The sequence below is a fragment of the Nocardia sp. NPDC049220 genome, assembly GCF_040647855.1.
In the GTDB taxonomy this organism is placed as follows: domain Bacteria; phylum Actinomycetota; class Actinomycetes; order Mycobacteriales; family Mycobacteriaceae; genus Nocardia.
On the sequence record NZ_JBEZDA010000001.1, the window covers coordinates 690,929 to 748,599 of the forward strand.

Genomic DNA, 57,671 nt, shown 5'->3' on the forward strand with positions numbered 1-57,671 from the left:
TGCAGACCGCGATCGCCGAGTCGGTCGGTGCCGCCAAGATCGTCCTGGTCGATCTGTTCTGACCGGGTCGGGGCTGTTGTGCCTCGAAACTGAGCGTGCCTCGAAAACCTCGAGCGAGTGCCCCGAAACCTGGAGCGACGCCGCGCACCGAGCAACTCGGGCGCGGCGTCTGTCTGCCGAACCGCGATCGCCGTGCGGGTCCCGGTTCGGGTGGGCGTCCGCGGTGAGTTCGCCGCAGCGCCCGGTGCTCGACTACCCGGCCGGACCAAGTACCGTGACGGTGCCGCGGACTTCCGGCCGGACAGTCGGTGCTTCACCCCGACGGCCACACCATGCCGCACGATGGGACGGCCGCGGTCGGCAAAATCGAACGGAGCATTGTTGTCATGAAGCTTGCTGTCATCCCGGGCGACGGAATCGGGCCCGAGGTCATCGCCGAGGCGCTCAAGGTACTCGACGTGGTCGTCCCCGGCGTCCAGACGACCGAGTACGACCTCGGCGCGCGTCGTTACCACGCGACCGGCGAAATCCTGCCGGACTCGGTGCTACCGGAGTTGAAGCAGCACGATGCGATTCTGCTCGGCGCGATCGGTGATCCGTCGGTGCCCAGCGGCGTGCTGGAGCGCGGGCTGTTGCTGCGCACCCGATTCGCCCTGGATCACCACGTGAACCTGCGCCCATCCAAGCTCTTCCCCGGTGTGGTCAGCCCACTGGCCGGCAACCCCGACATCGATTTCGTGGTGGTGCGAGAGGGCACCGAGGGCCCCTACACCGGCACCGGCGGCGCGATCCGGGTCGACACCCCGCACGAGGTGGCGACCGAGGTCAGTACCAACACCCGCTTTGGCATCGAGCGCGTGGTGCGCTATGCCTTCGCCACTGCGCAGGCCCGCCGCAAGAACCTCACGCTGGTGCACAAGAACAACGTGCTCACCTTCGCCGGTTCGCTCTGGCAGCGCACCGTCAACGAGGTCGCGGCCGAGTTCCCCGATGTCGCAACGGCATACCAGCACATCGATGCCGCGACCATCCACATGGTGAACGACCCGGGCCGCTTCGACGTGATCGTCACCGACAACCTGTTCGGTGACATCATCACCGACCTCGCCGCTGCCGTGAGCGGCGGCATCGGCTTGGCCGCCAGTGGCAACATCGACGCCTCCGGCGCGAATCCGAGCATGTTCGAGCCGGTGCACGGCAGCGCCCCCGATATCGCCGGGCAGGCCAAGGCCGATCCGACCGCGGCGATCCTGTCGGTCTCGCTGCTGCTCGATCACCTCGGTAACACCGAGGCCGCGGCGCGTATCGAGTCGGCCGTCGCCAAGGACCTCGAGTCCCGCTCAGCTCCCGCCTCCACCGCGGAGATCGGCGACCGAATCGCCGCCACCGTCTGACCCGGGACGGTCTCGCCCCGACTCGGCTCAGGACTTTGCGCTGAGCCGAGTCGCGGGCGTTGCCTACAATCCGCCCGCGCAGCGGAGCCGGTTCAGCGCGCGCGGTGCCGGTCGATGGGCGTGAATCCGGTGGCGGCTAAGGTCAATTGATCTCGCGTGGTACCAGGGGTACTGCTGCTGCGGCGACGATGGCGGCGAGTAGGAAAGCAATGGGAAAGCCGCTGGCGGTGATCAGTCCGCCGAGTGCCGGCGGTACGGCGGCCATGGCCAGGTTCTGGCCGGTGTTCTGGATGCCGAGGCCCCGGCCGCTCCAGTACGGGCCCGCGATCTCGGCGACCGCGGTGAACGCCAATCCGTTGTCGGAGACGGTGATCACGGACGCGGCGATCAGCAGCGGGATGGCAGCCCACCACCAGTGGGCCCACGCGGTGATGCCCAGTGCGGTCATCGAGAGCACGGCGGCGATGGCGACGGTGCGCAGCGGGCCCATCCGGCTGCCGACGCGATCCGACCACGCCCCCGCGCCGATACGGCCGAGCGCGCCGAGGAGCTGGGTGGCGGTCACCAGCACGCCCGCGGCGGCAAGCGACCAGCCGATGTCACGGTGCAGCCACAGCAGTGCGAACGTCCACACGGTGCCCTGCGGGACGACCAGCAGCACCGAGACCAGGTGGATTCGCCACAGCGTCGCGTCCTCGCGATAAGGGTTGACGCGCAGCGCCGGATCGGCGGTGGACGCCTCCGGCCGCGGCGGATCGACGATGCCGAGCCGACAGCCGACGGCGGCCACGCCCGCCATGATCGCAGGCACCAGAATGGCGGCGGGCACACCATAGGCCGTTGCGACGGCGGGAATCGCCAGCGCGCCGATACCCACACCCAGCGGCTGCGCGGTCTGCCGGATTCCCATGGCCAGCCCGCGCCGATGCGGCGGGAACCAGCCGACGATCACCCGACCGCTCGCGCCATTGGTACTGGCCGCCCCGATACCGCCGAGGAACAGCAGTGCGCCCAAGGCTATGTCGTCGGTCGTGACCGCGGCCGCGCAGCCGGCCACCAGCATCAGCAGTGGACCACCGACCAGCACCTTGCGTTCGCCGATTCGGTCGACCAGGTATCCCCATGCAATCAGCGTGCACACCAACCCGACGGTCGGCATGGCCACCAGGAGGCCTGCGGTAGCCAGCGGGAGGCCGCGATCGGTCAGTGCGGGCAGCAGGAATGCCACGCCGTGGATGAAGACCGCGCTGGACGCTTGCGCGAAGACCCCGAGGCCGAGCATGGACCACCGTCTAGCTTCGTGCAGCTGTGTCAAGGTAGCCACCGGCACCACCTTTTTCTCATTATCTGGGATTGAATTCCCAGTTTGTGAACAAGCGTGCTTACCGTACACCCGCGCCAGAGCGGACTCGGCGCAACGACGCTGTTGAATTGCGCACAGCAGGTGCGAGCGCGGGGCGGTCCGGACGCGATTGCGTACCACTCGGTCGGGCGCGTTCGAGCAGGTAGCGATGGGTCGATAGACTGCCGAGCATGCGTCTAGGTCGAGTTGCCAGTCCCGAAGGAGTCGCCTTCGTCAGTATCGAAGGCGAAGCGGGGAACGGAAGTAATGCGGGATCAGAAATCGCCAAGGAGATCGCGGAACACCCGTTCGGCACGCCGACGTTCACCGGGCGGAGTTGGCCGCTGGCCGATGTGCGACTGCTTGCGCCGATCCTGGCGAGCAAGGTGGTCTGCATCGGCAAGAACTATGCCGCGCACGCGGCCGAGATGGGTGGCCCAGCGCCTGCCGACCCGGTGATCTTCCTCAAGCCGAATACGTCGATCATCGGGCCGAACGCCCCGATCACCTTGCCGCCCAGCTCCGCTCAGGTCGACTACGAGGGGGAGCTGGCGGTGGTCATCGGCCGCCCGTGCAAGGACGTTTCTGCCGCTCGTGCGCTGGATGTCGTGCTCGGATACACCGTCGCCAATGATGTGACCGCGCGCGACCAGCAGCGCCACGACGGCCAGTGGACCAGAGGTAAGGGCTACGACACATTTTGTCCGCTCGGCCCATGGATCGAAACCTCCTTGGACCCTTCGGATCTGGAGATCGTCACCGAACTCGACGGCGAGGTCCGGCAACGTAGCCGTACTTCGCTTCTGCTGCACGACATTCCGAAGCTCATCGAGTGGATCACCACCGTGATGACCCTGCTGCCGGGCGATGTCATCCTCACCGGCACCCCGGAGGGCGTCGGCCCGATGCAGAACGGGCAGCAGGTGTCGGTGACCATCGAGGGCATCGGAACTCTCACCAATCCCGTTGCCGCCAAACGCTGATCGAAAGAGAGCCATGACTGAAGTACGGGTCCGATTCTGCCCGTCACCGACCGGAACGCCGCACGTGGGCCTGGTCCGGACGGCGTTGTTCAACTGGGCGTTCGCCCGCCGACACGGCGGAACATTCGTCTTCCGTATCGAGGACACCGATGCCGCCCGCGATTCCGAGGAGTCCTACCAGGCGATTGTCGACGCGCTGCGCTGGCTCGGCCTGACCTGGGACGAGGGGCCTGAGGTCGGCGGCCCCTATGCACCGTATCGGCAGTCGCTGCGAAAAGATCTGCATCTGGACGTCGTTCGACGTCTGCTGGCGGCGGGGGAAGCCTACGAATCGTTCGCTACGCCCGAGGAAGTCGAGGCACGTCATCGTGCCGCCGAGCGTGATCCGAAGCTCGGCTACGACAACTACGACCGTGACCTGACCGCCGAACAGATCCAGGCGTATCGAGATGCGGGCCGCCCAGCGGTGATTCGGCTCCGCATGCCCGACGAGGACCTGTCCTGGCACGACCTCGTGCGCGGCGAGACCACGTTCAAGGCGGGCAGCATGCCGGACTTCGCGCTCACCCGCGGTACCGGTGATCCGCTGTATACGCTGGTCAATCCCGTCGACGACGCGCTGATGCGGATTACCCACGTATTGCGCGGCGAGGATCTGCTCTCCTCCACTCCGCGCCAGATCGCTCTTTATGCCGCGTTGCGCAGGATCGGGGTCACCGACTTCACTCCGGAGTTCGGCCATCTACCGTTCGTCATGGGCCAGGGCAACAAGAAGTTGTCCAAGCGTGATCCAGAGTCGAATCTGTTCGCTCACCGCGACCGTGGATTCATCCCTGAGGGTTTGCTGAATTACCTCGCACTGCTCGGCTGGAGCATCGCGGATGATCGCGACGTGTTCACGATGGAAGATATGGTCGCCGCTTTCGATATATCGAAAGTAAATTCGAATCCGGCTCGTTTCGACCAGAAGAAGGCGGACGCGATCAATGCCGAGCACATCCGGTTGCTGGAGCCGGGTGATTTCGCGGGGCGACTGCGGGAGTACTTGACCGAACACGGTCACATAGGCGCGGAAATCGATGAGAAGGTATTCGCGACGGCGGCCGAACTGGTGCAGACCAGGATTGTGGTTCTGTCGGACGCCTGGGAACTGTTGCGTTTCTTGTTCGCGCCCTTGGATCAGTTTGCGATCGACCCCGCCGCGGGCGCCAAGAATCTAGGCGCGGACGCTACGCCGATAGTGCAAGCCGCTATTGCGGCAGTGGACCCGCTGTCGGAGTGGACGACACCCGCGCTCGAAGAGGCGTTGAAGACGGCACTCATCGATGATTTGGGGCTCAAACCGCGTAAGGCCTTCGCGCCGGTGCGGGTCGCGGTGACCGGGTCGCATATCAGCCCGCCGCTGTACGAGTCGCTGGAGCTGCTCGGCCGGGAGGTCACCCTGGACCGGTTGCGTGCCGCACTGGTCTGGACTCCAGCGGGCTGAGCGCGCGGATCCGGCCGAAAATACGGCTTTGACCAGTCGATTTGTAGTTAACCGGTAGCCGTTTGGTACTCTTCTTCTCGGCCCGGAACACGGTATCGAGTCACCCAGACTCGAGACCGAACGACCTGGTCATTGGGGTATGGTGTAATTGGCAACACAGCTGATTCTGGTTCAGCCATTCTAGGTTCGAGTCCTGGTACCCCAGCGGAGTGTGTTGGTCGACTTCGGTTCATGGCCGAAATCAATACAGCAACCGGCGATTTGGTCGCCGGGCTTCGGCCGGTTAAGCTTGCCGAGCCTCCTGATCGAAAGATCACCACGGCGCTGCTCGCGAAAGCGAGAAGCACTCCTGGCCCCGTCGTCTAGCGGCCTAGGACGCCGCCCTCTCAAGGCGGTAGCGCGGGTTCGAATCCCGTCGGGGCTACGCGAAAAAAGGTCCATGCTCATCCAGAGCATGGACCTTTTTGTTTCGGCCATGTTCTGGGGAGGCGCAACCCCCATGACCCGTCTGGCCGGCTGCGGCTCCGATGCTCGGTTCGGGTCTCGTTCGTCCCTGGTGGAGCGTCGATTCGCCCGGGTGGCCCGGACTGGCAGGTGGTAGGCCGGGTGGTGACGTCGCCGGTGCGGGTGACCAGACGGTTGAGAGGCATCGTCATCGGGTGCGGTCAAATGTGCTGGTTCTCGCACTATGTTGGCTGTTTCCGGGGATGCTTGGCACGTCGCTTCGGTCGGCCCGGTTCCCGGTTCAGCTTTTCGGCCGGCAATTTCCCTGGTCAGAGCGATGTATCGAGTCGTCCGGGCGGAATAGTCCGGCCGAGCGAGTGCTAGCGGATGCGGGCTGAGTTGTTGGGGCGCATATGGTCGGCCCCGAGCATGTTGGCGGAGTGGCCGGTCGGGTCGAACGGGTCCGCGGTGGTTGAACCGGCCGGTGACGTCTTCTGCCGGACCGCCCCCTGGGGTCGTCCGGCGAGTCAGTGGCCGGGTGCTGTCTGTCACTGGTCGAGTCGACTGGTCGCGGTGTCGATCTCGGACGTGGTCTGTACCAGGCCTGGCTACCACCCGGTGTGACGCATAACGAAAAGCCCCCCAGCTATCGGCTGGAGGGCCACGGTCGCTCGCGGACTACCCGCTCTTGCGACGGAATTCCCGTTTGTGGTTGGCCGCGTTGTGCGCCCCCGTAGCTTTGGACCGGCCGTCGAGGTGGTCGGCCGCGCGGGCGTGCTGCTGGTTCTTGCGTTCCAGTGCCTCGCGGAACTTGCGCTTCACCTCGTCCGCGCCGCCGTTGGGACTATCCGAATCCGCCATCGCCTGCTCCTAGTCCTCGCGGCCGTGTGCCCGTGCCCATAGGCGGCGGTGCCCAGCCGATTCGTGTCGAACGCCTCGACGCTATCGCGTGCGAGGCGGTTGTGTCAGTGGGATTTCGGGTACCGCACGGCACCCGGTCCGTGCTCGGGTCAATCGAGCCACTGCGCGGTGGTCCCGCCGAGTGGCAGCTGCGGAAGGCCGAGTTTACGGTGATCCCAGCTGCGCACGCGTTCGGGGGCGACTCGGATGGCGACCCGCTTGTGCAGCATCGACTCCACCATCGGGCGCACCTCCTCGCGATACGGTCCGGTGTAGCGCTCCCAGACGCTCACGCCGACCGCGAAGAGTTTGTCCGCGTCGTCGATGATCTCGGCACGTCCCTCGATCGACACACCGCGCAGTTGGTCGTAGGTCTGGCCCGCTTCGACCATGCACGTGACCCGCGCATCGCGGCGCAGATTCACCGCCTTCTGCGACTCGAGTTTGGTCTCGAACCAGATCTCGCCGTCGAGCAGCGCGTACCACATGGCGGTCAGGTGCGGCGTGCCGTTCGGGCCGATGGTCGCGAGCGTCGCTATTCGGCGGTGCTCCAGGAACGCGGTGATCTCGGTGTCGGACATCACGATCTGTGCCCGTTGGTTGACTCCCATCGGCCAACTGTAGAGAGTCGGAACTGCAACGGGTTATAGGCGCTTGTGTAAAGCCTCGGCGGCCGCGACCAGGTCGGCGGCCCAGCGGGCGCCCGGTCTGCGGCCCATCCGGTCGATCGGGCCGGACACCGACACCGCGGCGACCACGGTGTTCGCGGCATCCCGCACCGGCGCGGAGACGCTGGCCACGCCTGCCGCGCGCTCGGCCGCACTCTGCGCCCAGCCGCGCTTGCGAACCTCGACGAGTGCGCGCTCGCCGAATACCGCGTCGGACAAAATGGTGCGCTGTAGCTCCGGGTCGGCCCAGGCGAGCAGGACTTTGGCCGCCGATCCAGCGGTGAGTGGCAGGCGTGCCCCGATCGGGACGGAATCGCGCAGCCCGACCGGCGGTTCCAGCGCCGCGACGCAGACCCGGGCATCGCCGTCGCGGCAGTAGAGCTGGACGCTCTCGCCGGTGATCTCGCGCAGCCGGGGCAGAATGGCCGACGCGGCATCCAGAAGCGGGTCGTTCGCGCCGGTCGCGAGCTCGGCGAGGGCCGGGCCGGGCCGCCACATCCCGTTGTTGTCGCGGGCGAGCAGGCGGTGCACCTCGAGTCCGACGGCAAGGCGGTGTGCGGTGGCGCGGGGCAGGCCGGTACGCGTGCACAGCTCGGTGAGACCGCAGGGATGCTCGGCGACGGCGTAGAGGACCGCCACTGCTTTGTCGAGGACGCCGATGCCGCTATGCTGTCTCATAGAACGATATTAGCGTCTCGGATACTGAGAAACACATCGGCGAACCACCTCGCCGAAAGTCATCGCGAAATCCGCCGGCAACGGCCTACTTCGCGGATTCCGGTCTCCAGTGATCCGACCAGCGCAGCAATCCCGACTCCGGCAACCACCACCGCTCGGATCGCGGAACGGCTGCTCCATCCGAAAGGTGATTGACAATGGCCGACCCGCGCACGCTGGCCGAGAAAGTATGGGAACAGCATGTCGTCGCTCGCGGCGCAGGTGAGGGTGCTGCGCGCGAACCCGACCTGATCTACATCGACCTGCACCTCGTGCATGAGGTGACCAGTCCGCAGGCGTTCGACGGACTGCGCGCCGCGGGCAGGCCGGTGCGACGGCCGGATCTCACCATCGCGACCGAGGACCACAACGTCCCGACCACCGACATCGACAAGCCGATCGCCGACCCGATCTCGCGTACCCAGGTCGAGACGCTGCGGCGTAACTGCGCGGAATTCGGTGTGCGGCTGCATCCGATGGGTGACCTCGACCAGGGCATTGTGCACGTGGTCGGCCCCCAGCTCGGGTTGACCCAGCCGGGGACGACGGTGGTATGCGGCGACAGCCACACCTCGACGCACGGTGCGTTCGGCGCGCTGGCGATGGGCATCGGCACCTCCGAGGTCGAGCATGTGCTTGCCACCCAGACGCTCTCGCTGCGCCCGTTCAAGACGATGGCCATCACCGTGGACGGCGATCTTCCCGAGGGCGTGACGAGCAAAGACCTGATTCTGGCGGTGATCGCGAAGATCGGCACCGGTGGCGGCCAGGGATACGTTCTCGAGTACCGGGGCGAGGCCATCCGTGCCATGTCGATGGAGGCCCGAATGACCATCTGCAACATGTCCATCGAGGCGGGTGCGCGGGCGGGCATGATCGCGCCGGACGAGACGACCTACGAATTCCTCAAAGGACGGCCGCACGCGCCGCACGGGGCCGACTGGGACGCGGCCGTGGCCGCCTGGGAGGCGCTGAAGACCGACGAGGATGCGGTTTTCGACGCCGAGGTACATATCGACGCCACCGAACTGACCCCGTTCGTGACCTGGGGCACCAACCCGGGACAGGGCGCTCCCCTCGGCGATGCGGTGCCCGACCCCGCCCGGATCGTCGACGAGGTGGCCCGTGAATCCGCAGAGAAGGCTCTGCGATACATGGATTTGGAGCCGGGTACTCCGCTTCGGGAAGTCCCGATCGACACCGTATTCGTCGGTTCCTGCACGAACGGGCGCATTGAGGATTTGCGCGCGGTGGCCGGGATTTTGAAGGGGCGTCATGTCGCCGACGGAGTCCGAATGCTGGTTGTACCGGGCTCGATGCGGGTTCGCGCACAGGCGGAAAAAGAAGGACTTGGCGAGATTTTCACGGCAGCGGGCGCGGAATGGCGGCAAGCGGGGTGTTCAATGTGCCTGGGAATGAATCCGGACCAGCTCGCACCGGGCCAGCGTTGCGCTTCCACCTCGAACCGTAACTTTGAGGGGAGGCAGGGAAAAGGTGGCCGTACGCACCTCGTTTCTCCCCTGGTAGCGGCCGCGACGGCGGTCCGTGGAACCCTCTCCTCGCCTGCGGATCTGAACTGATCCGTTCCGAGACGCCTCATCGAACCCAGGAGATTCGTTATGGAAGCCTTCACTACGCATAAGGGCATCGGGGTGCCGCTACGCCGGTCAAATGTCGATACCGATCAGATCATCCCCGCCGTCTACCTGAAGCGGGTGACCCGTACGGGATTCGAGGACGGGTTGTTCGCTGCATGGCGAACGGATCAGGACTTCATTCTGAACGTCGAGCCTTACAACAGGGGTAGTGTTCTAGTAGCCGGTCCGGATTTCGGTACTGGATCCTCACGTGAGCACGCCGTTTGGGCGCTGTCGGACTACGGCTTTCGAGTGGTCATCTCGTCCCGGTTCGCCGACATCTTCCGGGGCAATGCGGGTAAGGGCGGTCTGTTGGCCGCACAGATGTCACAGAACGATGTCGAAATGCTCTGGAAGTTGCTCGAGGAACGGCCGGGCATGGAATTGGTTGTGGATCTCCGGGCGCGCACGGTGACGGCTGGAACCGTCGTGTTGCCGTTCGATATTGATGACTACACCCGGTGGCGTCTTCTCGAGGGATTGGACGACATCGGCCTCACCCTGCGTCGGAGCGACACCATCGCCGAGTTCGAAAAGGCAAGGCCAGCTTGGAAACCCAGGACCCTGCCCGCGCATATTTCGCAGACGTAATCACCCCGACGCGTTAGCTGTGCGACCTGAGCGATGGTAGCTGGACGTGTGCTAAACCACATGAATTTTGGCGTGGCACATAGACTCTTGCCCAAAGTGGGTTTAACGTGGTACCTAGTCGGTCCGACGACGGGCCATTAGTCTGCGGAGGATTCAATGAACAAGGCGGAACTGATCGACGTTCTGACCGAAAAGTTGGGTACGGACAGGCGCACGGCCACCGCGGCAGTCGAGCATGTGGTCGACACCATCGTGCGTGCGGTGCACAAGGGTCAGAGCGTCACCATCACCGGATTCGGTGTGTTCGAACAGCGTAAGCGTGCGGCTCGAGTCGCCAGGAACCCGCGGACCGGTGAAACCGTCAAGGTGAAGCCCACTTCGGTGCCCGCGTTCCGCCCCGGCGCGCAATTCAAGGCGGTCATCGCGGGTAAGCAGAAGCTGGCCGCGAGCGGCCCCGCTGTGAAGCGCGGCGTGAATGCGCCGGTGGCCGCGAAGAAGGCGGCCGCGAAGAAGACGGCGGCGAAGAAGGCAGCCGCCAAGAAGGCGACCGCGACCAAGGCCCCCGCCAAGACCACGGCCCGCAAGGCGGCCGCCAAGGCTCCGGCAAAGACCACCGCGCGCAAGACCACTGCGGCCAAGGCCGCCGCGAAGAAGGCACCCGCGAAGAAGGCAACGGCAGCCAAGAAGGCGCCGGCCAAGAAGACGGCCACCAAGGCCACGGCGGCCAAGAAGACCACCGCCGCCAAGAAGACTGTCGCCAAGAAGGCGCCTGCGAAGAAGACCGCCGCCAAGAAGGCTCCGGCCCGCCGCGCCCGCTGATAGCACGCCACCGTCGTATCGGCGCCGAATGGCAGGCCGGAAGGCCGCTTCATTCGCCTCACCGAATAAAAACGGCCCCGGGACACCCGGGGCCGTTTTCCAGTGTCACCCGAGCGACGGTCGGTGTCGTGGCGCGTTCCGGCGTGGCCGGGTCGAGGTCGAGGTCGAGGTCGTCGGGCTGGGAAACCGTCAGGATTTCACGACGCCGGCGGAGAGCGACCGATCCAGATGGTCGGCCGCCACCAATCGCCGCCCGACGAACGACAGCACCCACACGCTGCCCTTGCGATTGCGCGCCGAGGGGAGGGCGATGCCGTCGCGGTGGGCCCACCAGCGCAGCAAATCCGGAATCACCTTGCCTTGGCTGCAGACCACGCGAACGGCCTTGTCCGTCACCAGTGCTCGGATGCGCGCCCGGGCGGCGTCCGGGGCCTCGGCGTAACCGGGCTCGGAAAGTAGTGACTCCAGAGTGATTTCGGCACCGAGCTTGTCGGCGAGCGGTGTCACCGTCTGCACGCAGCGCACCGGATCGGCCGAGAAGATCTCGGATGCCCCGAACGCCAGCAGATTCGGCACCAGAGCCCGCGCCTGGGCTTCGCCGTGCCGATCGAGCGGGCGCTGCTCATCCGGCCCGGTGAACCGGTCTCTGCGGCCGGCCTTCCCGTGCCGCACGAGCAGCAGCGTGCTGGTGCGCGCGGGTAGCCGGGCGAACGCGCGCAGCACCTGCCGGTCCATCGGATAGGACAGCTGGTCCATCACCCGGTCCAGCGGGTGCCAGGTGAGCTCGTCCACCTCGGAATTGGGGGCGAACTCGCCGCCGGCGACCTCGGCCGACCAGTAGTCGACCCGCTTCAGTTTGCGATGGCCCGGGATCGGATACGTGACGTGCCCGAGGTAGCGGCCGAGTCGGCACCGCAGCCCGGTCTCCTCGGCGACCTCACGGACCGCGGCGAGCACTGCGGTCTCCCCGGGATCCAGCTTGCCCTTGGGTAGCGACCAGTCCTGATATTTAGGGCGGTGGACGATCGCGATCTCGATCGTCGCTCGCCGCGTAGTGCGCCAGACCACCGCACCCGCGGCGTGGATATTGGCGGTTACGCGTGGATCCCGCAGCGGGTTCGGGTCCATTTCGTACTCGGTACTGCCGCTCACTGCTGTTCCGGCCTCCGTAGCCGCATGAGGTACTCCTGATGGTCTCGGATCTTCGCACCGTCGGCGGTCTGGTCCGGCCATGCCTGCCAGGTGCCGTCGGATTGGAGTACCCAGCACCGTGTGGTCGCAGACAGGGCGGAGTCGAATACCGCGCCGAGTTGCTCGACAAGTCGGGGATCCTTCACCTGCGCCATGACCTCGACCCTGCGGTCCAGGTTGCGATGCATCATGTCGGCGCTGCCGATCCAGTACTCGTCTTGCGCCTGGAAGTGCAAGATCCGCGAGTGCTCCAGGAACCGCCCCAGGATCGAGCGGACTTCGATGTTCTCGCTCATCTCCGGCACGCCGGGGCGCAGCCCGCAGATGCTGCGCACCACGATCTGCACCGGTACGCCCGCCTGTGAGGCGCGGTACAGCGCGTCGATGATCTCCTCGTCGACGATCGCGTTGGCCTTCAATCGGATTCGAGCGTCGTGCCCTTGGAGAGCGAGCTCGGTCTCCCGCTGGATCCGCTCGATGATGCCCGCGCGCACGCCGTGCGGTGCGACAAGGAGGTTGCGGTAGCTCTCTTTTCGCGAGTAACCGGTCAGCGAGTTGAACAAGTCGGTCAGGTCGGCGCCGATTTCCGGTGCGGCGGTGAGCAATCCGACATCCTCGTACAGCCGCGCGGTCTTCGGATTGTAGTTTCCGGTACCGATGTGGCAGTAGCGGCGGATGGTCGCGCCCTCGCGGCGCACCACCAGACAGGTCTTGCAGTGGGTTTTGAGGCCGACCAGGCCATAGACCACATGCACGCCCGCCTGCTCCAGCGCGCGGGCCCACTTGATGTTGGCCTGCTCGTCGAAGCGCGCCTTGATCTCGACCAGTGCGACGACTTGCTTGCCTGCCTCGGCGGCGTCGATCAACGCGTTGACGATCGGAGAGTCGCCGGAGGTGCGATAGAGCGTCTGTTTGATCGCGAGCACCTGCGGGTCGGCGGCGGCCTGTTCGATGAACCGCTGCACGCTGGTGGAGAACGAGTCGTAGGGATGGTGCACGAGGACGTCGCCCTCGCGCAGCGCCGCGAACACGTTGCGCGGCGTCTCGCGCTCGCCGAACGCGGGCGGCGTGGCGGGGACATACGGCGGGTTCTTCAGATTCGGCCGATCGACGCCGTAAACCTGCCAGAGGCAGGACAGGTCGAGTAGGCCGGGTACCTGGATCACGTCACCGGGGTCCACGTCCAGCTCGCGCAGGAGCAGGTCGAGCATGTGCTCGGTCATGTCGTCGGAGACCTCGAGTCGCACCGGCGAACCGAACCGGCGCCGAGCCAGTTCGCGCTCCAGCGCCTGTAACAGGTCCTCGTCGCGGTCCTCGTCGACTTCGAAGTCGGCGTTGCGAGTGATCCGGAACGAATGGTGCTCCACCACGTCCATGCCGGGGAACAACAGATCGAGATGCGCTGCGATGAGCGCCTCCATCGGAAGGAAGGCCGCGATGGGTGAGCTGGATTCGGTGCGCCGGACGCGAACGAAGCGGTCCACGTTGTCGGGCACTTTGACGCGGGCGAAGTGCTCGCCGCCGGTCGCGGAATCCTTCACGGTCACGGCGAGGTTGAGGCTCAATCCGCTGATATACGGGAACGGGTGTGCCGGGTCCACCGCGAGCGGAGTGAGGACCGGGAAGACCTGATCCTGGAAGTGGCCCGACAGCCGCGCCCGCTCGTCGTCGTCCAGGTCGGCCCAATCGATGATCGCGATGCCCTCGGCGGTCAGGGCGGGCAACACGTCGTCGAGGAAAACGCGGGCATGCCGGACCGCGATCTCCTGGGTGCGCGCCGCGATCAGTTCCAGCTGTTCGCCGGGTGAACGTCCGTCGGCCGAACGTACGAGCAGACCGGTCTCGGCGCGCCGTTTCAAGCCTGCGACCCGCACCATGTAGAACTCGTCGAGATTCGACGCGAAGATCGCCAAGAACTTCGCCCGCTCCAGCAACGGAAGCGACGCGTCCTCGGCGAGGGCGAGTACTCGGGCATTGAAATCCAGCCAGCTCAGTTCCCGATTGAGGTAGCGATCACGGGGCAACTGCTGCGCCGTCGAGTCGGCCGACCATGGCGTCGCCGCCGGGGGAGGCGTGGGAAGCAACGGCTGCTGCTTGACAATTTCCGTATCGCTCACGGTAACGATCATCCCCTACTGCTGCGGCCGTGTGCAGTTCGATTCCGCGATCGACGGGTGTGCACGCCAGCACGGCGATCTCCTAGCACACGCGCCGAACATGCTCATGAACGCGACCCGGCCAGCCGATGTCGTGCAGTACGGCGCGGGTCGCGCTGCCCGCCCCGAGGGCGGCCGCGCGGTCCAGGTCGTCGGCGGTGTCGACGTCCAGACGCAGCCCCGGCCAATCACCCGTCAGATCGACCGCGCCCGCGGCGATATGGCTGCGGGCCGAGCCGGGGCCGAAGCGTGGATCGAGCGCGTCGAGCGGGTCCCGGACCAGTAGCGCGGCGGTGCCGCTGCCCGCGTGGTCGACCACGATCGATCGGCCGCGCGGGGCGGTGGCGAGCATGTCCGACAGTTCCTCCGCGCGCAGCGCGGGAAGGTCGGCCTGCAGGGCGAGCAGCGCGATCGGGCCGTGCGTGCCGCGCAGGGCGGAGGCCGCGGCGGCCAAGGCGGTATTGAGGCCGTCGGTATCCGCGTCGGACGGTTCCGGATGGACGTCGGCGCCCAGTGCCATAGCCAGATCCGCGACCGAGGGATCGGGCGTGACCACCGTGACCGACATGACCTCGGGGACCGCGGTGGTGGCGGTGACGGTGTCGGCGAGCATGGCGAGCACCAGCCGCGCCCGATGCTCCGGGCGCAGCCGGTCGGCCAGTCGGCTCTTGGCCCGATCGAGGCTCTTGACCGCGATCACGGCATGCACGGCGTGCGGGCGCATGCGACCAATCCTTCCATGGCATATTGGGCTGATGACGAGGGCGGCGGTACTGGGCGCGGGATCGTGGGGCACGGCGTTCGCGAAGGTGTTGGCGGACGCGGGAACCGACGTCACGATCTGGGCTCGCCGACCCGAGGTGGCCGCGACGCTGGCCTCCGAACATCGCAATCCGGATTACCTGTCGGATATTCCGCTGCCGCCGATCGCGGCCACCCATGACCCCGCGGTCGCACTGGACGGCGCGGATATCGCGGTGCTCGCGGTGCCGTCGCAGTCCTTGCGCGAAAATCTCGCGGACTGGAAGCGCGTCATCGGGTCGGATACCACGCTGCTGAGTCTGGCGAAGGGGATCGAGACCGGAACGTTGCTGCGGATGAGCCAGGTGATCGCAGAGGTCACCGGCGCCGACCAGAGCCGGATCGCGGTGCTGTCCGGGCCGAACCTGGCGCGCGAGATCGCGGTGGGCCAGCCCGCCGCGACCGTGATCGCCTGCACCGACACCGATCGCGCGGTCGCGCTACAGCACGCCAGCGCGACCGGATACTTTCGGCCGTACACCAACGCCGACGTCATCGGCTGCGAAATCGGCGGCGCGTGCAAGAACGTCATCGCGCTCGCCTGCGGTATCGCCTCCGGAATGGGATTCGGCGACAACTCGATCGCCAGCCTGATCACCCGCGGCCTCGCCGAGATCATCCGGCTCGGCGTGGCGCTTGGCGCCGAGCCCGCGACGCTGGCCGGACTCGCCGGGGTCGGCGATCTGGTCGCGACCTGCACCTCGCCGTTGTCGCGCAACCGGTCCTTCGGCCACGTCCTCGGCGCGGGCGGGTCCATGGAGGCCGCGCAATCGGCGACCCACGGCCAGGTAGCGGAGGGGGTGAAGTCCTGCGCATCGATTCGGGCGCTTGCCGAGCGGCACCAGGTGGAGATGCCGTTGACCACCGCGGTGCACCAGTTGTGTCACGAAGGCCTTTCCGTGCGTGAGGCCGTCGGTAACCTGCTCGGACGGCGGATCAAACCGGAGTGATCCCCACCGGCCGATGTCGATGTCGCGGGGACGGTCAGCAGCGGACTCCGGCATCCAAACGGGTACGGTTCGGGGCATGACGAACCGGATCAGGGTGGCTGTGGTGTTCGGCGGACGCAGTAACGAGCACGCCGTGTCGTGCGTTTCGGCCGGCAGTGTGCTGCGGAGCCTCGATCCGACGAAGTACGAGGTGGTCCCGATCGGCATCACCACAGAGGGCAGCTGGATATTGGACAGTTCCGACGTAACCGCGCTCGGCATCCACGACCGTGCTCTGCCCTCGGTGGACGCCGGCGGAACGGTGCTGACGATGGCCGCCGATCCGAGCCGCTCAGGGGCGCTGATCGCGCTCGACGATCCGGGCGCCGCCCTGGGCACCGTCGATGTGGTCTTCCCGATCCTGCACGGGCCGTTCGGCGAAGACGGGACGTTGCAGGGGATGCTCGAGCTCGCCGGGGTCCCGTATGTCGGACCCGGCGTGTTGGCCAGCGCGGCGGGCATGGACAAGGAGTTCACCAAGAAGTTGCTCGCGGCCGAGGAGCTTCCGATCGGTACCCAGGTGGTGCTCCGGCCGGGCACCGCGACACTCGCCGACGCGGACCGGTCCCGGCTCGGGCTGCCGGTGTTCGTCAAGCCGGCGCGCGGTGGTTCGTCGATCGGCATCACCAAGGTGACCGACTGGAGCGAACTGGACGCGGCGATCGCGGCGGCGCGTGCGCACGATCCGAAGGTGATCGTGGAGGCGGCCATCGTCGGACGCGAAGTGGAATGTGGCGTTCTGGAATTCCCGGACGGGCGAGTCGCGGCGAGCGTCGTCGCGGAGATCCGGATGCCGGAGGAAGACACCATGGCCGAGAGCCCCGAGTTCTACGACTTCGACACCAAATACCTCGACGACGTCTGCGAATTCGATATTCCGGCCAAGCTGGACGACGAGGTATCCGACCAGATCAGAGATCTGGCCGTCCGTGCCTTCCAGGCGCTCGATTGTCAGGGCCTGGCACGCGTCGACTTCTTCGTGACCGAGCGGGGTCCGGTGATCAACGAGATCAACACCATGCCTGGCTTCACCGCGATCTCCATGTACCCGCGCATGTGGGAGGCGACCGGCGTCGACCTTCCCGCGCTGGTCGCCACCCTGATCGACACCGCCCTTGCGCGGGGCACCGGTCTGCGCTGAGGCCGGGATCACCGGTGATCCGGTGGGACAGGCCGCGGCGCCGGGTCAGTTGGGTAACGGACCCGGGTCGATCGACTGAGCCGGGAGGGTGGCGGTGATGGTGTCGGCGACCTCTTGCAAGGGGGTCGGACCGGAGTCGTCGGGGACGGTCAGGGCGATGTAGGTCGCCCGGTCGACCGCGAACCAGGTGCTCGCTGTCGCGGCTCGGTCGCGGGCTTCGAACCACTGGACGCCATTCACGATCTGTAGCGGCGAGGCCCGGTTGAACTCCAGCGGGCGGTCCAGGCCGCAGCGCAGGACGATGGCGTCGCCGCCGTCTGCTCGCTGCCATGCGCGAGTAGCGGGCGGTGCGGGTTCGACGAGAGTCGACTTGGTGAACTCACCCAGCAGCGCGGGCAGCGCGGGCAGCAGAGCGGTACAGGCGGGGCCGTCGGCGGCAGGGGCGGGAACCGGACCGAGGACCAGGGGTTCACGCTCGACCGGGGCGCGGTGCGCCAGCACGGCAGCCACGAGTACCGCGACAACCAGCACGACGGGAAGCGCGACGGCGGTGGCGATGAGGGCCGGGGAGTACTGGTGCTCGGGTGAAATGTCGTCGTCCACCGAGGGTTTCGTCGTGGCTTCGGGTTCGGCCCGCGTCGCGTCCGGGCTCGTGGCCTCGGTGCCCTGGGACACGAGGCCGGAGTCCGGAACGGTCGCAGTTGTTCCCGTATCGGTGGTGTCGGCAGTCGAACTCGGCCTGTCGGTGTCCGCGGCGCCGGCCTCGGCAGGGCCGGTGTTGGTGTCCGCGTCGTCGGCGCCGAAGTTCCGCGCAGCCGGACCATCGTTCCTCTCGGATCCGCTCGCATCGGCACTGAATGCGGAGCGCGCTGGTCGCTCGTCCTTCGCCGAGTCGCGGTCCGACGAATCCGCCGTCATGCTCACCGATCCTTCCTGCTCACGCTGAATGATGCCGGTCGGCGGGGCCGCGGGAGGGCGGCGGCACACTGGACCGGCCCGGTGGTATTCGAGTGCCCTGGAAAGGGTACCGTCGGGCCGATTGCAGCGAGCGGCGCACCGGAAAGGACTGGTCATCAGCGAGAACACGGGCCCGAGGACGGTGCGTGAACTGGGAGAGTTCGCGTTGATCGACCGCATCAACACCGGTCGGGTACAGACCGAGGACGTCCTGCTCGGCCCCGGCGACGACGCGGCCGTGGTAGCCGCGCCGGATGGTCGGTTCGTGGTCACCACCGACATGCTCGTGCAGGATCGGCATTTCCGGCTGGACTGGTCGAGCCCCGAGGATATCGGCCGCAAGGCCATCGCCCAGAACGCCGCCGACGTCGTCGCCATGGGCGCGGTGCCCACCGCGTTCGTCGTCGCACTCGGCTGCCCGGCCGACACGCCGCTCGAGCTGATCGACGGCCTCACGGACGGAATGTGGGCCGAGGCCGCGCGCGCGGGCGCTTCCATCGCGGGCGGTGACCTGGTTCGCAGCCGCGATCTGGTCATCTCGGTGACCGCCTTCGGCGACCTCGGTGGCAGAGCGCCGCGCACGAGAGCCGGTGCGCGCGTGGGCGATACCGTTGCGGTCGCGGGTCGTCTGGGCTGGTCGGCCGCGGGATTCGCGGCCTTCACCGCCGATGCGGCCAGCGCAGATCTCGCGGAAGCACGTGCCGCCCACCGGGTTCCGCAGCCGCCGTATGCGGCCGTGCTGGACGTGTTGGACCGCGGAGCGGTCGATCGCTCGGACGTGCCGCCGGTCCGGTCGGGAGCTGGGCCGCACGCGCTGACGGATGTGTCCGATGGTCTGGTCGCCGATCTGGGCCATATCGCGGTCGCCTCCGGCGTCGCCATCGATCTGGATTCGGCACGGTTGCGTGACTCAGCGCTGGAACGGATCGCTGCGCTACTGGATGCCGATGCGGCGCAATGGATTCTGGCCGGAGGCGAGGATCACGCTTTCGTCGGGACGTGGGCGCCGGGGCACGACTTGCCCGCCGGATGGGTCGTGATCGGGCGGGTTGTCGCCGGTCGCGGGGTCACCGTCGACGGCGTGGTACCGGTGGGCGATGGTGGGTGGGAATCGTTCCGTGGGGCGGAATCGGCATCTGAGGGTGAACCACGATAGGTTGTGCGGTCATGGGCGCGAAACCATTGTTCGAAATCATGGATCCGGGATGGGCGAAAGCACTCGAGCCGGTGACGGAACGAATCACCGCCATGGGAGATTTTCTGCGGGCCGAGAACGCGGCGGGCCGTGGCTACCTACCGTCCGGTGAGAACGTGTTGCGTGCCTTCCAGCGTCCGTTCGACGCGGTGCGGGTACTCGTCGTTGGTCAGGACCCCTACCCGACGCCTGGCCACCCGATGGGACTGAGCTTCTCGGTCGCGCCCGATGTGTCGCCGATTCCGCGCAGCCTGGCGAATATCTTCGCGGAGTACAGCAAGGACCTCGGCCACCCGACGCCGTCCTGCGGCGACCTGAGTCCGTGGTCGGACCAGGGCGTGCTGATGTTGAACAGAGTGCTCACGGTGTCGCCCGGCCAGCCTGCCTCGCATCGCGGCAAGGGCTGGGAGGCGGTCACCGAACAGGCGATTCGCGCCCTCGTCGCCAGGGACGAGCCGCTGGTGGCGATCCTCTGGGGCAAAGACGCGGCAACGCTGAAGCCGCAGCTTGCCGAGGCCGAGATCCCGTACATCGAGTCTCCGCATCCGTCGCCGTTGTCCGCGTCGCGCGGTTTCTTCGGTTCCCGCCCCTTCTCGCGAGTGAACGAACTACTCGACGAACTGGGGGCCGAACCGGTTGACTGGCGCCTGCCCTGAGTCGGGCGTCTGTGTGTGATCGACCGAGATATCGAGTGAGGAGCTTTTCCATGCACAACACCTCTGTCCGTGGCGGCCTGCGCGGTACCACCGCCACCCTGGCCGTCTGCGCCGCGCTGACCAGCGGCGCCGCCGTGGCAAGCGCGGCTCCGCTGCGGCTGGAACCCGCTACGGAAACCACCACCACGGCGCCGGTCGCCGAGGAATACACGTCGAGTGGTTCGTCCACCATTTCCGCGTCGGTGAACTCCAAGATCGCGTGTCTGTTCTTCGTGGGCAATCTCGGCTGCTGACCTTCGATCCATGAGGCTCGCACCGGCGCCGACCAGCGCTGTGCGATCCTCAGATCGTGAGTAATGCGAACAATCTTCTCGAACCGTCGCGGCTTCGGTTGCGCGGTTCGGGCGGAATCGAGCTGGCCGCCGATCAGTTCGGCCCGATCGACGGCCCGCTCGTCGTTTTTCTACACGGGGGTGGCCAGACCCGGCACTCATGGAAACAGACCGGTGCGCGCCTCGGCGCATCGGGAATGCGGGTGGTCACGCTGGACGCGCGTGGGCACGGCGACAGCCAGTGGGCACCCGACCGTGACTATCGACGCGACACCATGGTTCGGGATCTGATACTCGTGCTCGAACAACTCGGAGCACCCGCGGTGGTGGTCGGCGCCAGTATGGGCGGGATCACCGGTTTGCTGGCGACCGCCGCGTCCGGCGGACAGGCGATCAGCGCACTGGTGCTCGTCGATATTGTCACCCGACCGGAGCCGGCGGGCGTCGCGAGGGTGATCGACTTCCTCGGTAAGCACCGCGATGGCTTCGACAGCCTCGAACAGGCGGCCGACGCGGTCGCCGAGTACATGCCGCATCGTCCGCGCCCGAAGGACACCACCGGGCTGCTGCGGAACCTACGCGCGCGCGACGGTCGCTGGTATTGGCACTGGGATCCGGACATGCTCGCCGACCGGGGCGAGAAGACGTCCGTGATGATCGAGCAGATGGAGGCCGCGGCGGGCCTGCTGACCATACCGGTGTTGTTGGTGCGTGGCATGCGGTCGGATGTGGTAAGCCCCGAAGGAACTCAGGCGTTCCAGCGACTGGTGCCGCACACACAACTAGTGGAGATCGGCGGCGCCGCGCATACCGCGGCAGGCGACGACAACGACTCGTTCACCGACGCGGTGGCGAAATTCGTCCTCTCGACCCGGGAATGACGCGACGTCCGGCGTCGCTCGGCGGAGAGGGGGGTTTGCACCCTAACCCGGATCCGCCGCGCCGTCGGCGGTGGTGCCGTCGCGGCGTGGAACCGGATCGCGCACCATGCGCACCTCGACCGTGCCCGTGAAAAACTCCGCCTTGCGCGCGCCGTCCAACGCGAAACCATATCTGCGATAGAACGCCTGCGCCCGCGGGTTCTGCTCGAATACCCAGAGCGAGTACGACGTGGAAGGGTCGAGCGCGACGTGGATCAGATCGTCAGCGACGCCGGTGCCGTGCCACGCGCAGCGCACGTACATCGCATGGAGTTCCAGCGGAGTCGTGGTGTGCGCGTCGCGGGACGGGCCCACACTGACGAAGCCGATCACGACGTCGTCGGCGATCGCGACATGTGTGCGATCGGGGTAGCGGACCAGGTCGCGTTCGCACTGCTCGGTCCGGCGCTCGATATCGAACGCGTCGAGCACATGTGCGGGAACCAGATCCCGGTACGCCTCGCGCCAGCAAGCGATGTGGCATTCCGCGAGGCCGCGCGTATGCCCGGCATCCAGACGCAGGATGCGCCATGGAGCCTCGGTCATACCGACCGCGTTCGCCGAAAGACCGCGGTCATGACTACGCCCCGGACCACCGTGGAAGGTGCCGGGGCGTGTCGATGGTACCGGTCGGCCGGGCCGATCAGCCGCGGACGACCTTGCCTGCCTTCAGGCAGGAGGTGCACACGTTCATGCGGCGGGTGTTGCCCGGCGCGACCTGTGCCCGCACGGTCTGGATGTTCGGGTTCCAGCGACGGTTGGTGCGCCGGTGCGAGTGCGAGACCGACTTCCCGAAGCCGGGGCCCTTGGCGCAGACGTCGCAGACGGCAGCCATAGTCGCGAACTCCTTCATGTCATGGTGGGGACCGCAGCACACGCGGTGCGGCATGTCCGGAAACAATGTCGTGATGTACCCGGTCGACGATATCGACCTGCGCAAACCGTTGACGGCCCCGCTGGGCAACCCCGCAAGGGTAGCTGTGCGGGTCCTGATTCACCAAACCGGTCCCTCGGAAACGAGGCCCGGAACGGCCGCTGGACCTCCGTAGTTTAGCGGACGGGCGTCTCGCGTTTACTGTCGGCCTCGCCCGCTAACCTGGCGAACGGTGATGGTCTGGAGGTGGCTGGACGGGAGAGAGGTGACAGTGCCCGACGCGCGGGAGGTGATGGACGGCACGGCGCTGCTGCGCTGGGGGCGAGCCTGCCTCGAGGGTCTGGAAAACCGGCGCCAAGAGATCAACGCGCTCAATGTCTTCCCCATCCCGGACGCCGACACTGGAACCAATCTGTTGGCCACTCTGCGCGCCGCGGTCGCGGCAGCGGAAGTGGCCGCGTTCGCGGCGGGCGCACAGGCTGGTGGAGCGCCGGCCCACACCGTCGCCGCCGCGATGTCGCACGGCGCTACGGTCGGCGCCCGCGGTAATTCCGGCATCATCATCTCCCAAGTTTTGCGTGGTATCGCCGACGCGGTACGCGACGGGCCGCTGACGGCGGACACCCTGCGTGTCGCGCTCTCCCGTGCCTCGGCGCTGGTGCGTGCCGCGTTGAGCGTGCCGATCGAAGGCACCATCCTCACCGTCCTGGACTGCGCGTCCAGGTGCGCGGCGGACTGCACGGACGTGACGCTCGCCGGCGTGGCGCTGGCCGCGGCCGATGGCGCCGCGAAAGCGCTCGGAGACACACCCTCCCAGCTCGGCGTGTTGCGCGACGCCGGTGTCGTCGACGCGGGCGCTCGCGGGCTGGTTGTACTGCTGGACAGTCTGGTCGCGGTGACCCTCGGCGAAGTGCCCGCACGACCGGAGTACGCCCGGCGCATGCCGGAGGCGGTTCGTCCGGCGTACGACGATGACTGTTCGGTGTACGCAGACGATGATCATCCGGTCGCCGAGCCGCAGTACGAAGTGATGTACCTGCTCGCCGACACCGACGCGTCGAGTGTCGCGGTACTGCAGACCCGCCTGGACGAACTGGGTGACTCGGTCGCGGTCGTCGGTGACGGCGACCGTTGGTGGTCGGTTCACGTGCACTGCGCGGATGCCGGCGCCGCGGTGGAAGCCGGTATCGCGGCGGGAACCGTCAGTTGCCTCCGCATCGAAAGTTTCACGCTCGCCGCGCACCACGAATCCGGCCCCGCGCACGGTGCGGACGCCCCCATCCACGACCGCGTCCGGGGCTACGACGGGTTGGCCGGCACCGATGTCCTCGTCTCGTGTCGCGGCGAGGACATCGGCAAAGACATCCACGCCCCACACCCCGCATCAGCGGTAGCCGGCGCGGACGCGCGGGACCAGCGATCGGCCGAGCCGGATGCCGATCAGGTCGACGCCGCCGAGGCTGTTGTCGCCGCGGTTTCGGGGTCCGGACCGGCCCTGCCCGGTTCGGGCGATGTGGTCGCGGGTGCGCTCGCCGTGCCCGGTGCCGCGGCGACCTCGGCGGCTCCGGCTGACCGCGGAATCATCGCCGTGGCGGCAGGAGAGGGCACCGCGACGTTGTTCGAAGACGCGGGCGCTGTGGTGCTCGGCGGCGACGAGCCGGTCACCGCACAGACGCTGCTCGCGGCAATCCGACGGATGCCGAATCGAGAAGTACTGGTCCTGCCGAACGGCGCGCTCCCCGCACACGAGCTGGTAGCGGTCGGCGTCGCAGCGCGCGACGAGCGCCGAGACGTGCTTCTGCTGCCGAGCGCGTCCGTCGTCCAGGGGCTCGCCGCGCTGGCCGTACACGATCGGGGACGGATCGCGGTGGACGATGCCTTCGCCATGTCGGAGGCTGCCGCCACCACACGATGGGGATCGCTGCGCGCCGCGACGCAGCGCGCGCTCACCATGGTCGGCACCTGTGCGCCGGGTGACGGGCTCGGTCTGGTCGGCCACGACGTGGTTGTCATCGATCGCGACGTCCGCGCGGCCGGCCCGACGCTGCTGGATCGAATGCTCGCCGTTGGCGGCGAGCTGGTTACCCTACTGATGGGGGCGACGGCGCCGGACGGGCTCGGCGCTGAACTCGCCGCGCATATCGCACAGGGCTTTCCCGGTGTCGAGGTGATCGTGTATTCCGGTGGACAGCGCGTCGACCTGGTGCAGATCGGAGTTGAGTAGGGCATGGCGACACTGAGCGATCGGCTCGACCATATCTTGGGCGTGAAGGCGGCCGCCTCGCTGGCGGACGCCTTCGACATGCAGACAGTCGAGGACCTGCTGCGGCATTACCCGCTGCGTTACGCGACCCAGGGGCAACCGCTCACCGAGGAGGCTCCCGAGGACGGTACGCACATCACTGTCATCGGCCGCATCACCAAGGCCGAACTGCGACCGATGCGCAACCGGCGCGGTTCGCTGTTGAAAGTGGTACTCGACACCGGCTCCGGGCGCGGCGTCGATGTCACCTTCTTTCACGGTGACAAGGTGAAATACGTTGTCCGCGAGGGTCTTCGGGCGATGATGTCAGGCACAGTGACCTATTGGCGTCCCGGCCATTGGAACCTGAGTCACCCCGGTTACCTGATGCTGCCCGAGGCCGACGGTGGCGACGAATCGGTCGGCGCACTCACCAAGGTGCGCGGCGGCGGCGACCTGCGCGGACTCGCGCAGAGCGCGAAAGGTGCGGGCGGAGTGGACAGCTCGTTCATGGAACGCGAATTCATCCCGGTTTATCCAGCGACGGCGAAGGTGCAGAGCTGGGACGTGCTCGCGTGCGTGCGTCAGGTGCTCGACCAACTCGACCCGATCGAGGACCCGCTGCCGGAGCAGGTCAGGGCCGAACGCGCGCTGCTGCCGGTGTCGGACGCGCTGCGCCTGATCCACCTACCCGACCGCAAGTCCGACATCGACCAGGCCGAACAACGGCTGCGTTTCGACGAGGCACTGGCCTTGCAACTGGTGCTGGCCGAGCGGCGGCACGAGGTGTCCGGTCGGACCGCGCGGGCCTGCCGGCCGCGCACCGACGGCATCGCCGCCGCGTTCGACCGGCGGCTGCCGTTCGAACTCACCGCGGGCCAGCGGCAGGTGGTCGGCGAGATCTCCGCCGATCTCGCTCGCACGCAGCCGATGCATCGGCTGCTGCAGGGGGAGGTCGGTTCCGGTAAAACGATCGTGGCCCTGCACGCCATGCTTCAGGTGGTTGACGCCGGGCAACAGTGCGCCCTGCTCGCGCCGACGGAAGTGCTTGCCGCACAGCACTATCGGTCGCTGCGCGGCATGCTCGGCGAACTGGGCGCCGCGGGCGAGCTAGGCGCGGCCGAGGACGCGACCCGCATGGTCTTGGTCACCGGGTCGATGTCGGCGTCGGCCAAGAAGGCCGCGCTGCTCGAGGCGGTGACCGGGGCGGCGGGCATCGTGATCGGCACGCACGCGCTGATCCAGGACAACGTCGACTTCTTCGATCTCGGCATGGTGGTGGTCGACGAGCAACACCGCTTCGGTGTCGAGCAGCGAGACGCGCTGCGCGCCAAAGCCGCAGCGGACAGCGCCCCACATCTGTTGGTGATGACCGCGACGCCGATCCCGCGCACTATCGCGATGACCACCCTGGGCGATTTGGAGACCTCCACGCTGACCGAATTGCCCAGGGGGCGTTCGCCGATCGCGTCGAAGGTCGTGCCGCGCAGGCAACATCCGAATTGGGTCGACCGCGCGTGGGAGCGGATCGTGGAGGAGGTGGGCGCAGGCCGGCAGGCCTACGTGGTGTGTTCGCGGATCGGCGAGGACGAGGAAAGCTCCGGTAAGTCGCGCAACGGGCGGTCGAAGCCGGGCGACGGCGCGAAAGAGGGCCCGACCACGCAGGCGGTGCTCGACGTGTTCGAGATGCTGCGCAGCGGCCCGCTGTCCGGCGTTCGGGTCGGCCTGCTGCATGGCAGACTGCCCGCCGACGAAAAAGACCAGGTGATGCGCGCGTACAACGACGGATCAGTGGACGTGCTGGTCTGCACGACGGTGGTCGAGGTCGGTGTCGACGTTCCGAACGCGACGGTGATGGTGATCGTCGACGCGGATCGGTTCGGCGTCAGTCAACTGCACCAGTTGCGCGGTCGGATCGGCCGAGGCAAGCATCCTGGCCTGTGTCTGCTGGTCACCGATGCCGCGCCCGGCGGTTCTGCGATGGCGCGGCTGGACGCGGTGGCCGCCACCACCGACGGTTTCGAACTGGCGGTACTCGACTTGCGCACCCGCCGTGAGGGCGACGTGCTCGGCGCCGCCCAGTCCGGCACCGCCCGCTCACTGCGCCTGCTCTCGCTGCTCGATGACCTCGATGTCATCACCGCCGCCCAGGAATTCGCCCGCGACGTGGTGGAAGCCGATCCCGGCCTGCGGCGGCACCCCGGCCTCGCGGGCATGATGCACGCCGCCGTCGACTCCGAACGCCTGGAGTATCTGGCGAAGTCCTGACGGAAAATCTCCGCCACGCGGGCGACGGCACGCGCGGAACCGATGATCGCACCGCCGGGCTGCTGCCGCTGATCATCGTCCACGCCGTCGCCGACGAGCATTCCTGCGCGGAATCGCGACGATAAGACTCTGTGGACAGCAATCTGCCCCGGGCTGACAGCTCGGCCCCGTCCAGCTGCCCACGTGGTCGCTGAGCACAGTGACGTGGTTGTCGTGATGTCCCTTGACAACCGCGATTCGACTGCCTTCGAGGGAAGCCACCGCGGGTAGGGCGGAAGCACCGCGAACAGCGGCCGATCAGCGCCCGACGCGGGGATAGGGCAGGTCGGTGCAGGTGTTCTCGTTGACCGCGAGTGGGCTGCCGATGTGGGGGAAGGCGCGCTGCGGGCATGCGGGGCGCTCACAGACCTTGCAGCCTGCGCCGATCGGCACCGCCGCGGCCGGGTCGTCCGGCTGCAACCCGGCCGAATAGACCAGGCGCTCGGCGTATTCGATATCGCAGCCGAGGCCGATCGCGAAATTCTTCGTCGCGGTGCCGAACCCGTGTGGTGCGGTCATGGCGGTGCGGGCGATCCACAGATAGCGCCGTCCGTCCGGCATCTCGGCCACCTGGGTGAGGATCCGGCCGGGGTGCTCGAATGCCTCGTGCACCACCCACCGCGGGCAGCTACCGCCCACGCGGGAGAAGTGGAAGGCGGTGGCGGACTGGCGCTTGGAGATGTTGCCTGCGCGGTCGGTGCGGACGAAGAAGAACGGAACGCCGCGTTGCCCCTGCCGCTGCAGGGTGCTGAGCCGATGGCAGATCGTCTCGAAGCCGACCTCGAAACGCAGGCCGAGCAGGTCGATGTCGTAGTGCAGTTCCTCGGCCGAGCGCAGAAAACGCCCATAGGGCAGTACAAGCGCAGCGGCGAAATAGTTGGCCAGTCCGACGCGGGCGAGGGTGCGGGATTCAGCGCCGAGCGAGGGGGTTTCGGCGAGTACCCCGTCCAGCTCGGCGCGGTACAGCAGGACGGCCAGGGTGGCGCCGATCTGGAACGCGCGCTGACCGGGACGCAACCGCCTCGCCAGGGTGAGTGTGCGGCTCTCCGGGTCATAGTGCCGTTTCGGGATGGTCGGGTCCGCGCCGTCGCCGCGGACGAGAACCGTGACTCCAACGCGTTCTTCGGCTATTCGGGCGAGTTGGCGGTCCAGCGAGCCGATGGAGAGACCGGAGTTTTCGAACAGTTGCTCGGCGGCGATATCCAATTGCGGGATGTGGTTGTGGTGGTCGTAGAAGAAGTCCCGGACGTCCTCATACGGCATGGGCAAGCCCGGCGCGCCCGCGGGCGCGGACACCCGTGCGGACAGCAGGTCGAGCTGATCGGTTGCGGCGCGTAGTCGCCGGTGCATCGCCACGACGATCCTGGCGACCTCCGGCTGGCGCGTCGCCAACTCTTCCACTTCGGTCAGCGGCGCGGTGTGTCCGCCGGCGGCGTCCACCAGTACCTCATGCAAGTCGGACATGAGGCGCGCGTCGGAATCGGCGGCGAAGAACTGGACGTCGAGGTCGAAGGTGGAATTGAGTTTGAGCAATACGGGAATGGTGAGCGGTCGCTGGTCGCGTTCGAGCTGATTGAGGTAACTGGGCGACAGGTCCAGCGATTTCGCCAGGGCTGCCTGGGTCAGCCTGCGCTCTTCGCGCAACCGCCGAAGTCGGGCACCCGCGTACATCTTGCGCACGTGCACGATGGTAGCTGTGCATATTCGCAATCATCGCAAAAATGGTGAGTTCTCTTGAAAGAAATGTACTTCTGCACGGTGTCTTTCGCAGGGTCCGCCGTGCGTAGCGTGCGAAGACTGGTGCTGACTGCTCCGTGGGAAAGCGTGCGGCCACTTGCGATACTCCCGCACCGCCTCGCTGACCAGCCCGTTCGGTTGCCGCGCGTATGCGCGAGTCACGGCACAGCCGTCTCGCCCGCGACCGGGGCGCTCGGCAACTACGACATCAACGCCGCCACCTTCGCCGTGCGGGTGGTCACCTCGCGCGGTCGGACAGGACATGGCCAGTGCGGCCACGCCCGTTGTCGGGTGTGCCGAAAGTCCGCGGCATGGCGGCGCGAACGAGGCCGTTGCGCGCACTATGTAGAAGATCGGCCACCCTGAGGTAAAGAGGAATGGCTGCGCCGCGTAGACCATCCAGCAGTCGACTCGAACGCGTCGATCCGGCCCGTTGCCGGAGTGCGCTGGCGTGCCGCAGCAGGACCGCGCGGTCAGCCACCGAGCAGTGCGGTCGATCCCATCGTAGGTATGGGAATGCCGTCTCGGCGCATCGCTTCCCTGCCGGGTGATTACTTGCTTCAATCTGGGGCTGGGCGGACGACGCAGTCCGGCCCCTCGGCAGCAGGAAGTGAGCAAGATCAATGTCGACCCCGGATGAAGTCGTACGCGCGATGTGCCGCAGCTGGTCGGACCCTGATACCGATCCCGATCGGATCAGCGCGTACTTCGCCGAAGACGCTGTCTACCAAAACATCCCGATGGAACCCATCGTCGGACGCGCCGCCATCCGCGACTTCATCGCGGAGTTCCGCACCGCCTTCGACGCCATCCACATCGACATTCACCATCAGGTGGCCGCTGGCGCGGTGGTGATGAACGAACGTACCGACACCCTGCGCGGCGCAGACCGTGTCACCCCGCTTCGGGTCATGGGCTTCTTCGAGGTCACCGACGGCGCCATCAGCATCTGGCGCGACTACTTCGACATGGCCGCCATCAACCGCGCCTTCGACGGATAGTGCGGATCGGTCGAGCAGCGCGTCCGCATCCTCGGCGTAGTAGCGCCGCCAAGCACAGCCCGTGCTCCAGGACGGTGCAGCCACGATCTCGGACCTTCGCGCCGGCGGTCGGTCGATAAGGCATCGGAAGCTGCTCGGCCGCAGCGGCATCGGTGTCCGGCGGAAATATGGTGAGGTTGGGAACCGAATCGGGGGAGTGCGCGTCGAAAGAGGTGAGTGGGGAAGATAAGTCGCGCACTGCGTGCAGGGAGGGGTTACCGATGGAACGTTGTTCCGGGTGTCATACAGCCTGGCGGAGGGGAATGCGGTCGCGTTCGCGGATTCTGCCGGTGACGCGGAGGGAGGAACCGTGTGAGCGGTATACCTCGCGGCGGCGACAGGGCACGCGGCCCGAACCGGAATCCGGGTGAACACCACCGGCCGATTCGGCGATCGGCGCCCCCTCGGAATCCGCCGATCTTCGGATTTCAGGGGGCGCCGATCATCGATCACCTGGATGGGTTCAGCGCACGGCTGCCGCGGCGGCGACCATGTTGCGCAGCGATGCCTCCACCTCGGCGGGCCCCCGGGTCTTCAACCCGCAGTCCGGATTCACCCAGAGCCGTTCGGCGGGTACCGCTTCGAGTGCCGCACGCAGCGACGTGGTGATCTCCTCCACGCTTGGCACCCGCGGCGAGTGGATGTCGTACACCCCAGGTCCGACGCCGAGGTCGAAGCCCGCGTCGTTGAGATCGTCGAGCACCTCCATGTGTGAGCGCGCCGCTTCGATCGACGTGACATCGGCGTCCAGTCCGGCGATCGCGTCGATCACCTCGCCGAATTCCGAATAGCACAGGTGGGTGTGGATTTGGGTGGCATCCGACACCCCGGAGGTCGCGAGCCGGAACGACCGCACCGACCACTCCAGGTAGGCGGGCTGATCAGCCGTGCGCAGCGGAAGCAGTTCGCGCAGCGCCGGTTCGTCGACCTGCACGATCCGGATGCCCGCGGTCTGCAGATCCACCGTCTCGTCCCGAATCGCCAGCGCCACCTGGCGTGCCGAATCACCCAGTGGCTGATCGTCGCGCACGAACGACCACGCGAGAATGGTCACCGGGCCGGTCAGCATTCCCTTGACCGGCTTGTCGGTGAGTGACTGCGCGTAGCCGATCCACTCGACGGTCATCGGTTCCCGGCGCGCCACATCGCCGAACAGGATCGGCGGGCGCACGCAGCGGGTGCCGTAGGACTGCACCCAGCCCTGTTCGGTGGCCGCGAACCCGTCGAGTTGCTCGGCGAAGTACTGCACCATGTCATTGCGCTCGGGTTCGCCGTGCACCAGCACGTCCAGCCCCAGCTTCTCCTGCAATGCGATGACATCCGTGATCTCGGCGCGCATCCGGCGCACGTATTCGGCCTGGTCGATCTCGCCCGTGCGCAGCGCGGCTCGCGCCAACCGGATCGCGGAGGTCTGCGGGTAGGAACCGATCGTCGTCGTGGGCAGTGCGGGTAGCCGCAGACGGTCGCGCTGCAGTTCGCGGCGCTGCTCGGCGGGCGAACGCCGGATCGACTCCGGCCCGAGCTCGGCCAACCGCGTCCGCACCCGCGGATCGTTCAGCCGCGGATCGGACTGTCGAGAGTCCCGCGCGGCCCGCGCCGCGGCCAATTCGGCGCCGACCGCCTCGGTGCCGTCGCGCAGCCCGGTCGCGAGCAGACCGACCTCGGCCACCTTCTCCGCACCGAAGGCCAGCCATGACCGCAGCCGCTCGTCCAGCCGGGTCTCGGCGGCCAGCGTGTAGGGCACGTGCAGTAGCGAACACGAGCTCGAAACAGCGACGTGCGCAGCGCATCCCAGCAGGGTGCCGAGGGTCGCCAAGCTATGGTCGAGATCGGTGCGCCACACATTGCGGCCGTCCACGACGCCCGCCACCAGCAGTTTGCCTGCCAAAGCCGGTACCGCCGCCACCGCGGAAACGTCGGTGCCGGAGGTGAAGTCGACCGCGACGCCCTCGATCTCGGTGCTCGCCAGCGCGGCGAGTGCGGCATCTGGGTGGCCGAAGTAGGTCGCGACGAGGATCGCTGGGCGATCGGTCGCCGCCGACAGGTCGGCGTAGGTGGTGTGCGCCAGATCGATCTCGTCCGCGCTGAGGTCCGTGACCAGTACCGGCTCGTCGATCTGTACCCACTCCGCACCCTCGGCGGCCAGCCGGCGTAGCAACTCGCGATACAGCGGGAGCAAGTCGGTCAGCCGAACTGCGACATTGCTACCGGTCGCCTTTGCCAGCTTCAGGAAAGTGATCGGCCCGACCACGACCGGCCGCGCGGGCACCCCCAGGGTGATTGCCTCGCGCACCTCCGCGAGGAGCTTCTCCGGGTGCAGCGAGAACTGAGTTTCCGGTCCGATCTCCGGCACCAGGTAGTGGTAGTTGGTGTCGAACCACTTCGTCATCTCCAGCGGTTCGACCGTCTCGGTGCCGCGCGCCGCAGCGAAGTACCGGTCCAGCGGGTCGGTGATCCCGGCGACCCGCGGTGGCAGCGCGCCGAGCAGAACGGCGGTATCGAGCACCTGGTCGTAGTAGGAGAAGGTGCCGACCGGAATCGAGTCGAGACCCGCGGCAAGCAACTCGGTGAGCTGGGCGTGCCGGAGGTCGCGTGCGACAGCGTGCAATTCGTCGGCGCTGATCCGGCCCGCCCAGTAGGCTTCGGTCGCTCGCTTGAGCTCGCGCCGCGGCCCTACCCGAGGTAGCCCGAGAACTGTTGCGGTGAACGGCTTCTGATGTGAAACAGGCACGATGTTTCTCCATTGCTGAGGTCGAAAACCATCGCCATACGGGCAGGCGGAGAACCATGCGACATGCCGGAGATATTCCCGGCGGGGGAGCCCGACACGTCAACGCTGGTGGTCCGCGCCCAATCCACGAGGCGGTGGCCGCCGGGTACGGCGTACCCGGCACGGCTGGCAGGTCTTCGGACTCGCGGGCACCGGCCGGATGGCCGACCTACTGGCCGTCGCTTCCCAAGTCGCGGAGCCTCCCGGCTCGTGAACTCAGTGCGTGGTGACGGCGGTCGTTCCTGCATACCGCTGCGGGACAGTCCCGGATTCCCACCGGGTTCCCTCTCACTCGCCCGGGTTGTCCGCCCGACCAAGCTCGACTCCGTTGCGCGACGTCGGGGCTCCATCTCGTCGTGCGCCGGTGAACCAGCTGCGTCTTCAGCATAGGACGCGCCGCGCCGGTCGTGGGCGACCGGTAGGGATATCCGCCTGTCGGCGCGAGCCGGTGCCCAGGGAAATCCGCAATGTCGATTCGGGAATTTCTCGGACACCGAGTTTATTCTCCGAGGTCGTCGTGGGCACGACGTACGGTGTCGGCTCCCATGGACGTCGCGCGGGCCGGCCGTCGCTCGGACGGCGGTCGACAGTTCCGCGACGCGTGGTGGTCCCGGGCGTCGGCTGGAAACCGCGGGTCGAGCGGCGCGATTCGCCCGAGGTGTCCTCCAGGTAACCGTGACTTCGCGGCGGACGTGGTCGGTGTGCGGAATGCCGCGAAGGGGCTTCTGTGTCGGTGCTGTACATGGCGCCGGGTACCTTAGGTCAATGTTCTCGAAAGTCTTGGTTGCCAACCGTGGCGAGATCGCCATCCGGGCCTTCCGCGCGGCGTACGAACTCGGCATCGGGACGGTCGCCGTGTTCCCCTACGAGGACCGCAACTCCGTCCATCGGCTCAAGGCGGCCGAGTCCTATCAGATCGGCGAAGCCGGCCATCCAGTGCGGGCCTACCTTTCCATCGAGGCCATCATCGAAGCGGCCAAGTCGGCGGGTGCGGACGCCATCTACCCGGGATACGGCTTCCTGTCGGAGAACCCGGACTTGGCGGCGGCCTGCGCTCGCGAGGGCATCACGTTCATCGGCCCGTCCGCCGAGGTGCTGGAACTCGCGGGGAACAAGGCCCGCGCCATCGCGGCGGCCAAGGCGGCCGGTCTGCCGGTGTTGCGGTCCAGCGCGCCATCGGCGGATGTGGACGAACTGATCGCCGCGTCACACGAGCTGGAGTACCCGATCTTCGTCAAGGCGGTCGCGGGCGGCGGCGGTCGTGGCATGCGGCAGGTGGCCGATGCCGCGCATCTGCGCGAATCGATCGAGGCGGCCGCGCGCGAGGCCGAATCGGCCTTCGGCGACCCGACCGTCTTCCTGGAACAGGCCGTGGTGAATCCGCGCCACATCGAGGTGCAGATCCTGGCCGACCAGCACGGCAACGTGATGCACCTGTTCGAGCGGGACTGTTCGGTGCAGCGCAGACACCAGAAGGTGATCGAGTTGGCACCCGCGCCGAACCTGGATCCGGCACTGCGTGAGCGCATCTGCGCCGACGCGGTGGCCTTCGCCCGGCGGATCGGCTACAGCTGCGCGGGCACCGTCGAGTTCTTGCTCGACGAGCGCGGCAACCACGTCTTCATCGAGATGAATCCGCGCATCCAGGTCGAGCACACGGTGACCGAGGAGATCACCGACGTCGACCTGGTGCAGTCGCAGCTGCGCATCGCCGCCGGGGAGACCCTGGAGCAGTTGGGCCTGAGCCAGGACTCGGTCACGATCCGCGGCGCCGCGTTGCAATGCCGGATCACCACCGAGGACCCGGCCAACGGATTTCGCCCCGACACCGGGCGCATCACTGCCTACCGCACGCCGGGCGGCGCGGGCATCCGGCTCGACGGCGGCGCGAACCTGGGCGCGGAGATCGGGGCCTACTTCGACTCGATGCTGGTGAAGCTCACCTGTCGAGGTCGCGATTTCGGCGCTGCGGTGGCACGGGCGAGCCGAGCTCTTGCCGAGTTCCGCATCCGTGGCGTGGCCACCAACATTCCGTTCCTGCTCGCGGTCCTCGACGATCCCGACTTCAAGGCGGGCCGGGTGACCACGTCGTTCATCGGTGAGCGTCCGCAACTGCTCACGCTGCGCGGCTCGGCCGACCGCGGCACCAAGATCCTCAACTATCTGGCCGACATCACGGTCAACAAGCCGCATGGCGAGCGGCCGACCACGCTGTACCCGCACGACAAGTTGCCTCCCATCGATCTGACCGTGCCGCCGCCGGACGGTTCCCGGCAGCGGCTGCTGCGGCTCGGGCCGGAGGGTTTCGCGCGGGCGCTGCGCGAGCAGACGGCGGTCGGAGTCACCGACACGACGTTCCGCGACGCACACCAGTCGCTGCTGGCCACCCGGGTCCGCACCAACGGCCTGCTCGGGGTCGCCGGCCATGTCGCTCGGCTCACGCCGGAGTTGCTGTCCATCGAGGCGTGGGGCGGCGCGACCTATGACGTGGCGCTGCGCTTCCTGTACGAGGATCCGTGGGAGCGGCTGGCCGCGCTGCGCGAAGCGGTGCCGAACATCTGTCTGCAAATGTTGCTGCGCGGGCGCAACACCGTCGGCTACACGCCGTACCCGCAGCAGGTGACCCGGGCATTCGTCCGGGAAGCCACCGACACCGGGATCGACATCTTCCGCATCTTCGACGCGCTCAACAACGTCGACCAGATGCGCCCGGCCATCGACGCGGTGCGCGAAACCGGGACGGCTATCGCGGAAGTCGCGATGAGCTACACCGGTGATCTGGCGAATCCGAACGAGTCGCTGTACACGCTGGACTACTACCTCAAACTCGCCGAACAGATCGTCGACGCGGGCGCGCACGTGCTGGCCATCAAGGACATGGCGGGCCTGTTGCGTGCTCCCGCCGCCGCCCAACTGGTCACCGCGCTGCGGGACAATTTCGACCTGCCGGTGCACGTGCACACCCATGACACCCCCGGCGGTCAGTTGGCCACCTATCTGGCCGCGTGGCAGGCCGGCGCCGACGCGGTGGACGGCGCCAGTGCCGCGATGGCCGGAACGACCAGTCAGCCCGCGTTGTCCGCGATCGTCGCGGCCGCCGCGCACGGCGAGTACGACACCGGTCTGAACCTGCAGAACGTCTGCGATCTGGAGCCGTACTGGGAGGCGTTGCGAAAGGTGTACGCGCCCTTCGAATCCGGGCTCCCGGCGCCGACCGGTCGGGTGTACACCCACGAGATCCCCGGCGGTCAGCTGTCGAACCTGCGGCAGCAAGCCATCGCGCTGGGGCTCGGTGACCGCTTCGAAGAGGTGGAGGCGAAATACGCCGCCGCGGACCGGCTGCTCGGCCGTCTCGTCAAGGTCACGCCGTCGTCGAAGGTCGTGGGCGACCTGGCACTCGCGCTGGTCGGCACCGGTGTCGATATCGAGGCCTTCGCCGAGGATCCGGGTCGTTACGACATCCCGGATTCCGTGATCGGTTTCCTGCGCGGCGAACTCGGCACCCCGGCGGGCGGATGGCCGGAGCCGTTCCGGAGCAAGGCGCTGGCCGGTCGTGGGTCCGCTAAGCCGGAAACCGCGCTGAGCCCTGAGGACGAGGCGGGGCTCGCGGGTACGTCGGAGCAGCGGCGCGCCACACTGAACCGCCTGCTGTTCCCCGGCCCGAACGCGGAGTTCCTCGCGCACCGCGAGAAGTACGGCGACACCTCCGGCTTGTCGGCGAACCAATTTCTCTACGGTCTGCGCCACGGCGAGGAACATCGCGTGCAGTTGGAGAAGGGAGTCACCCTGCTCATCGGCCTGGAGGCGATCTCCGAGCCGGACGAGCGCGGGATGCGTACCGTGATGTGCATTCTGAATGGGCAACTGCGTCCGGTCGCCGTGCGGGACCGTTCCATCGCCAGCGAGGTCCCGGCTGCGGAGAAGGCCGACAAGGGCAACGCGAGCCACATCGCGGCCCCGTTCGCCGGTGTGGTGACTCTCGCCGTGTCCGAAGGCGATTCGGTAGCGGTGGGTGACACCATCGGCACCATCGAGGCGATGAAGATGGAGGCCGCGATCACCGCGCCGCGCTCGGGCGTTGTCGGTCGGGTCGCGATCGGTCCGGTGCAGCAGGTCGAAGGCGGTGACCTGCTGATCGAGCTGGCCGTGCGCGAGTCTCCTGCCGAATGACGCGGATCGTCGCCGGTGCGGCGGGCGGGCGACGTTTGCGGGTGCCGCCCGCAGGCACCCGGCCGACGTCCGATCGGGTGCGGGAGGCGCTGTTCAGCGCCTTGGATGCGCGGATCGATTTCGCGGGCGCACGCGTGCTCGACCTGTACGCGGGTTCCGGCGCACTGGGATTGGAGGCGCTGTCGCGTGGCGCCGAGCACGCGTTGCTCGTCGAGTACAACCGCAAGGCGGCTGCCGTGGTGCGTGGCAATATCGCTGACCTCGGACTACCCGGCGCGCAGTTGCGGATCGCGACGGTGGCGAGCGTGCTGGAATCAGGTGGTGCGGGCGCCTTCGACGTGGTCTTCTCCGACCCGCCCTACGCGCTGGAGAACGCGGCGGTGCAGGCTGATCTGCGGGCGCTGGCCGAGCGTGACTGGCTGCGTCCCGGCGCGCTCGTCGTGCTGGAGCGGTCGGCGCGGTCCGCCGAAATCGACTGGCCCCCAGGCTTCATCCCCGCCAAGTCCCGCCGGTACGGTGAGACCCGCGTCGATCTCGCGGAGTTCGAGCTCGAGGCCGCTACTGCTCCGGCCACCGCTGACCACCCGGTGCGGTCCTGCTAGCGTCGGCTCATGGCCGGAGCAGTGTGCCCCGGGTCTTTCGACCCGGTGACCTATGGACACCTCGACGTCTTCAACCGGGCCGCGGCCCAGTTCGACGAGGTCGTCATCACCGTCATGATCAACAAGAACAAGCAGGGCATGTTCACCGTTGACGAACGCATGGAGATGCTGCGGGAGGCGACCACCCATCTGCCCAACGTCCGGGTGGAGTCGTGGCATGGCCTGCTCGTGGACTTCGCGCGGCAGCAGAGCATCTCCGCGATCGTGAAGGGCCTGCGCGATGCGGCCGATTTCGGCTACGAACTGCAGATGGCGCAGATGAACCAGAAGCTGTCCGGTGTGGACACCTTCTTCATCGCCACCAACCCGTCGTTCAGCTTCCTGTCCAGCTCGCTGGTGAAGGAGGTCGCGACCTTCGGCGGCGATGTCACCGACATGCTGCCCCCCTCGGTACACAAACGCCTACTCACCCGCCTGGCCGAACGTAGGGGCTGACCCGAGTAGCGAGAGGCCCCGCACGAGTTACTCACCACTCGACCGACGCCGCCCAGCCACCGCTGGACCTTTCCGCGGAGGCGGAAACAGCACCCCGCCCTCAGCAGAATATGGGTAACTCGCGGGAACGCCCACAACCCATCTGGCACCTACCGCAGGACTTGAACGGGAATCCCGTGCACCCAACTCGTACGGCCTGATTCCCCGGCGTGGTGGAACAGCGCCCCTGATCTCGATTGAACATGGGTAACTCCTGGGGTACCGCCACAACCCATCTGGCACCTACCGCAGGACTTGAACGCGAATCCCGTGCACCCAACTCGTACGGCCTGATTCCCCGGAGAGGTGGAACAGCGCCCCTGATCTCGATTGAACATGGGTAACTCCCGGGGTACCCCCGAAACCCATCTGGCACCTACCGCAAGACCTGAACGCGAATCCCGTGCACCCAACTGGTACGGCCTGAATTCCCGGAGAGGCGGAACAGTCAGAAGACCAGGCCGCGGAGGGCGAGGAAGCGCATGCCGCCGACTACGACCGTGATGGCCAGGATCGCGGTGGCCTGGGCGGTGTCTCCGAGGCCGGGCGCCCATACGCCGAGCGCGGCCAGTGCGGCGGTCGTGATGCCGAGGCCGACGAGCGCCAGCCCGCCGCCCTCCCACTGAGCGGTGAACCAACCGACTCGGCCGGCGGCGTGGAAGGTGAGCTGGCGGTGCAGTTCGTTGGCGATCACGGTGCTGACGATCGACCCGACGACGTTCGCGAGCAACGGCCCGGTGCCGTGCATGGCCAAGAACAACAGGACGTAGGCGACGTTGCTGGATCCACCGACCAGTGCGAATCGGATCAGTTGGGCGAGGCCTCGATCGCCCCGCACGTAGTGGGTCAACTGCTGGAACTTGGCGGCGACCGGAGCCGTCGGCAGTGCGGGATACGGGCCGTTCCAGGGCACGAGGAAGCTGGTGGCGCTTGCTCCGGACGGTCGCGGCAGTTCCAGACCAATCATCGTCTTTCCGATCGAACACGAGCCTTCGGTACGCACAACAGCGACGGCTATCGCTTCGTTCCCGTCGACTTTTGCCGCATTTCGCGGATACGGCATGGTCAGCATGTGCTGAACATGCCGTAACTGCGCATAGTCGGCGGACGTCTGTCCATTCCTCGGCTTCCTCATCCCGCGGTCCTCATCGGTCCGTGCCGAAGATCTCGAGCGACCTTCGGTTCGAATGTAGCACGAAGTGGAGAGGTAATCTCCACTTGATTGTGTGGCGTGCAAGACACCGGGACGACACACCGGAGGATGGCTCGGCGCGGGCGGTGACGGAGGGCACACTGGACCGCGGTGGAGTTTCGCCGTGAGTCCGCAGAAGGGTAGTGAGCATGTATCGCGTATTCGAAGCACTCGACGAACTGGTCGCCATCGTCGAAGAGGCACGCGGCATCCCGCCGACTCGCAGCTGCATCGTGCCGAGAGGTGAGGTGCTCGAGCTGCTCGACGACGTGCGCGACGCGCTGCCCGGCGAACTCGACGACGCCCAGGACGTGCTCGACCACCGGGACAAGATCGTCGCCGACGCCATCGCCTCCGCCGAGACCGCGGTGAGCGGTGCCAACGAGCAGGCGGAGCACACCATCGGCTCGGCTCGCGCGGAGGCCGACCGGATCCTCGCCGACGCCAAAGCGCATGCCGACCGGATGGTCGCGGAGGCGAGCAGCCATGCCGACCATTTGGTCGCCGCCGCACAGGAGGAAGCCGATCGAGTGGTGGCGGACGGCAACGCCGAATTCAAGGCGTTGACCGGTCGCGCGCGCACCGAATCGGAGCGGATGATCGACGCGGGCAAGGCGTCCTACGAACGCTCGGTCGCCGACGGTCTCGCCGAGCAGGAGCGGCTGGTCTCGCAGACCGAGGTGGTGCGCGCCGCACACGCGGAATCGGCCAGGGTCATCGATGCCGCGCATGCCGAAGCGGACCGGTCACGCGAAGAGTGCGACCACTATGTGGACGGCAGGCTGGCCGACTTCGAGGAGACGCTGAACAGCGCGCTGCGTACGGTCGGGCGGGGAAGGCACCAGTTGCGCTCCGGCGCGGGCGCACCGGACTACGTCACCGAATACCGCAGGTGAGTGGCGCGCGTGACCGGCTCGGTTTGGGTGACGGCCGCGTGGTCGCGTAGTGTCAACGGTTGCCCATATTCCCTCGAACGTGAGTGAGTTCGTGATGCCCGCCGGTTCCGGTTCCGCGTCGCGTTCCCGTGCGGACCGGCGCCGTGCGCCGGACGCGGCTTTCGTGCTGGATACCCGTCGCCTCGGTCGTAGGCCGGGGACCATGCGGGAGTTGCGCCGAACCCTGACCACGAACAACCGCATCGGGCTCGATCTGATCGCCATCCCCGCGCACTCGCAGGTCGAACTCGATCTGCGATTGCAGGCGGTGTCCGAAGGCGTGCTCGTCACCGGAACGGTGTCCGCGACGACCGAGGGCGAGTGCTCACGGTGTCTGGAGCCGTTCACCGGCGAGGTGAGCCTGGATATCACCGAGCTGTTCGCCTACCCGGACAGCGCCACCGAGCAAACCACCGAGGACGATGAGGTCCACCGAATGGTCGACGACACCGTCGATCTGGAGCCGGTGGTCGTCGACGCGGTGGGCCTCGAACTTCCGCTGCAACCGTTGTGTACCCCGGACTGCGCTGGTTTGTGCCCGGAATGCGGAGTACGGATGGCGATTGCGGGATCCGACCACGGGCATGACATACTTGACCCCCGCTGGGCCGGATTGGCTAAGTTCACCACCGGATCGCCCGGCACCGGCAGCCCCGAAGCGGGCGCGGCCGACCAAGACCGCTAAGCAATACTGATCAGCCGAATTGGCAAGCAAGAGGACAGAGGAGAAGTAGTCGTGGCCGTTCCCAAGCGCCGGATGTCCCGTTCCAACACCAGGTCGCGGCGCAGCCAGTGGAAGGCCACCGCGCCGACCCTGATCACCTGCCCGAACCGCGCCTGCGGCGAGAAGACGCTGCCGCATATCGCCTGCCCGTCCTGCGGCACCTACAAGGGTCGCCAGGTCACCGCCGCGGTCTGAGCGTTCGATCAACCATATCGACGTGACCGACGAATCCGACTCGTCCGGTGAACATGCGAGCCTGCTCTCCGCGCTAGGCGTTGGTGTACAGGCGGATCTGTTGCGCCTCGCGCTCACACATCGGTCGTACGCGTACGAGAACGGTGGACTGCCGACCAACGAGCGTCTCGAGTTTCTCGGCGACTCCGTCCTCGGCCTGAGCATCACCGAGCGGCTGTACCACGAGCATCCCACCAAGTCCGAGGGTGAGCTGGCCAAGCTACGCGCGAGCGTGGTGAACATGCGCGCGCTCGCCGAGGTCGCCCGCGGTCTCGGCGAGGGCGGCCTGGGTGCGCACTTGCTGCTCGGCAAGGGTGAGGAGCTGACCGGCGGCCGCGACAAGGAGAGCATCCTTGCCGACGGCATGGAGTCGCTGCTCGGCGCCGTGCATTTGCAGCACGGCATCGATGTCGCCCGCTCCGTGGTGCTGCGGTTGTTCGCCGAGCTGCTCGAGCGCGGTCCTCGTATGGGCGCGGGTTTGGACTGGAAGACAAGCTTGCAGGAGCTCACCGCCGAGCGGGGTCTCGGCGTGCCCAGCTACGAGATCACCTCGACCGGGCCGGACCATGACAAGGAATTCACCGCGACCACGGTGATCGGTGGCCGAGCCTACGGGCAAGGCGTGGGCCGGTCCAAGAAGGAAGCCGAGCAGAAGGCCGCGGGTACCGCCTACGAGGCGTTGACCGCCGAATCCTGACATGCCGGAACTTCCCGAGGTAGAGGTGGTTCGGCGTGGTCTCGCCGAGCATGTGGTGGGCCGCGTCGTCGAATCGGTGGCGATCACGCATCCTCGCTCGGTGCGCCGCCATCTCGAAGGCGCTGCTGATCTCGCCGGGCGCCTGACTGGTCTGAAGGTCGAGTCGGCCGAGCGCCGCGGCAAGTTTCTGTGGCTGACCTTCGACGACCACGAGGTCGCGCTGGTGGTGCACCTGGGTATGAGTGGCCAGATGTTGGTGCAACCCGCCGACGCGCCACTACAGAAGCACGCGCACATCCGCGCCACCCTCGGCGACGGCACTCAACTGCGTTTCGTCGATCAGCGCACGTTCGGCGGCTGGGCACTGGCACCGCTGGTCGAGGTGGATGGCACTCTGCTGCCCGAGCCGGTGGCGCATATCGCCCGCGACCCGCTCGATCCTCGGTTCGAGGTCGATGCCGTGATCGCGGCCATCCGCGGTAAGCAGAGCGAAATCAAACGGGTGCTGCTCGACCAGGGCGTCGTTTCGGGCATCGGCAATATCTACGCCGACGAGTCGTTGTGGCGCGCGAAGATCAACGGCGGTCGTCCCGCGTCGGGACTGTCCCGGCCCGCTGTGCGCGGCCTGCTCGACGCCGTGGGCTCGGTGATGGGTGCGGCGCTCGCCGCCGGCGGCACCTCCTTCGACGCGCTCTATGTCAACGTCAATGGCCAGTCCGGATACTTCGAGCGTTCCCTTGCCGTCTACGGTCGCGAGAACGAGCCATGCGGGCGCTGCGGCGCGCCGATCACGCGCGAGCGGTTCATGAACCGCTCGTCCTACACTTGTCCGCGCTGCCAGCCGAAACCGCGCCGCGCCTAGCGCACGCGACTACCGTTCCTTCGAGGCTGGTCGGAATGCCAGCCGGCTGTGAGGGAGGAAGCATGCGCAAGCTCACCTATTACGTCGCCTCGACCATTGATGGATTCATCGCTACCGAAGAGGGCTCTGTCGACTTCTTCCCGGTCGGTGGTGATCACGGTCCGGCGATCACCGCGCAGTACCCGGAAACGCTGCCGACCAAAGTGCGGGAAGCAATCGGGGTAGACCAACAGAATCGCTACTTCGACACGGTGCTGATGGGGCGCAAGACGCACGACTTCGGGGTGCGCACCGGTACCTCCAGTCCGTATGCCCATCTGAAGCAATACGTGGTCTCGTCCACCTTGCCCGAGAGCCCTGATCCGGCGGTCGAGCTGATCGCCGAGGATCCCCTGGCGAAGGTTCGCGAGCTCAAGCGCGACACGGGGCTCGGCATCTGGCTGTGCGGCGGCGGTGAACTGGCGCAGGTGCTGCTTCCCGAGATCGACCAGGTGTTCCTCAAGCTGTATCCGATCGTGCTCGGCCGCGGGCGAGCCCTGTTCGGCGAAGGGCCACGGCTGTCGAAGGCGGCCGAGTTCCGGGTGATCACCAGCCGAGTGTTCGAGGACGGGGTGGCGTTCGTGAAGTACAGCCGGATCCCCTGACACGACCGTGGGAAATGATCCGAATGGTGCATCGGACCGGGGCACGACGCCGGGTCCGGTGGAGGCGTTGCGGGAGATCGGGTTCTGGCTGGAACGCTCCCGGGCGGACACACATCGGGTCAAGGCCTACCGGCGCGCCGCCGAACTGGTCGCGGAGTTGACCGCGGACGAGCGGGAGTCGCACCGGGCGGCCCGCAGTTGGCGCGAGATCGCCGGCATCGGGCCCAAGACCGCCGCCGTGATCGAGCAGGCGTACGAGGGTGCGGTACCGCGGTATCTGGCCGAGTTGCGGGGCGCGGCACAGCCGATCGGGGTGGATGGCCGACCGTTGCGTGCGCGGCTGCGCGGTGATCTGCACACCCACTCGAATTGGTCCGACGGCGGGAGTCCGATCGAGGAGATGATGGGCGTCGCGGCCGCGCTCGGCCACGAATATTGTGCTCTGACCGACCATTCGCCACGGCTGACCGTCGCCAACGGACTGTCCGCCGACCGGCTGCGCAGGCAGCTCGACGTGATCGCCGAACTCAACGAGCGGATGTCGCCGTTGCGAATCCTCACCGGCATCGAGGTGGACATCCTCGACGACGGCGCCCTGGACCAGGCGGCTGATCTGCTCGCGGAGCTGGATGTCGTGGTAGCCAGCGTGCATTCGCGTCTGCGTGATGACAGTGCGACGATGACCAAGCGGATGGTGCGTGCAGTCGCCGACCCCAACGTCGATGTGCTCGGCCACTGCACTGGGCGGCTGGTCGAGGGCAGCCGCGGTACTCGGCCGGAGTCGTCGTTCGACGCGGAGGTGGTGTTCGAAGCGTGCCGCACCTATGGCACCGCGGTCGAGATCAACAGCAGGCCGGAACGGCGCGATCCCCCCGCGCGATTGCTGCGGCTGGCTGTCGAGATGGGCTGTCTTTTCGCTGTCGACACCGACGCGCACGCCCCTGGCCAGCTCGATTGGCAGGGCTACGGATGCGAACGTGCGCTGGCGAACGGTGTTGCCGCCGAACGGGTGATCAATACTTGGCCGCTGGCGGATCTGCTGGCCTGGACTCGGCGCGAGGGAATTCGACCGGTGGGTTAACAGTTGTCGAATAGTCTTCTCGTCGGCGTGTGGGACGCCGACGGCCCCTGAGAATGAGGGGCAACAGGGACTTCTCGGGGAGTGGGATCAACCGGTGAGTGACTTTCCGCTCGAAATCGTTTTGGCGCTCATCGGTATCGCCGTGCCGATCGCCGCCTTTCTCTGGGAGTTCGTCTTCGCGGGCCGCAGGCGGCTCGGGTATCGGGTGCAGATGGATACGCCGGTCACCGGTGAGATCAGGTCGGTGTTCCCAGGTGTGCTTGCGCAACTGCGTCCTTCGATCGATGGCGCCAACCCGAGTCTGAAGGACATCTCCGTCGTCCTGGTGCGGATCGAGAACAGTGGTGTCACGACGATCGACACCCAGGACTACAAGGCGCCCGAATCCGCCAGAATCGGTCTGCACCTGTGGTTTCCGCAGCGCACAGTGATCGGGATGGCGGTGACCGAGCTGAGCGATCCGGCGCTGGCCGACAATCTCGACGTGGAATCCGGCATCGCGGTGCGCGAGGACGCCGACGGTCACATCGGCGTGATCGATCTCCCCAAAGTGCCGCTGGGCCCCTCCGAACACTACAAAATCCTGGCTATTCTGCAACGCGCCGAAGGGGGCGGGGAATATGTGCCGCCGGTGCTGCGCGGGGGGATCAAGAGCGGTCGGGTCATCGAAACACGCAGCCGCACGGGTGTTTCCCGGATGATGCTGGCGCTCACGGTCTTCCTGGTGTCGGTGATCGTCGTCCAACTCGTGGTCGCCGCGCTGGAGCCTTCGCCTGCGCCGCTGGATTGCGCCGCAGGGAAGGTGACGATGGTCGGTTCGTCGGCCTTCGGTCCGGCCATCCGGGACGCCGCGGAGCAGTATCGGAAGCGCTGCACCGGTGCGGAATTCACCTTCGAGTTCGAGGGAACCGAGCGTGGCCTGGACCGGATCGCCGAGGAGGGGGCCGGAAATCCCGGGTTGCTCGCGATCAGCGACGGTGCGAAGGGCACTGGGTATCCGGCCCTGGTGCCGCGTCCGCTAGCGCTGTCGCTGTTCACCATGATCGTGCACCCGGGGGTCGGCCTCCGCGGGCTCACCGTGGCTCAGATCCGGGAACTCTACCGGGGCACGATCAGCAACTGGCGCGAGGTGGGCGGTCCGGATCTGCCGGTCGTTCTGGTCAATCGAAACCCCGGCTCAGGAACCCGAAATGCCCTCGAGCGCAGGCTGCTCGACGCCGAGCAGCCCGTTCGACCGCACGTGAGTGGCGCGGCGCTCAAGGGCACCGCCATCACCTCGTTCGCGCACTGCGAGGTGCAGTTGACCGCGGATATGCGCAAGGCCGTAGCCGAGATACCCGGCGCGATCGGTTATACGGAGTTCGCCGATGCGATCGATGCGGGCCTGTCGACCGTCACGATAGACGGTGTCGGCGCCGGCCGTGATCCCGCATTGCGGCGCACCTATCCGTTCTGGGGGGTCGAGTACGCCTACAGCAACGGAGAACTTCCCGGCGGCTCGCTCGCCGCGAGCTTCCTGCACTTCCTGATCGATCAGACCGGCAAGGAAGTGCTGCGGGCACACGGTAACGCGCCGTGCACCGACCTACCCGACCCGGGACGCTGCCTGCCCGATTCGTGACGTTCCTGCCCGATGGCCAACGCTATGCCATCAGCTCTCCTCGAACGGAAAAGCCCAAACCCTCCAGGTCGCACACCTCGAACTCGCTGCCCACTACAGGCACGCGCCACCCCCACACTGCCGACCGTTCCGACGAACGGAGTCATATGGTGACTGATCTGCCTTGGGTGGCCGTCATTTCACTACCGTCGATGGATTGCGCGCTGGATGGGGCTGGTCGACGTGCCGGACGCACCGCGGGCGGAGCCGGATCCGTCGGTGTCCGGTCGGGACGCCACCGTCGTTGTCGAGGGTCGAGCGCCGCGCTCCGAGGCGCGCCAGGGAACCGTCATGCGGACGTCTTAATGATTGCTCAACGTATGCTAGAAGTTACATTTTTTGCAATCTGAACGGTTTGAAAGAAACCAATCGAGGTACCTCCCTGTCGGCCCCCCTGATCACGTCAGCGGAGTGACCAGGCCAACCATGCCCCATGGACGGCGGTGTAGCTCAAGACTTCACCCTCGCCGCGGCGGCCACTTAGTTCAGTTCGGCGCCCGGTACACCGAGTGCTGGGTGGATGCGAGTGCTACTGGTTGTCCCTGGAAGGAGGGTCATGAGCGCGTTATCCGCGCCGGTCTCGGCGCAACTGGCATCGCCCGATCTGCATATGGCATCGACAGAACTGATGTCGATCGATCACGTCGATACCCCATTCCGCATTGCGATGGTGGTGCCGCCGTACTTCGACGTACCGCCAAAGGCGTACGGCGGCGTCGAGGCTGTAGTCGCCGATCTGGTAGACGCACTGGTGGCCCGGGGCCACGATGTCACCCTGTTCGGCGCGGGAGAGCCGGGCACCAAGGCCAAGTTCGTGCCGGTGTGGGATCGGGCGTTGCCCGAGCGCCTCGGCGAGCCCTTTCCCGAAGTCGTGCACGCGCTGCGGGTGCGCCGCGCGATCGAGAAGGTTGCTGCGACATCGGGTGTCGACCTGGTGCACGACCACACCTTCGCCGGACCGCTCAATGCCTACGCTTACCAGAGCCTCGGCTTGCCGACGGTGCTGACCGTGCACGGGCCGGTGGAGGACGACATCTATCGGTACTACCAGGATCTCGGCGAGGAGGTGGCGCTGGTCGCGATCAGTGACCGCCAGCGCGAACTCGCGCAGGGCCTGAACTGGTCCGGGCGAGTGCACAATGCGCTGAATGTCGACGATTGGCCGTTCCAGGTCGAGAAGGGCGACTACGCGCTGTTCCTCGGTCGGTTCAACGAGTGCAAGGCCCCGCATCTTGCGCTGGAAGCCGCCCACGCCGCAGGCATCCCCTTGGTGCTGGCCGGCAAGTGCAGCGAAGTGCCCGAGAAGGCGTACTTCGAGCAGAAGGTGCGCCCGCTGCTCACGGACAATGATCATCTATTCGGCCTCGCCGACGCGACGGCTAAGCGTAAGCTGCTGGCCAATGCGCGTTGCCTGTTGTTCCCGATTCGCTGGGAGGAACCGTTCGGCATGGTGATGATCGAATCGATGGTCTGTGGAACGCCGGTGGTCGCGTTGCGCGGCGGGGCGGTCTCCGAGGTAGTCGTCGACGGCGTGACCGGCCGCATCTGTGACGACCCCGCCGAATTGCCCGCGGCCATCGCGGAAGTCCAGACGATTGATCCGGCCGCTTGCCGGGCCCATGTGCAGGCGAAGTTCGGGTCCGACACCCTCGGCCGCGGGTATGAGCAGGTGTACCGCAACCTGCTGTGGTCGAGGAAACGGTTCGGGACCATGCCGATCGAGCCGCAGGCCCCCGCCACGACCACGGTCAGAATCGCGACAAACGGATTGGCGTGACCGGAACCGCGCCTTTGAACCCCGCCCCCCTGAATTCCGGTGAACCAGCCGGATTCGGGGGGTGTGGTTCGGTGACCCTGGTGGAAGGCGGCACCTTCTGCCTGTCGAACCGGCACGGCGACGTCGAGCCCGGTAAGCCGCACGGCCTGTTCTTCCGGGATGCGCGCGTGCTGTCGCGCTGGGAACTGTTGGTAGACGGCAAACCTGCCGAACCGCTGTCGGTGCTGAGTCCGGAGGCGTTCGCCGCCAGGTTCGTGTTGCGCAGGCCGCCGCAGGCGGGTCTGGCCGACAGCACGCTGCTGGTGGTGCGCGAGCGGATCGTGGCCGACGGCATGCACGAGCTGCTGACGCTGGAGAACATGAGTCGCGAGCCGACGGCGGTCCTGCTGGAACTGCACGTCGACGCGGACTTCGTCGATCTGTTCGCGGTCAAGGAAGGCCGCGCCGGGCACGGCAGGGCGGATCTGACGGTGGCCGACGGGGAATTGGTGCTGCATGACCACGCCGACCGCATGCGAGGCATCTCGGTCTCCGCGACTGTCCAACCCGAGGTGATGCCCGGAACTCTGGTGTGGCGGGTGATCGTACCGGTCGGCGAATGCTGGCAAACGGAAATCATCGCCCAGCCGACCTTGGGCAATCAGCGTTTTCAGGCGGTTGCCCCTGGTGAGCACTATGGCGTCAGCGCGCCGGGCCGCAAGATCGAGGCATGGCGGGACACCGCCACCGACATCGTCGCGTCCGACCCGATACTCACTCGAGTACTGCGCCGTACCGAAAGCGACCTGGGTGCATTGCAGATCCACGACGAGTCCGGCGACGGAAGGCCGTTCGTCGCGGCAGGCGCGCCGTGGTTCATGACGTTGTTCGGCCGCGACAGTCTGCTCACCGCCTGGATGGCGCTGCCGCTGGAGGTGGACCTCGCGCTGGGCACCTTGCAGCAGCTGGCTGAACTGCAAGGGCAAGAGGTGAATCCGCTCACCGAGGAGGAGCCGGGGCGCATCATGCACGAGATGCGCCGGGGCCCGGCGGGCGGGCAGGTGCTGGGCGGCAACATCTACTACGGGACCGCCGACGCGACACCGCTGTTCGTGATGCTGCTCGCGGAATGTTATCGCTGGGGTGCGCATCCGGAGGCGATCAAGGAGCTGTTGCCCGCGGCCGACGCCGCGTTGCGCTGGATCACCGAGTACGGCGACCGCGACGGCGACGGTTTCGTCGAATATCGGCGCGCGACCGACCGAGGACTGATCAACCAGGGCTGGAAAGACAGTTACGACGGAATCAACGACGCCACCGGACATATCGCCAAGGCGCCGATCGCGCTGTGCGAGGTGCAGGGATATGTGCACGCCGCGCTGCTCGCCAGAGCCGCCCTCGCCGAGGTATTCGACGACATTCGGCTGGCCGGGCGCTTGCGGGAGCGCGCGGCGGAGTTGCGCGGCAAGTTCGCCGAACAGTTCTGGCTGCCCGAGCGTGGCTGGTACGCCGTCGCGCTGGACGGCGGCAAGCGGCAGGTCGACGCGCTGACCAGCAATGCCGCACACTGCCTGTGGTCGGGTATCGCCAGTGACGAGCACGCGGCCGAACTGGTGATGCGGTTGTCGGGTCCGGAGATGGACACCGGGTTCGGGCTGCGGACCCTGGCATCGAACATGGGCGCCTACAACCCGATGAGTTACCACTGTGGCTCGGTTTGGCCGCATGACACGGCGATCGCGGTGGCCGGTCTGCTGCGCTACCGGCATCTGCCGGGCGCTGTCGAGTTGGCGACCCAACTGGCTTCCGGATTGCTCGACGCGGCCGCGTCTTTCGATGGGCGGCTGCCCGAGCTTTTTTGTGGCTTTCCGCGTTCGCGGTTCGCCAGCCCGGTGCCGTATCCGACGTCCTGCTCGCCGCAGGCGTGGGCAAGTGCCGCACCGCTGTTGCTGGTGCGCGCATTTCTCGGCCTCGACCCCGATGTGCCGAATCGAACCCTCACCGTGCGCCCGCAGCTGCCGCCGACCTGGGGCAAGGTCTCGCTCAAGGCATTGCGCCTCGGCGCGATCACCGTCGATCTGGACGCGGAGGGCGACCAGATCACCGCCGCTCGGCTGCCCGACGACTGGCGTCTGGTCACTCGGTGACGCGAGAAGGTTGCCGACCGGCCTGACGGGTATGCCTCCCGCATATGGAGATTGTCCAGCCGCTGACCGAGACACCGCGCAGGCGGGGAGGTGCACGATGCAGACATCGCTGGATATGCGGGACCTGTGGCGTACACAGCACCGGGACTGCACCGCCGAGCCCAGTACGGAACTAAGTATCGATCGCGCACTGTTTCTCCGGAGCATCCACGCCGGCCATGGTCCGGATTGTCGCCAGTACCTCGCGGCAGCGGCCTATTGCCTCGAACACGGGGACGAACTCTGACCGCGCGGTCCACCACCGGACGACGGGCCGCGAATCCCCCTTTGTCCGGGCGTTGTCGAGGATCGGAGCTGGTCGAGTCGATGGCCGCGCGGAAATCGGGCCGCCTGCCGCCGTCGTCGGTTCCCGATCGACGGAGCTACAGAATGGCGAACGCGACGACCAAACCGAGCGCGAAGTGCGCGGCGGCGACGACGAGGATCTCGGTGGTGTAGGTGTCGGAGTGCAGCGCGGCGCCGATATCGATGCCCAGCGCCCGTTCGATCACTCGGACCGAGATGACCTGAGCGACGATTCCGACCAGGCCGAACACGAGCGACGCGATCAGGCCCTCGGAGAGTTTGCCACCACCGCCGACCGCGAAGATGGCCAGTACGACGATGAACGCCATGCTGATCATGCCGGCCGCGGTGACGATGATGGCGTTCGGCTTGCCTGCCACCACCAGTGCGCGCAGTTTGCCCGGTGTGGTCAGATCGATGGCGTAGAAGCCGATGAGCATAAGCGCCAAGCCGACCAGCGCGTAGAGGATGATCGCTCCCACGCCCTCGCCGAGTGAACTCCAGTACCCTGATTCGAGGGCGACTGCGGTCATCTTGATCCTTCCGGGGTGAGTTGCCTTGTGGCTGGGCTGGATGCGAGCTAGTCGGTGGCGATGCGGTGGGGCACGAAGGCGGAGCCGTCGTCGGTGATCAAGCCCGCGGTTTCGCGGATACCGAGACCCGCCGCGGTGTCGCCGACGATCCAAGCGCCCAGGACCGGGCGCATGTCATCGAATTCCGGCAGCGGGTCGAGCAATTGGTAGACGTAGCCTTCTTCGCCGTAGACGCCGCCCGTAGCGGTCTCCAGGCCCGCGCCGACGATCGTCATGTTGGCGCCTTCGCGCCCGAGTTTCGGCTTGCGGATGTACTCGGTCAGCTCGTTGGGCTGATCGAGATAGGCGGGCAACAGGTTCGGGTGGCCCGGGTACATCTCCCACAGCACCGCGAGGATCGCTTTATTGCTGAGCAGCGTCTTCCACAACGGCTCGATCCACATGGTCTGCGGCAGACTGTCGACGACCCGTTTGCCGAAGTCGTCGTCGAGCGCCCACTCCCACGGGTACAGCTTGAAGATCGACTCGATCGGGGCCTCGGCCAGATCGACGAAACGCTCCAGTTCCGAATCGAATCCGACCTCCTCGATCGGGAGTGCGATGGTGTCGAACCCGGCCTCGGCGGCGGTCTCCTGCATATACGCGGTGGTGACATTGTCCTCTCCGGTCGCGTCCGCTCCGGACCAGGTGAAGTGCAGTTGCGGTGTCGGAAGGACGTCACGCAGCATGCTCCAGCGCTCGACGAGCTTCTCGTGCAGCGAGTTCCACTGGTCGCCGCCGGGATAGCGGTCGGTGAGCCAGTGCCACTGTACGATCGCCGCCTCCAGCAGAGACGTCGGCGTATCCGCGTTGTACTCCAGCAGTTTCGCCGGCCGGCGCGCGTCGTAGCGCAGGTCGAAGCGCCCGTACACGTGCGGGTCCGACCGTTTCCAGGATTCGGCGATCGGGCCCCAACTCCACGCGGGCAGACCGAAATCGGCGAACCGCTCGGTGAGCACGATATGTTCCACCGCGTTCAGACACATCGAGTGCAGCAGTTCGACATCGGCCTCCAAGGCCAAGATCTCCGCCATCTCGAACTCGTAGTGCACCGACTCGTCCCAGTAGGGTCTCGGTTGACCGCTCGCATCCCGCCCGGGCGAACCGTAGACCAGGCCTTGGCTTTCGATGGTCTGCTGCCAACCCGGCCGTGGCGTATCGCGCACGCGTCTCATCACGACCCTCCGCCGCTTTTGCTACCGAGCCCGCCGCGCTGCACCGTGGTCCCACTCTTGGTCTTGATCTCGGCGGTGCGCGGTTTGACCGTGGTGCCGCCGGTCGGTGGTTTGCCGATGGTGCCGGTGCCGCCGTAGTAGTAGCGATACTGCGGACCGCCGCCGAGGATGATCACGCCGGGCCCGGTGCCGCCGCCGCCACCGCTGTCGCTGATGAAGCCGGCGCGGCCGTCGCCGCAGTAGTTGTCGTCGACCACGACCTCTTGGCCGTTCTCGAGCTTCACGCAGGAGGCCGTCACCTGATCCGGCGCGGTCAACGCACGGTAGGCCAGATAGCCACCGCCGACCAATCCTGCGACGCCGACGACGGCGACGCCGCCGATCATGACCCGCTTGCGTTTGCGCTTCTTGGCCTCCGCCGCCGCGGTCGCGGCCCGCTGGGTCTCCTCGGCGCGCTTGCGCGCCTTGTCCCTCGCCCTCGCTTCGGCCACCGTCGGCGGGCGCGGCTGGGTTACCCCTGCTTCCTGCCGTCGCACGCTGCCGCGGCGGGGCGATACCGGGGTGCCGGGTGTCGGCCGATCCGGTGCGTCGGACGACGCGGGCGACCCGGCCCCGGCAGACGACCGATCGTCGGGCGATGCCGCGGAATTCGCCCCGGCGGTCGGCGACCGGTCTTCCGCGGGTATGGGTTGTTGCTCTGTGCCCGACGTTCGCTCGATTTCGGGCTTGTCCGGCGGTGTGCCGTCATCTGGCCGCTGGGTGCTCACCGTAGCGCCCCCTCCGTCGCCCGAACCGTCACTTACCGCTCCTCGAAACCGGTCACATCACCCCGCGCGGGCTCCCAGCTTTCCACAACCAAGGCCACCCGGCCAGGTGTGGTTCCCGAGCGCAAGAGTTCGAGCAACCGCTCGCAGGCGTGTCGCGGTCCTTCGGCGACTACGTGCACGCGGCCGTCCTTGGCGTTGGTGGCGTGTCCGGCCAGCCCGAGTTCCAATGCGCGTGCCCGGGTCCACCAGCGGAAACCCACTCCCTGAACCCCGCCGTGCACCCAGGCGCTCAGTCGAACGGCTTCGTCCATCAGGCTTCGATGTCGAAGGACAGGGTCACTTTCGAACCCGCCCGTAGAGTCCGCCCGACAGTGCACACCTTGTCGATCGCCCGCTGGACGGTCACCATCAACCGCTCACGCGCCTCGTCGTCGAGGTCGCTGAGGTCGAGCTCGAACACTTCATCCAGCTGCGGGTAGACCTCGTTTTCGCGGTCGGCGTCGCCGGATACCCGGATCGTCGCGTCGAAATCGTCGCCGAGCTTGCGCGCGAGCGGGAAGTCCGCGCTCAGGCCGGAACAGGAGGCCAAGGCGATCTTCAGCAACTCGCCCGGCGTGAAAACACCCGCAACGCCCTGCGACCCGATCCTGACCTCCGCGCCGCGGGAGCTGCGGCCGGTGTAGGCCCTGGTCCCGGTGCGCTCGACCCACAGTGTGGTCGGGCCTGGGTCGACCGGCGCCGCGGCGGCGGTGACGGGTGTAACGGTCTGTTCAGCCATGGTTCGATCCTGCCATTCTCATCGACATCGCTCGCGCGCGTGGCAACGCCGGCGACGCGAGTGCCATTCCTGGCGGTCATCGGGCAGTGGCGGGAATTACTACTCTTGGAACCGATAGCCCATCCCGGCTTCGGTGAGCAGGTGCCGCGGGTGTGACGGGTCGACTTCCAGTTTGCGCCGCAGTTGCGCCAGGTAGACCCGCAGATAATGCGTCTCGGTCGCATAGGACGGACCCCACACCTCGCGCAGCAACTCACGTCGTCCGACCAGTTTGCCGCGGTTGCGCACCAACATTTCGAGCATGCCCCATTCGGTGGGCGTCAGATGCACGGTCACACCGTTCTTGGTGACCCGTTTAGCGGACAGGTCGACGGTGAACGATTCCGTCACCACGACCGGGTCCGACGCATCGGTGTCGGTGGCGCCGCGCCGGACGGCGGCGCGCAGCCGGGCCAGCAACTCGTCCATCCCGAACGGTTTGGTGACGTAGTCGTCGGCGCCCGCGTCCAGCGCCTCGACTTTGTCGGCCGAGTCGGTCCGGGCGGACAGCACGATCACCGGCGCCGAGGTCCACCCGCGCAGACCGGCGAGTACCTCGATGCCGTCCATGTCGGGCAGGCCGAGGTCCAGGATCACCACGTCGGGATGCTTGTCCGCCGCGGCACGTAGCGCGGCGGCACCGGTCGCCGCGGTGATCACCTCGTAACCGCGCACCGACAGATTGATCCGCAGCGCGCGCACGATCTGCGGCTCGTCGTCGACGACCAGCACCTTGGTCGCCGTGGCGTCCTGCGTCTTGTCCGTCATTCCGGCTTCCTGTGTCGTGTGGGGCGCCCGCACCCGATCGGTTCCGAGGGCCGATTCCTCGCCAGTGTCACTCAGGTTCGTTGTCGTCATCGACTCGTGTGCTCACTTTCCTCGAACGGAAACTACTCGGCACCCGCGTTGTGCGTATCAGGCTCGTTGGTCACCGTGCGTCTGCGGTCCGCGGCTGTCGCTTCGGCGGTGTCGCCGACGCACCGCGTTGCGTGCTCGTCGTCAGCGGGACAGACGGATTCGTTGTCGACCGTCCATGGCGGGCCGTTGTCCGTCGAGCGGGCTGTCGGGGGGTCGTCGACCGGAGTGGCCTCTTGTCCGCCGTCGGACTCGCGTGCCCCGGACCCGCTGTCGAGCGCCCCCGATGCCGGCGCAGCGGTTTCGGGGGAGCCGCTCGCAGCAGGTGATTCCACAGGTGATTCGCGGGGTTCCACGACGGTGGGACGCTCGGGTTGGTCGGCGGGCAGGTCCACCAAGATGGTCAATCCGCCGCCCGGAGTCGGTTCGGCGTGCACGGAGCCGCTCATCGCCTCGACGAATCCCCGGACCACCGAGAGCCCGAGTCCCACACCGGTGGTGTTGTCCCGGTCGCCGAGCCGCTGGAAGGGCTCGAACAGTTGGTCTTCGGCGCCGCGCGGCACTCCGGGACCGCTGTCGACCACCGCGATCGACACCCGGTCACCATCGTGCTCCGCGGTCACCCGCACCGGGGTGTCTCGGCCGGAGTGGCGCAGCGCATTGTCGATCAGATTGGCGAGCACCCGTTCGAGCAGACCGCTGTCGGCGCGTACCGAAACCTCACCGACCTCGACCTTGACCCGATCCATCGCCGCGCGCCGCAGGCCACGCGCGCCCATTCCGACGCTCACCAGCGCGCGATGCACCACCTCGTCCATGTACACCCGTCGAAGTTGTGGCGTGACCACGCCGACGGCCAACCGCGACGAATCGAGCAGATTGCCGACCAACGCGGTGAGCTGATCCACCGACTCCTCGATGGCCTCCAGCAGTTCGCCGGTGTCTTCCGGCGAGAAATCCACGTCGTCGCTGCGCAGACTGGACACCGCGGCCTTCGCTCCGGCAAGCGGCGTGCGCAGATCGTGGCTGACTGCTGACAGCAGCGCTCGCCGAAGTCGGTCCGCCTCGAGCAGGGCCGCCGCGGCCCCGGCTTCCTCGGCCAGCCTGGCCTGCCGGACCAGGCCGACGGCCTGATTGGCGACCGCGTTGAGCACATGCCGATCGCCTGGGGCCAGCGGCCGACCCGCGAGCAGCAACCAGTGCAACGCATCGCCCGCCTCGATCGAGGTCTGCGCCGCGGAGACCCGTTGCGGCGGGTTCGATCCCACTGCCGCGACCAAGGTTTCGTTGGCCACCAGGCTGACTGCCCGCTGACCATAGGTTTCTCTGACTCGTTCGAGCAGGCTGGATAGGTCGGCACCGTGCAGCACGGCACCCGCGAACATGGTCAGCAGTTCGGCCTGCTGCGAGGCCTTGCGCGCCTGCCTCGTCCGCATCGACGCCACATCGACCAGCGCCGCGACCGCCACCGCAATGATCAAGAGAACCACCACGGTCACGAAACTGTCCGGCTCGGCGATGGTCAGGCTGTAGCGAGGTGGAACGAAGAACCAGTTCAGCAACAGTCCAGACAACAGTGCTGAGAACATCGCGGGAATCACACCCCCGAGCAGCGCGACCGCGACGACGCCGATGAAAAATATCGCGCTCAGACCGCCGAGCTCGAGAACTCCATCGAGGAATCCCGCGCCGATCGCACACACTCCGATCGGGACAAGCACCGCGGCCAGCCAGGCGACCACCGGTTGCCGCGGCGTGAAGGAGCGCCACCGCAGGCCGCGGTGGGCTTCCTCGTGGGTCACCATGTGCACGTCGACCTTCCCCGACTGCTGCACCACGGTCGAGCCGATGCCCTCGTCGAAGATCCGCGCCCAGCGCGAGCGCCGGGAAGTGCCGATGACCAATTGGGTGGCGTTCACCTCGTGCGCGAACTCCAGCAGCGCGGTCGGTACGTCGTCACCGGTGACGGTGTGCAGCGAGGCGTCGAGGCTGGCGGCGAGATCACGCAGCCTGGCCAGGCGCGCGGTGGATACCCCCGCCAGTCCGTCGCCGCGCACCACGTGCACGACTACCAGGTCGGCACTGGATTTGGTGGCGATCCGGCTGGCTCGACGCACAATGGTCTCCGATTCCGGACCGCCCGTCACCGCGACCACCACGCGTTCGCGCGCTTCCCACAACTCGGTGATCTTGTGATCGGCGCGGTATTTGGCCAGCGCGGCGTCCACCTGATCGGCCAGCCAGAGCAGGGCGAGTTCGCGCAGCGCGGTGAGATTGCCCGGCCGGAAGTAGTTGCGCAATGCCGCATCCACTTTCTCGGCGGCATAGACATTGCCGTGGGACATCCTGCGCCGCAACGCTTCCGGCGTGATGTCGACCAATTCGACCTGTTCGGCACTGCGGACCACCGCGTCCGGCACGGTCTCCTTCTGCTGAATGCCCGTGATCTGCTCGACGACGTCGTTGAGACTCTCCAGATGCTGGACGTTGACCGTCGAGATCACGTCGATGCCCGCGGCGAGCAGAACCTCGACGTCCTGCCACCGCTTCTCGTGCGTGCCGCCCGGCGCGTTGGTATGGGCCAACTCATCGACCAGCACTACCCCGGGCCGCCTGCGCAGCACGGCTTCCACGTCCAGTTCGGGGAAGGTGGTGCCGCGGTAGTCCACCAGCTTGGGCGGGATCCGCTCAATGCCTTCCAGTAACTCGGCAGTCTTGGCCCGGCCGTGTGTTTCCACCACCGCAGCTACGACATCGCGCCCACGCTCGAGCCGTCGGTGTGCCTCGCCGAGCATGGCGTAGGTCTTGCCGACTCCCGGTGCCGCGCCGAGGTAGATGCGCAGTTGCCCGCGTTTCACTCGTCTATCATCGCGCGTCGCGGCCTATCGGCGGACACCTGAACTGGGTCTGTCGCGACCTCGGCATCCCATGAGCTACCGGTGCGACCATCGCCCAGGCACCCCAGTGCGCGGATCAGCGCCGCGCAGCAGACGAAGCCGCCGATCAGGGCCATCGCGACAGCCGACATGGATCGATCCTCTCCACAACCGATGAGATGCCCGGTCCGCTGGAGTTTTCCGCGTGACCGGGCTCTGTCGTTTCTACCTCGACATGCCTCGCTGATCTCGATCTTTACGGTGTGTTGACGGGATGGCGGTCCACCTTGACGGCATTCTTTCACCGGTATCAGGCAGGGGTGTTAATGAAGTGTCAATGCTCGTCGCCGACCCGCTAAGGACTCATAAGGACGCTCGGCATCGGGCCGGATGCCCGATCGACTCACCTGGCGCGCTCCACGGAATGGGCGCGAAACGGAGGTTGCGTACGTCGTACGTTATGTCTGTCGTCGTGTTCACGGTGCTCACCCCGGCGGTGTTCGCCGATGAGCTGGACCGATGCCGCCCGGGAAGTCGGCGACGTGGAGGTGTCGTCCGCTCTACACCTCCACGTCCAACCTGCAACAAACGTTACCGAACAAGCAGACACAGCATGGGAAAATTTCGTGGCCGACACGTCGCCTGAATTGCTGAGTGGTGAATCGTGAATTGCACATCCGTCGGTGGTTGTCCAGGGCTCCGGCGTTGCCGATCGGTGGTGTTGTGAGCTGCAGAAA

The 57,671-nt window shown here is 67.0% G+C and carries 50 protein-coding genes, 2 tRNA genes and 1 riboswitch (1 of these 53 cut by a window edge); of the genes, 31 read left to right on the plus strand and 21 right to left on the minus strand.

Annotated elements, in window-relative coordinates; all coding sequences use genetic code 11:
* Together serA and AB0C34_RS02925 are read left to right on the plus strand one after the other, a co-directional pair.
* On the plus strand, positions 1 to 62 hold the end of the coding sequence (serA, locus tag AB0C34_RS02920; protein ID WP_357066845.1) for a phosphoglycerate dehydrogenase. The gene continues 1,537 nt to the left of window position 1, outside the view; only the last 62 of its 1,599 coding nucleotides appear in the window; the start codon falls outside the window, past its left edge; it ends in the stop codon at positions 60 to 62.
* Between the two features lie 324 nt (positions 63 to 386).
* Positions 387 to 1,394 carry a 3-isopropylmalate dehydrogenase gene (locus AB0C34_RS02925; protein WP_357066847.1) on the plus strand — a complete coding sequence of 336 codons (1,008 nt, stop codon included), beginning with the start codon at positions 387 to 389 and terminating at the stop codon, positions 1,392 to 1,394.
* A 142-nt stretch (positions 1,395 to 1,536) separates the two neighbouring features.
* Here the strand turns inward: AB0C34_RS02925 and AB0C34_RS02930 are convergent, their stop codons facing one another.
* Entirely contained in the window at positions 1,537 to 2,718 is a 1,182-nt protein-coding gene (locus AB0C34_RS02930) for an MFS transporter (protein ID WP_357066849.1), read from the minus strand.
* A gap of 209 nt (positions 2,719 to 2,927) precedes the next feature.
* Between AB0C34_RS02930 and AB0C34_RS02935 the strand changes: the two genes are divergently transcribed.
* From AB0C34_RS02935 to AB0C34_RS02950, 4 genes are all read left to right on the plus strand, one after another.
* Entirely contained in the window at positions 2,928 to 3,719 is a 792-nt protein-coding gene (locus AB0C34_RS02935; protein ID WP_357066851.1) for a fumarylacetoacetate hydrolase family protein, read from the plus strand.
* 13 nt (positions 3,720 to 3,732) lie between these two features.
* Positions 3,733 to 5,205, plus strand: coding sequence for a glutamate--tRNA ligase (gltX, locus tag AB0C34_RS02940; protein WP_357066853.1), 1,473 nt, complete (start codon positions 3,733 to 3,735; stop codon positions 5,203 to 5,205).
* 133 nt (positions 5,206 to 5,338) lie between these two features.
* A tRNA-Gln gene (locus AB0C34_RS02945) sits at positions 5,339 to 5,410 on the plus strand.
* Between the two features lie 146 nt (positions 5,411 to 5,556).
* A tRNA-Glu gene (locus AB0C34_RS02950) sits at positions 5,557 to 5,629 on the plus strand.
* A 698-nt stretch (positions 5,630 to 6,327) separates the two neighbouring features.
* On the opposite strand, the gene AB0C34_RS02955 is transcribed toward AB0C34_RS02950, so the two are convergent.
* From AB0C34_RS02955 to AB0C34_RS02965, 3 genes are all read right to left on the minus strand, one after another.
* The gene (locus tag AB0C34_RS02955) at positions 6,328 to 6,510 is read right to left on the minus strand and encodes a DUF5302 domain-containing protein (RefSeq protein ID WP_357066855.1); all 183 of its coding nucleotides are present in this window, start codon (positions 6,508 to 6,510) and stop codon (positions 6,328 to 6,330) included.
* A 149-nt stretch (positions 6,511 to 6,659) separates the two neighbouring features.
* Entirely contained in the window at positions 6,660 to 7,160 is a 501-nt protein-coding gene (locus AB0C34_RS02960; protein ID WP_357066857.1) for a PPOX class F420-dependent oxidoreductase, read from the minus strand.
* Positions 7,161 to 7,193: 33 nt separating this feature from the next.
* Positions 7,194 to 7,895 carry an IclR family transcriptional regulator gene (locus tag AB0C34_RS02965; protein ID WP_357066859.1) on the minus strand — a complete coding sequence of 234 codons (702 nt, stop codon included), beginning with the start codon at positions 7,893 to 7,895 and terminating at the stop codon, positions 7,194 to 7,196.
* Positions 7,896 to 8,092: 197 nt separating this feature from the next.
* On the opposite strand from AB0C34_RS02965, the gene leuC reads away from it, so the two are divergent.
* From leuC to AB0C34_RS02980, 3 genes are all read left to right on the plus strand, one after another.
* Complete coding sequence (gene leuC, locus AB0C34_RS02970; protein WP_357066861.1) at positions 8,093 to 9,514, plus strand: 3-isopropylmalate dehydratase large subunit; 1,422 nt, start codon at positions 8,093 to 8,095, stop codon at positions 9,512 to 9,514.
* Positions 9,515 to 9,553: 39 nt separating this feature from the next.
* Positions 9,554 to 10,162, plus strand: coding sequence for a 3-isopropylmalate dehydratase small subunit (gene leuD / locus AB0C34_RS02975; RefSeq protein ID WP_357066862.1), 609 nt, complete (start codon positions 9,554 to 9,556; stop codon positions 10,160 to 10,162).
* A 156-nt stretch (positions 10,163 to 10,318) separates the two neighbouring features.
* Positions 10,319 to 10,981, plus strand: coding sequence for an HU family DNA-binding protein (locus AB0C34_RS02980; RefSeq protein ID WP_357066864.1), 663 nt, complete (start codon positions 10,319 to 10,321; stop codon positions 10,979 to 10,981).
* Between the two features lie 189 nt (positions 10,982 to 11,170).
* Here the strand turns inward: AB0C34_RS02980 and AB0C34_RS02985 are convergent, their stop codons facing one another.
* The 3 genes from AB0C34_RS02985 to cofC form a co-directional block, all read right to left on the minus strand.
* Positions 11,171 to 12,109, minus strand: coding sequence for an NUDIX hydrolase (locus AB0C34_RS02985; RefSeq protein ID WP_357068420.1), 939 nt, complete (start codon positions 12,107 to 12,109; stop codon positions 11,171 to 11,173).
* Between the two features lie 20 nt (positions 12,110 to 12,129).
* Positions 12,130 to 14,301 (minus strand): RNA degradosome polyphosphate kinase, encoded by a 2,172-nt coding sequence (locus AB0C34_RS02990; RefSeq protein WP_357066866.1) that lies wholly within the window; start codon positions 14,299 to 14,301, stop codon positions 12,130 to 12,132.
* A gap of 70 nt (positions 14,302 to 14,371) precedes the next feature.
* Positions 14,372 to 15,052, minus strand: a complete 681-nt coding sequence (cofC, locus tag AB0C34_RS02995; protein ID WP_357066867.1) for a 2-phospho-L-lactate guanylyltransferase — start codon at positions 15,050 to 15,052, stop codon at positions 14,372 to 14,374.
* 31 nt (positions 15,053 to 15,083) lie between these two features.
* On the opposite strand from cofC, the gene AB0C34_RS03000 reads away from it, so the two are divergent.
* A complete protein-coding gene (locus AB0C34_RS03000; RefSeq protein WP_357066869.1) occupies positions 15,084 to 16,079 on the plus strand; it encodes an NAD(P)H-dependent glycerol-3-phosphate dehydrogenase in 996 nt (331 codons plus the stop codon).
* 76 nt (positions 16,080 to 16,155) lie between these two features.
* Positions 16,156 to 17,259: a D-alanine--D-alanine ligase family protein gene (locus AB0C34_RS03005; RefSeq protein WP_357066871.1), complete on the plus strand. Its 1,104-nt coding sequence runs from the start codon at positions 16,156 to 16,158 to the stop codon at positions 17,257 to 17,259.
* Between the two features lie 45 nt (positions 17,260 to 17,304).
* Here the strand turns inward: AB0C34_RS03005 and AB0C34_RS03010 are convergent, their stop codons facing one another.
* The gene (locus AB0C34_RS03010; RefSeq protein WP_357066873.1) at positions 17,305 to 18,177 is read right to left on the minus strand and encodes a DUF3515 domain-containing protein; all 873 of its coding nucleotides are present in this window, start codon (positions 18,175 to 18,177) and stop codon (positions 17,305 to 17,307) included.
* Between the two features lie 181 nt (positions 18,178 to 18,358).
* Here AB0C34_RS03010 and AB0C34_RS03015 point away from each other — a divergent pair, with 181 nt between their 5' ends.
* Genes AB0C34_RS03015 through AB0C34_RS03030 form a run of 4 tightly spaced genes read left to right on the plus strand, consistent with a single transcriptional unit; the run spans position 18,359 to position 21,280 of the window.
* Positions 18,359 to 19,372, plus strand: a complete 1,014-nt coding sequence (locus AB0C34_RS03015; RefSeq protein WP_357068422.1) for a thiamine-phosphate kinase — start codon at positions 18,359 to 18,361, stop codon at positions 19,370 to 19,372.
* An 11-nt stretch (positions 19,373 to 19,383) separates the two neighbouring features.
* The gene (locus AB0C34_RS03020; protein WP_357066875.1) at positions 19,384 to 20,067 is read left to right on the plus strand and encodes a uracil-DNA glycosylase; all 684 of its coding nucleotides are present in this window, start codon (positions 19,384 to 19,386) and stop codon (positions 20,065 to 20,067) included.
* A 50-nt stretch (positions 20,068 to 20,117) separates the two neighbouring features.
* Positions 20,118 to 20,360 (plus strand): hypothetical protein, encoded by a 243-nt coding sequence (locus AB0C34_RS03025; RefSeq protein WP_357066877.1) that lies wholly within the window; start codon positions 20,118 to 20,120, stop codon positions 20,358 to 20,360.
* Between the two features lie 56 nt (positions 20,361 to 20,416).
* Positions 20,417 to 21,280, plus strand: a complete 864-nt coding sequence (locus AB0C34_RS03030) for an alpha/beta hydrolase (RefSeq protein WP_357066880.1) — start codon at positions 20,417 to 20,419, stop codon at positions 21,278 to 21,280.
* A gap of 42 nt (positions 21,281 to 21,322) precedes the next feature.
* Here the strand turns inward: AB0C34_RS03030 and AB0C34_RS03035 are convergent, their stop codons facing one another.
* Together AB0C34_RS03035 and rpmB are read right to left on the minus strand one after the other, a co-directional pair.
* Positions 21,323 to 21,865, minus strand: a complete 543-nt coding sequence (locus AB0C34_RS03035; protein ID WP_357066882.1) for a GNAT family N-acetyltransferase — start codon at positions 21,863 to 21,865, stop codon at positions 21,323 to 21,325.
* Between the two features lie 97 nt (positions 21,866 to 21,962).
* Positions 21,963 to 22,154, minus strand: coding sequence for a 50S ribosomal protein L28 (gene rpmB, locus AB0C34_RS03040; protein ID WP_011210730.1), 192 nt, complete (start codon positions 22,152 to 22,154; stop codon positions 21,963 to 21,965).
* Between the two features lie 304 nt (positions 22,155 to 22,458).
* Between rpmB and AB0C34_RS03045 the strand changes: the two genes are divergently transcribed.
* Entirely contained in the window at positions 22,459 to 24,417 is a 1,959-nt protein-coding gene (locus tag AB0C34_RS03045) for a DAK2 domain-containing protein (RefSeq protein WP_357066884.1), read from the plus strand.
* 3 nt (positions 24,418 to 24,420) lie between these two features.
* On the plus strand, positions 24,421 to 26,703 hold the full coding sequence (recG, locus tag AB0C34_RS03050; RefSeq protein ID WP_357066886.1) for an ATP-dependent DNA helicase RecG: 2,283 nt from the start codon (positions 24,421 to 24,423) through the stop codon (positions 26,701 to 26,703).
* A gap of 297 nt (positions 26,704 to 27,000) precedes the next feature.
* Here the strand turns inward: recG and AB0C34_RS03055 are convergent, their stop codons facing one another.
* Complete coding sequence (locus AB0C34_RS03055; protein ID WP_357066888.1) at positions 27,001 to 28,422, minus strand: short-chain fatty acyl-CoA regulator family protein; 1,422 nt, start codon at positions 28,420 to 28,422, stop codon at positions 27,001 to 27,003.
* 680 nt (positions 28,423 to 29,102) lie between these two features.
* Here AB0C34_RS03055 and AB0C34_RS03060 point away from each other — a divergent pair.
* Entirely contained in the window at positions 29,103 to 29,480 is a 378-nt protein-coding gene (locus AB0C34_RS03060; protein ID WP_357066890.1) for a limonene-1,2-epoxide hydrolase family protein, read from the plus strand.
* 502 nt (positions 29,481 to 29,982) lie between these two features.
* Here the strand turns inward: AB0C34_RS03060 and metE are convergent.
* Entirely contained in the window at positions 29,983 to 32,250 is a 2,268-nt protein-coding gene (metE, locus tag AB0C34_RS03065; protein ID WP_357066892.1) for a 5-methyltetrahydropteroyltriglutamate--homocysteine S-methyltransferase, read from the minus strand.
* Positions 32,251 to 32,420: 170 nt separating this feature from the next.
* Positions 32,421 to 32,578, minus strand: a riboswitch (cobalamin riboswitch).
* 476 nt (positions 32,579 to 33,054) lie between these two features.
* On the opposite strand from metE, the gene AB0C34_RS03070 reads away from it, so the two are divergent.
* Genes AB0C34_RS03070 through coaD form a run of 3 tightly spaced genes read left to right on the plus strand, consistent with a single transcriptional unit; the run spans position 33,055 to position 37,556 of the window.
* The gene (locus tag AB0C34_RS03070) at positions 33,055 to 36,459 is read left to right on the plus strand and encodes a pyruvate carboxylase (RefSeq protein WP_357066894.1); all 3,405 of its coding nucleotides are present in this window, start codon (positions 33,055 to 33,057) and stop codon (positions 36,457 to 36,459) included.
* On the plus strand, positions 36,456 to 37,061 hold the full coding sequence (rsmD, locus tag AB0C34_RS03075; RefSeq protein ID WP_357066896.1) for a 16S rRNA (guanine(966)-N(2))-methyltransferase RsmD: 606 nt from the start codon (positions 36,456 to 36,458) through the stop codon (positions 37,059 to 37,061). The genes AB0C34_RS03070 and rsmD overlap by 4 nt, the downstream gene beginning before the upstream one ends.
* Before the next feature lie 9 nt (positions 37,062 to 37,070).
* Positions 37,071 to 37,556, plus strand: coding sequence for a pantetheine-phosphate adenylyltransferase (gene coaD / locus AB0C34_RS03080; protein WP_357066898.1), 486 nt, complete (start codon positions 37,071 to 37,073; stop codon positions 37,554 to 37,556).
* A 487-nt stretch (positions 37,557 to 38,043) separates the two neighbouring features.
* Here the strand turns inward: coaD and AB0C34_RS03085 are convergent, their stop codons facing one another.
* Complete coding sequence (locus AB0C34_RS03085) at positions 38,044 to 38,562, minus strand: GtrA family protein (RefSeq protein ID WP_357068424.1); 519 nt, start codon at positions 38,560 to 38,562, stop codon at positions 38,044 to 38,046.
* A gap of 374 nt (positions 38,563 to 38,936) precedes the next feature.
* Here AB0C34_RS03085 and AB0C34_RS03090 point away from each other — a divergent pair, with 374 nt between their 5' ends.
* The 10 genes from AB0C34_RS03090 (at position 38,937) to AB0C34_RS03135 (ending at position 49,527) form a co-directional block, all read left to right on the plus strand.
* On the plus strand, positions 38,937 to 39,683 hold the full coding sequence (locus AB0C34_RS03090; protein WP_357066900.1) for a DivIVA domain-containing protein: 747 nt from the start codon (positions 38,937 to 38,939) through the stop codon (positions 39,681 to 39,683).
* Between the two features lie 94 nt (positions 39,684 to 39,777).
* Positions 39,778 to 40,407, plus strand: coding sequence for a DUF177 domain-containing protein (locus AB0C34_RS03095; RefSeq protein ID WP_357068426.1), 630 nt, complete (start codon positions 39,778 to 39,780; stop codon positions 40,405 to 40,407).
* A gap of 51 nt (positions 40,408 to 40,458) precedes the next feature.
* A complete protein-coding gene (gene rpmF / locus AB0C34_RS03100; protein ID WP_014987105.1) occupies positions 40,459 to 40,641 on the plus strand; it encodes a 50S ribosomal protein L32 in 183 nt (60 codons plus the stop codon).
* A 22-nt stretch (positions 40,642 to 40,663) separates the two neighbouring features.
* Positions 40,664 to 41,377 carry a ribonuclease III gene (gene rnc, locus AB0C34_RS03105; RefSeq protein WP_357066902.1) on the plus strand — a complete coding sequence of 238 codons (714 nt, stop codon included), beginning with the start codon at positions 40,664 to 40,666 and terminating at the stop codon, positions 41,375 to 41,377.
* 1 nt (position 41,378) lies between these two features.
* On the plus strand, positions 41,379 to 42,239 hold the full coding sequence (mutM, locus tag AB0C34_RS03110) for a bifunctional DNA-formamidopyrimidine glycosylase/DNA-(apurinic or apyrimidinic site) lyase (protein ID WP_357066904.1): 861 nt from the start codon (positions 41,379 to 41,381) through the stop codon (positions 42,237 to 42,239).
* A 62-nt stretch (positions 42,240 to 42,301) separates the two neighbouring features.
* A complete protein-coding gene (locus tag AB0C34_RS03115) occupies positions 42,302 to 42,883 on the plus strand; it encodes a dihydrofolate reductase family protein (RefSeq protein ID WP_357066906.1) in 582 nt (193 codons plus the stop codon).
* A gap of 7 nt (positions 42,884 to 42,890) precedes the next feature.
* Positions 42,891 to 43,964: a PHP domain-containing protein gene (locus AB0C34_RS03120; protein ID WP_357066908.1), complete on the plus strand. Its 1,074-nt coding sequence runs from the start codon at positions 42,891 to 42,893 to the stop codon at positions 43,962 to 43,964.
* 94 nt (positions 43,965 to 44,058) lie between these two features.
* Positions 44,059 to 45,585 (plus strand): substrate-binding domain-containing protein, encoded by a 1,527-nt coding sequence (locus AB0C34_RS03125; RefSeq protein ID WP_357066910.1) that lies wholly within the window; start codon positions 44,059 to 44,061, stop codon positions 45,583 to 45,585.
* 649 nt (positions 45,586 to 46,234) lie between these two features.
* Entirely contained in the window at positions 46,235 to 47,401 is a 1,167-nt protein-coding gene (locus tag AB0C34_RS03130) for a glycosyltransferase family 4 protein (RefSeq protein WP_357068428.1), read from the plus strand.
* Between the two features lie 14 nt (positions 47,402 to 47,415).
* Positions 47,416 to 49,527, plus strand: a complete 2,112-nt coding sequence (locus AB0C34_RS03135) for a glycogen debranching N-terminal domain-containing protein (RefSeq protein ID WP_357068430.1) — start codon at positions 47,416 to 47,418, stop codon at positions 49,525 to 49,527.
* 422 nt (positions 49,528 to 49,949) lie between these two features.
* Here the strand turns inward: AB0C34_RS03135 and AB0C34_RS03140 are convergent, their stop codons facing one another.
* From AB0C34_RS03140 to AB0C34_RS03175, 8 genes are all read right to left on the minus strand, one after another.
* Positions 49,950 to 50,405: a DUF350 domain-containing protein gene (locus AB0C34_RS03140; RefSeq protein ID WP_357066912.1), complete on the minus strand. Its 456-nt coding sequence runs from the start codon at positions 50,403 to 50,405 to the stop codon at positions 49,950 to 49,952.
* 47 nt (positions 50,406 to 50,452) lie between these two features.
* Positions 50,453 to 51,619 (minus strand): glutathionylspermidine synthase family protein, encoded by a 1,167-nt coding sequence (locus AB0C34_RS03145; RefSeq protein ID WP_357066914.1) that lies wholly within the window; start codon positions 51,617 to 51,619, stop codon positions 50,453 to 50,455.
* Positions 51,619 to 52,386: a hypothetical protein gene (locus AB0C34_RS03150; RefSeq protein WP_357066916.1), complete on the minus strand. Its 768-nt coding sequence runs from the start codon at positions 52,384 to 52,386 to the stop codon at positions 51,619 to 51,621. The genes AB0C34_RS03145 and AB0C34_RS03150 overlap by 1 nt, the downstream gene beginning before the upstream one ends.
* A 32-nt stretch (positions 52,387 to 52,418) precedes the next feature.
* Positions 52,419 to 52,697, minus strand: coding sequence for an acylphosphatase (locus AB0C34_RS03155; protein WP_357066918.1), 279 nt, complete (start codon positions 52,695 to 52,697; stop codon positions 52,419 to 52,421).
* A complete protein-coding gene (locus AB0C34_RS03160; protein WP_357066920.1) occupies positions 52,697 to 53,164 on the minus strand; it encodes an OsmC family protein in 468 nt (155 codons plus the stop codon). The genes AB0C34_RS03155 and AB0C34_RS03160 overlap by 1 nt, the downstream gene beginning before the upstream one ends.
* Positions 53,165 to 53,263: 99 nt before the next feature.
* Positions 53,264 to 53,971, minus strand: coding sequence for a response regulator (locus AB0C34_RS03165; RefSeq protein ID WP_357066922.1), 708 nt, complete (start codon positions 53,969 to 53,971; stop codon positions 53,264 to 53,266).
* Positions 53,972 to 54,093: 122 nt separating this feature from the next.
* Entirely contained in the window at positions 54,094 to 56,916 is a 2,823-nt protein-coding gene (locus tag AB0C34_RS03170) for a sensor histidine kinase KdpD (RefSeq protein ID WP_357066924.1), read from the minus strand.
* Positions 56,913 to 57,086: a hypothetical protein gene (locus tag AB0C34_RS03175; RefSeq protein ID WP_357066926.1), complete on the minus strand. Its 174-nt coding sequence runs from the start codon at positions 57,084 to 57,086 to the stop codon at positions 56,913 to 56,915. Before AB0C34_RS03175 ends, AB0C34_RS03170 begins: the two co-directional genes overlap by 4 nt.
* Positions 57,087 to 57,671: the final 585 nt, after the last annotated feature.

Bases quoted from the DNA above. Each gene is read 5' to 3' on its own strand.
- AB0C34_RS03060 (WP_357066890.1), top strand. From the start codon at position 29,103: ATGTCGACCCCGGATGAAGTCGTACGCGCGATGTGCCGCAGCTGGTCG.
- AB0C34_RS02935 (WP_357066851.1), top strand. From the start codon at position 2,928: ATGCGTCTAGGTCGAGTTGCCAGTCCCGAAGGAGTCGCCTTCGTCAGT.
- mutM (WP_357066904.1), top strand. From the start codon at position 41,379: ATGCCGGAACTTCCCGAGGTAGAGGTGGTTCGGCGTGGTCTCGCCGAG.
- AB0C34_RS03165 (WP_357066922.1), bottom strand. From the start codon at position 53,971: ATGACGGACAAGACGCAGGACGCCACGGCGACCAAGGTGCTGGTCGTC.
- rpmB (WP_011210730.1), bottom strand. From the start codon at position 22,154: ATGGCTGCCGTCTGCGACGTCTGCGCCAAGGGCCCCGGCTTCGGGAAG.
- AB0C34_RS03000 (WP_357066869.1), top strand. From the start codon at position 15,084: ATGACGAGGGCGGCGGTACTGGGCGCGGGATCGTGGGGCACGGCGTTC.
- AB0C34_RS03175 (WP_357066926.1), bottom strand. From the start codon at position 57,086: ATGTCGGCTGTCGCGATGGCCCTGATCGGCGGCTTCGTCTGCTGCGCG.
- AB0C34_RS03005 (WP_357066871.1), top strand. From the start codon at position 16,156: ATGACGAACCGGATCAGGGTGGCTGTGGTGTTCGGCGGACGCAGTAAC.
- AB0C34_RS02990 (WP_357066866.1), bottom strand. From the start codon at position 14,301: ATGATCGTTACCGTGAGCGATACGGAAATTGTCAAGCAGCAGCCGTTG.
- AB0C34_RS03085 (WP_357068424.1), bottom strand. From the start codon at position 38,562: ATGATTGGTCTGGAACTGCCGCGACCGTCCGGAGCAAGCGCCACCAGC.
- AB0C34_RS03070 (WP_357066894.1), top strand. From the start codon at position 33,055: ATGTTCTCGAAAGTCTTGGTTGCCAACCGTGGCGAGATCGCCATCCGG.
- leuD (WP_357066862.1), top strand. From the start codon at position 9,554: ATGGAAGCCTTCACTACGCATAAGGGCATCGGGGTGCCGCTACGCCGG.
- AB0C34_RS03090 (WP_357066900.1), top strand. From the start codon at position 38,937: ATGTATCGCGTATTCGAAGCACTCGACGAACTGGTCGCCATCGTCGAA.
- AB0C34_RS02960 (WP_357066857.1), bottom strand. From the start codon at position 7,160: ATGGGAGTCAACCAACGGGCACAGATCGTGATGTCCGACACCGAGATC.
- AB0C34_RS03035 (WP_357066882.1), bottom strand. From the start codon at position 21,865: ATGACCGAGGCTCCATGGCGCATCCTGCGTCTGGATGCCGGGCATACG.
- AB0C34_RS03145 (WP_357066914.1), bottom strand. From the start codon at position 51,619: ATGAGACGCGTGCGCGATACGCCACGGCCGGGTTGGCAGCAGACCATC.
- AB0C34_RS02925 (WP_357066847.1), top strand. From the start codon at position 387: ATGAAGCTTGCTGTCATCCCGGGCGACGGAATCGGGCCCGAGGTCATC.
- gltX (WP_357066853.1), top strand. From the start codon at position 3,733: ATGACTGAAGTACGGGTCCGATTCTGCCCGTCACCGACCGGAACGCCG.
- AB0C34_RS03025 (WP_357066877.1), top strand. From the start codon at position 20,118: ATGCACAACACCTCTGTCCGTGGCGGCCTGCGCGGTACCACCGCCACC.
- AB0C34_RS02985 (WP_357068420.1), bottom strand. From the start codon at position 12,109: ATGGACCCGAACCCGCTGCGGGATCCACGCGTAACCGCCAATATCCAC.
- AB0C34_RS03160 (WP_357066920.1), bottom strand. From the start codon at position 53,164: ATGGCTGAACAGACCGTTACACCCGTCACCGCCGCCGCGGCGCCGGTC.
- AB0C34_RS03020 (WP_357066875.1), top strand. From the start codon at position 19,384: ATGGGCGCGAAACCATTGTTCGAAATCATGGATCCGGGATGGGCGAAA.
- leuC (WP_357066861.1), top strand. From the start codon at position 8,093: ATGGCCGACCCGCGCACGCTGGCCGAGAAAGTATGGGAACAGCATGTC.
- AB0C34_RS03140 (WP_357066912.1), bottom strand. From the start codon at position 50,405: ATGACCGCAGTCGCCCTCGAATCAGGGTACTGGAGTTCACTCGGCGAG.
- recG (WP_357066886.1), top strand. From the start codon at position 24,421: ATGGCGACACTGAGCGATCGGCTCGACCATATCTTGGGCGTGAAGGCG.
- AB0C34_RS02980 (WP_357066864.1), top strand. From the start codon at position 10,319: ATGAACAAGGCGGAACTGATCGACGTTCTGACCGAAAAGTTGGGTACG.
- rsmD (WP_357066896.1), top strand. From the start codon at position 36,456: ATGACGCGGATCGTCGCCGGTGCGGCGGGCGGGCGACGTTTGCGGGTG.
- AB0C34_RS02965 (WP_357066859.1), bottom strand. From the start codon at position 7,895: ATGAGACAGCATAGCGGCATCGGCGTCCTCGACAAAGCAGTGGCGGTC.
- AB0C34_RS03115 (WP_357066906.1), top strand. From the start codon at position 42,302: ATGCGCAAGCTCACCTATTACGTCGCCTCGACCATTGATGGATTCATC.
- AB0C34_RS03010 (WP_357066873.1), bottom strand. From the start codon at position 18,177: ATGACGGCGGATTCGTCGGACCGCGACTCGGCGAAGGACGAGCGACCA.
- cofC (WP_357066867.1), bottom strand. From the start codon at position 15,052: ATGCGCCCGCACGCCGTGCATGCCGTGATCGCGGTCAAGAGCCTCGAT.
- AB0C34_RS02955 (WP_357066855.1), bottom strand. From the start codon at position 6,510: ATGGCGGATTCGGATAGTCCCAACGGCGGCGCGGACGAGGTGAAGCGC.
- coaD (WP_357066898.1), top strand. From the start codon at position 37,071: ATGGCCGGAGCAGTGTGCCCCGGGTCTTTCGACCCGGTGACCTATGGA.
- AB0C34_RS03155 (WP_357066918.1), bottom strand. From the start codon at position 52,697: ATGGACGAAGCCGTTCGACTGAGCGCCTGGGTGCACGGCGGGGTTCAG.
- AB0C34_RS03130 (WP_357068428.1), top strand. From the start codon at position 46,235: ATGGCATCGACAGAACTGATGTCGATCGATCACGTCGATACCCCATTC.
- AB0C34_RS03095 (WP_357068426.1), top strand. From the start codon at position 39,778: ATGCCCGCCGGTTCCGGTTCCGCGTCGCGTTCCCGTGCGGACCGGCGC.